Origin of the sequence: Acinetobacter sp. YH01011, from assembly GCF_013420785.1 — a bacterium.
Taxonomy (GTDB): Bacteria; Pseudomonadota; Gammaproteobacteria; order Pseudomonadales; family Moraxellaceae; genus Acinetobacter; species Acinetobacter towneri.
The window spans coordinates 1-57,317 of sequence record NZ_VOYG01000001.1; the positions used below are offsets into that span (position 1 = coordinate 1).

At 41.3% G+C, this 57,317-nt stretch carries 58 protein-coding genes and 3 tRNA genes; 34 read left to right on the forward strand and 27 right to left on the reverse strand.

The window, feature by feature from the left end; all coding sequences use genetic code 11:
• Positions 1-395 precede the first annotated feature (395 nt).
• The 4 genes from oxyR to rubA all read right to left on the reverse strand — a co-directional run bounded on the left by oxyR (position 396) and on the right by rubA (position 3,725).
• Positions 396-1,301 carry a LysR family transcriptional regulator OxyR gene (gene oxyR, locus FTT78_RS00005; RefSeq protein ID WP_096900971.1) on the reverse strand — a complete coding sequence of 302 codons (906 nt, stop codon included), beginning with the start codon at positions 1,299-1,301 and terminating at the stop codon, positions 396-398.
• A 13-nt stretch (positions 1,302-1,314) separates the two neighbouring features.
• Positions 1,315-2,253 (reverse strand): alpha/beta fold hydrolase, encoded by a 939-nt coding sequence (locus FTT78_RS00010; protein WP_131261612.1) that lies wholly within the window; start codon positions 2,251-2,253, stop codon positions 1,315-1,317.
• Positions 2,254-2,309: 56 nt separating this feature from the next.
• Positions 2,310-3,488 carry an FAD-dependent oxidoreductase gene (locus FTT78_RS00015; RefSeq protein WP_096900969.1) on the reverse strand — a complete coding sequence of 393 codons (1,179 nt, stop codon included), beginning with the start codon at positions 3,486-3,488 and terminating at the stop codon, positions 2,310-2,312.
• 72 nt (positions 3,489-3,560) lie between these two features.
• Positions 3,561-3,725, reverse strand: coding sequence for a rubredoxin RubA (rubA, locus tag FTT78_RS00020; RefSeq protein WP_004972007.1), 165 nt, complete (start codon positions 3,723-3,725; stop codon positions 3,561-3,563).
• A gap of 484 nt (positions 3,726-4,209) precedes the next feature.
• Between rubA and FTT78_RS00025 the strand changes: the two genes are divergently transcribed.
• Positions 4,210-4,752: an adenine phosphoribosyltransferase gene (locus FTT78_RS00025; RefSeq protein WP_004972003.1), complete on the forward strand. Its 543-nt coding sequence runs from the start codon at positions 4,210-4,212 to the stop codon at positions 4,750-4,752.
• Positions 4,753-4,862: 110 nt separating this feature from the next.
• Here the strand turns inward: FTT78_RS00025 and FTT78_RS00030 are convergent, their stop codons facing one another.
• Positions 4,863-5,369, reverse strand: a complete 507-nt coding sequence (locus FTT78_RS00030) for a YqiA/YcfP family alpha/beta fold hydrolase (RefSeq protein ID WP_026438299.1) — start codon at positions 5,367-5,369, stop codon at positions 4,863-4,865.
• 316 nt (positions 5,370-5,685) lie between these two features.
• Between FTT78_RS00030 and lysS the strand changes: the two genes are divergently transcribed.
• The gene (lysS, locus tag FTT78_RS00035) at positions 5,686-7,212 is read left to right on the forward strand and encodes a lysine--tRNA ligase (RefSeq protein ID WP_096900968.1); all 1,527 of its coding nucleotides are present in this window, start codon (positions 5,686-5,688) and stop codon (positions 7,210-7,212) included.
• Positions 7,213-7,285: 73 nt separating this feature from the next.
• Here lysS and FTT78_RS00040 read toward each other — a convergent pair whose 3' ends face one another.
• The 3 genes from FTT78_RS00040 to FTT78_RS00050 all read right to left on the reverse strand — a co-directional run bounded on the left by FTT78_RS00040 (position 7,286) and on the right by FTT78_RS00050 (position 8,529).
• Entirely contained in the window at positions 7,286-7,567 is a 282-nt protein-coding gene (locus FTT78_RS00040) for a HigA family addiction module antitoxin (protein ID WP_004971994.1), read from the reverse strand.
• Positions 7,564-7,872 carry a type II toxin-antitoxin system RelE/ParE family toxin gene (locus FTT78_RS00045; protein ID WP_096900967.1) on the reverse strand — a complete coding sequence of 103 codons (309 nt, stop codon included), beginning with the start codon at positions 7,870-7,872 and terminating at the stop codon, positions 7,564-7,566. Before FTT78_RS00045 ends, FTT78_RS00040 begins: the two co-directional genes overlap by 4 nt.
• A gap of 126 nt (positions 7,873-7,998) precedes the next feature.
• Positions 7,999-8,529, reverse strand: coding sequence for a hypothetical protein (locus FTT78_RS00050; protein WP_096900966.1), 531 nt, complete (start codon positions 8,527-8,529; stop codon positions 7,999-8,001).
• Positions 8,530-8,883: 354 nt separating this feature from the next.
• Here FTT78_RS00050 and cysD point away from each other — a divergent pair, with 354 nt between their 5' ends.
• On the forward strand, positions 8,884-9,792 hold the full coding sequence (gene cysD / locus FTT78_RS00055; RefSeq protein ID WP_180043369.1) for a sulfate adenylyltransferase subunit CysD: 909 nt from the start codon (positions 8,884-8,886) through the stop codon (positions 9,790-9,792).
• Between the two features lie 144 nt (positions 9,793-9,936).
• Complete coding sequence (gene cysN / locus FTT78_RS00060) at positions 9,937-11,553, forward strand: sulfate adenylyltransferase subunit CysN (protein ID WP_180043363.1); 1,617 nt, start codon at positions 9,937-9,939, stop codon at positions 11,551-11,553.
• 102 nt (positions 11,554-11,655) lie between these two features.
• Here cysN and FTT78_RS00065 read toward each other — a convergent pair whose 3' ends face one another.
• Complete coding sequence (locus FTT78_RS00065) at positions 11,656-12,123, reverse strand: GNAT family N-acetyltransferase (RefSeq protein ID WP_167845868.1); 468 nt, start codon at positions 12,121-12,123, stop codon at positions 11,656-11,658.
• Between the two features lie 281 nt (positions 12,124-12,404).
• Between FTT78_RS00065 and FTT78_RS00070 the strand changes: the two genes are divergently transcribed.
• The 5 genes from FTT78_RS00070 (at position 12,405) to FTT78_RS00090 (ending at position 15,255) form a co-directional block, all read left to right on the forward strand.
• Complete coding sequence (locus FTT78_RS00070) at positions 12,405-12,881, forward strand: hypothetical protein (protein WP_167845869.1); 477 nt, start codon at positions 12,405-12,407, stop codon at positions 12,879-12,881.
• 157 nt (positions 12,882-13,038) lie between these two features.
• Positions 13,039-13,593: a nicotinamide riboside transporter PnuC gene (gene pnuC, locus FTT78_RS00075; RefSeq protein WP_180043361.1), complete on the forward strand. Its 555-nt coding sequence runs from the start codon at positions 13,039-13,041 to the stop codon at positions 13,591-13,593.
• A gap of 36 nt (positions 13,594-13,629) precedes the next feature.
• Positions 13,630-13,914: a hypothetical protein gene (locus FTT78_RS00080; RefSeq protein WP_096900962.1), complete on the forward strand. Its 285-nt coding sequence runs from the start codon at positions 13,630-13,632 to the stop codon at positions 13,912-13,914.
• A 165-nt stretch (positions 13,915-14,079) separates the two neighbouring features.
• Positions 14,080-14,577, forward strand: coding sequence for a DUF2505 family protein (locus tag FTT78_RS00085; protein WP_004971978.1), 498 nt, complete (start codon positions 14,080-14,082; stop codon positions 14,575-14,577).
• Between the two features lie 258 nt (positions 14,578-14,835).
• A complete protein-coding gene (locus tag FTT78_RS00090; protein WP_180043359.1) occupies positions 14,836-15,255 on the forward strand; it encodes a DsrE family protein in 420 nt (139 codons plus the stop codon).
• A 60-nt stretch (positions 15,256-15,315) separates the two neighbouring features.
• Here FTT78_RS00090 and mobR read toward each other — a convergent pair whose 3' ends face one another.
• On the reverse strand, positions 15,316-16,989 hold the full coding sequence (mobR, locus tag FTT78_RS00095; RefSeq protein WP_180043358.1) for a phenol degradation transcriptional regulator MobR: 1,674 nt from the start codon (positions 16,987-16,989) through the stop codon (positions 15,316-15,318).
• Between the two features lie 417 nt (positions 16,990-17,406).
• Here mobR and FTT78_RS00100 point away from each other — a divergent pair, with 417 nt between their 5' ends.
• The 9 genes from FTT78_RS00100 (at position 17,407) to FTT78_RS00140 (ending at position 25,676) form a co-directional block, all read left to right on the forward strand.
• Positions 17,407-17,700, forward strand: coding sequence for a phenol hydroxylase subunit (locus FTT78_RS00100; RefSeq protein ID WP_004971972.1), 294 nt, complete (start codon positions 17,407-17,409; stop codon positions 17,698-17,700).
• 19 nt (positions 17,701-17,719) lie between these two features.
• On the forward strand, positions 17,720-18,724 hold the full coding sequence (locus FTT78_RS00105) for an aromatic/alkene monooxygenase hydroxylase subunit beta (RefSeq protein ID WP_004971970.1): 1,005 nt from the start codon (positions 17,720-17,722) through the stop codon (positions 18,722-18,724).
• 11 nt (positions 18,725-18,735) lie between these two features.
• Positions 18,736-19,002: an MmoB/DmpM family protein gene (locus FTT78_RS00110; protein ID WP_004971969.1), complete on the forward strand. Its 267-nt coding sequence runs from the start codon at positions 18,736-18,738 to the stop codon at positions 19,000-19,002.
• A gap of 92 nt (positions 19,003-19,094) precedes the next feature.
• A complete protein-coding gene (locus FTT78_RS00115; protein ID WP_004971966.1) occupies positions 19,095-20,621 on the forward strand; it encodes an aromatic/alkene/methane monooxygenase hydroxylase/oxygenase subunit alpha in 1,527 nt (508 codons plus the stop codon).
• A 117-nt stretch (positions 20,622-20,738) separates the two neighbouring features.
• On the forward strand, positions 20,739-21,101 hold the full coding sequence (locus FTT78_RS00120) for a phenol hydroxylase subunit P4 (RefSeq protein WP_104853300.1): 363 nt from the start codon (positions 20,739-20,741) through the stop codon (positions 21,099-21,101).
• 68 nt (positions 21,102-21,169) lie between these two features.
• A complete protein-coding gene (locus FTT78_RS00125; protein WP_004971960.1) occupies positions 21,170-22,231 on the forward strand; it encodes an NADH:ubiquinone reductase (Na(+)-transporting) subunit F in 1,062 nt (353 codons plus the stop codon).
• A gap of 200 nt (positions 22,232-22,431) precedes the next feature.
• A complete protein-coding gene (gene catA, locus FTT78_RS00130; RefSeq protein ID WP_004971957.1) occupies positions 22,432-23,352 on the forward strand; it encodes a catechol 1,2-dioxygenase in 921 nt (306 codons plus the stop codon).
• Positions 23,353-23,507: 155 nt separating this feature from the next.
• A complete protein-coding gene (locus tag FTT78_RS00135) occupies positions 23,508-24,380 on the forward strand; it encodes a transporter (protein ID WP_180043355.1) in 873 nt (290 codons plus the stop codon).
• A gap of 240 nt (positions 24,381-24,620) precedes the next feature.
• Positions 24,621-25,676: an ArsO family NAD(P)H-dependent flavin-containing monooxygenase gene (locus FTT78_RS00140; RefSeq protein WP_373424807.1), complete on the forward strand. Its 1,056-nt coding sequence runs from the start codon at positions 24,621-24,623 to the stop codon at positions 25,674-25,676.
• A 138-nt stretch (positions 25,677-25,814) separates the two neighbouring features.
• On the opposite strand, the gene FTT78_RS00145 is transcribed toward FTT78_RS00140, so the two are convergent.
• Positions 25,815-26,507 (reverse strand): pirin family protein, encoded by a 693-nt coding sequence (locus FTT78_RS00145; protein WP_004971950.1) that lies wholly within the window; start codon positions 26,505-26,507, stop codon positions 25,815-25,817.
• Positions 26,508-26,709: 202 nt separating this feature from the next.
• The gene (locus tag FTT78_RS00150) at positions 26,710-27,954 is read right to left on the reverse strand and encodes a L,D-transpeptidase family protein (protein WP_004971948.1); all 1,245 of its coding nucleotides are present in this window, start codon (positions 27,952-27,954) and stop codon (positions 26,710-26,712) included.
• A 272-nt stretch (positions 27,955-28,226) separates the two neighbouring features.
• Between FTT78_RS00150 and hemE the strand changes: the two genes are divergently transcribed.
• From hemE to FTT78_RS00175, 5 genes are all read left to right on the forward strand, one after another.
• Positions 28,227-29,297 (forward strand): uroporphyrinogen decarboxylase, encoded by a 1,071-nt coding sequence (gene hemE / locus FTT78_RS00155; protein ID WP_104853196.1) that lies wholly within the window; start codon positions 28,227-28,229, stop codon positions 29,295-29,297.
• Positions 29,298-29,369: 72 nt separating this feature from the next.
• Positions 29,370-30,191: a DUF817 family protein gene (locus tag FTT78_RS00160; RefSeq protein WP_154320930.1), complete on the forward strand. Its 822-nt coding sequence runs from the start codon at positions 29,370-29,372 to the stop codon at positions 30,189-30,191.
• 237 nt (positions 30,192-30,428) lie between these two features.
• Positions 30,429-30,899 carry a DUF3015 family protein gene (locus FTT78_RS00165; protein WP_104853198.1) on the forward strand — a complete coding sequence of 157 codons (471 nt, stop codon included), beginning with the start codon at positions 30,429-30,431 and terminating at the stop codon, positions 30,897-30,899.
• Positions 30,900-30,992: 93 nt separating this feature from the next.
• On the forward strand, positions 30,993-32,942 hold the full coding sequence (locus FTT78_RS00170; RefSeq protein WP_180008371.1) for a DUF4105 domain-containing protein: 1,950 nt from the start codon (positions 30,993-30,995) through the stop codon (positions 32,940-32,942).
• 105 nt (positions 32,943-33,047) lie between these two features.
• A complete protein-coding gene (locus tag FTT78_RS00175) occupies positions 33,048-34,403 on the forward strand; it encodes a diguanylate cyclase (RefSeq protein WP_096900955.1) in 1,356 nt (451 codons plus the stop codon).
• Between the two features lie 98 nt (positions 34,404-34,501).
• Here FTT78_RS00175 and folE read toward each other — a convergent pair whose 3' ends face one another.
• The 5 genes from folE to FTT78_RS00200 form a co-directional block, all read right to left on the reverse strand.
• Positions 34,502-35,050: a GTP cyclohydrolase I FolE gene (gene folE, locus FTT78_RS00180; RefSeq protein ID WP_171062567.1), complete on the reverse strand. Its 549-nt coding sequence runs from the start codon at positions 35,048-35,050 to the stop codon at positions 34,502-34,504.
• 93 nt (positions 35,051-35,143) lie between these two features.
• Positions 35,144-35,833: a Smr/MutS family protein gene (locus FTT78_RS00185; RefSeq protein ID WP_104853200.1), complete on the reverse strand. Its 690-nt coding sequence runs from the start codon at positions 35,831-35,833 to the stop codon at positions 35,144-35,146.
• A 16-nt stretch (positions 35,834-35,849) separates the two neighbouring features.
• Complete coding sequence (gene trpC, locus FTT78_RS00190; RefSeq protein ID WP_180043353.1) at positions 35,850-36,656, reverse strand: indole-3-glycerol phosphate synthase TrpC; 807 nt, start codon at positions 36,654-36,656, stop codon at positions 35,850-35,852.
• Positions 36,657-36,677: 21 nt separating this feature from the next.
• On the reverse strand, positions 36,678-37,724 hold the full coding sequence (trpD, locus tag FTT78_RS00195; RefSeq protein WP_104853302.1) for an anthranilate phosphoribosyltransferase: 1,047 nt from the start codon (positions 37,722-37,724) through the stop codon (positions 36,678-36,680).
• Positions 37,725-37,741: 17 nt separating this feature from the next.
• Positions 37,742-38,326, reverse strand: a complete 585-nt coding sequence (locus FTT78_RS00200; protein WP_004971915.1) for an aminodeoxychorismate/anthranilate synthase component II — start codon at positions 38,324-38,326, stop codon at positions 37,742-37,744.
• A gap of 874 nt (positions 38,327-39,200) precedes the next feature.
• Between FTT78_RS00200 and glnA the strand changes: the two genes are divergently transcribed.
• From glnA to FTT78_RS00220, 4 genes are all read left to right on the forward strand, one after another.
• Entirely contained in the window at positions 39,201-40,616 is a 1,416-nt protein-coding gene (gene glnA, locus FTT78_RS00205; protein ID WP_171287402.1) for a type I glutamate--ammonia ligase, read from the forward strand.
• 207 nt (positions 40,617-40,823) lie between these two features.
• Positions 40,824-41,312, forward strand: a complete 489-nt coding sequence (locus FTT78_RS00210; protein ID WP_004971911.1) for a chorismate lyase — start codon at positions 40,824-40,826, stop codon at positions 41,310-41,312.
• Between the two features lie 14 nt (positions 41,313-41,326).
• Complete coding sequence (gene ubiA / locus FTT78_RS00215; protein WP_178318581.1) at positions 41,327-42,205, forward strand: 4-hydroxybenzoate octaprenyltransferase; 879 nt, start codon at positions 41,327-41,329, stop codon at positions 42,203-42,205.
• A gap of 198 nt (positions 42,206-42,403) precedes the next feature.
• Positions 42,404-42,661, forward strand: a complete 258-nt coding sequence (locus tag FTT78_RS00220; protein WP_180043367.1) for a hypothetical protein — start codon at positions 42,404-42,406, stop codon at positions 42,659-42,661.
• Positions 42,662-42,677: 16 nt separating this feature from the next.
• On the opposite strand, the gene FTT78_RS00225 is transcribed toward FTT78_RS00220, so the two are convergent.
• The 7 genes from FTT78_RS00225 to FTT78_RS00255 form a co-directional block, all read right to left on the reverse strand.
• Complete coding sequence (locus tag FTT78_RS00225) at positions 42,678-43,121, reverse strand: DUF2726 domain-containing protein (RefSeq protein ID WP_004971902.1); 444 nt, start codon at positions 43,119-43,121, stop codon at positions 42,678-42,680.
• 78 nt (positions 43,122-43,199) lie between these two features.
• Positions 43,200-43,275: transfer RNA gene (locus FTT78_RS00230), tRNA-Asn, on the reverse strand.
• 117 nt (positions 43,276-43,392) lie between these two features.
• The gene (locus FTT78_RS00235) at positions 43,393-43,695 is read right to left on the reverse strand and encodes a hypothetical protein (protein WP_004971899.1); all 303 of its coding nucleotides are present in this window, start codon (positions 43,693-43,695) and stop codon (positions 43,393-43,395) included.
• A 217-nt stretch (positions 43,696-43,912) separates the two neighbouring features.
• A tRNA-Asn gene (locus FTT78_RS00240) sits at positions 43,913-43,988 on the reverse strand.
• A gap of 6 nt (positions 43,989-43,994) precedes the next feature.
• Positions 43,995-44,070: transfer RNA gene (locus FTT78_RS00245), tRNA-Asn, on the reverse strand.
• A gap of 146 nt (positions 44,071-44,216) precedes the next feature.
• Positions 44,217-44,843: a superoxide dismutase gene (locus FTT78_RS00250; protein ID WP_026438302.1), complete on the reverse strand. Its 627-nt coding sequence runs from the start codon at positions 44,841-44,843 to the stop codon at positions 44,217-44,219.
• 181 nt (positions 44,844-45,024) lie between these two features.
• Positions 45,025-45,783, reverse strand: coding sequence for a Nif3-like dinuclear metal center hexameric protein (locus FTT78_RS00255; RefSeq protein ID WP_004971895.1), 759 nt, complete (start codon positions 45,781-45,783; stop codon positions 45,025-45,027).
• Between the two features lie 167 nt (positions 45,784-45,950).
• On the opposite strand from FTT78_RS00255, the gene FTT78_RS00260 reads away from it, so the two are divergent.
• A complete protein-coding gene (locus tag FTT78_RS00260) occupies positions 45,951-47,129 on the forward strand; it encodes a trypsin-like peptidase domain-containing protein (protein WP_004971893.1) in 1,179 nt (392 codons plus the stop codon).
• 350 nt (positions 47,130-47,479) lie between these two features.
• Here the strand turns inward: FTT78_RS00260 and FTT78_RS00265 are convergent, their stop codons facing one another.
• The 3 genes from FTT78_RS00265 to FTT78_RS00275 all read right to left on the reverse strand — a co-directional run bounded on the left by FTT78_RS00265 (position 47,480) and on the right by FTT78_RS00275 (position 51,753).
• Positions 47,480-48,466 carry a Tim44 domain-containing protein gene (locus FTT78_RS00265; RefSeq protein WP_004971891.1) on the reverse strand — a complete coding sequence of 329 codons (987 nt, stop codon included), beginning with the start codon at positions 48,464-48,466 and terminating at the stop codon, positions 47,480-47,482.
• Positions 48,467-48,581: 115 nt separating this feature from the next.
• Positions 48,582-49,973 (reverse strand): DNA repair protein RadA, encoded by a 1,392-nt coding sequence (gene radA / locus FTT78_RS00270; protein WP_104853204.1) that lies wholly within the window; start codon positions 49,971-49,973, stop codon positions 48,582-48,584.
• Positions 49,974-50,397: 424 nt separating this feature from the next.
• Positions 50,398-51,753 (reverse strand): sodium:alanine symporter family protein, encoded by a 1,356-nt coding sequence (locus FTT78_RS00275; protein ID WP_096900947.1) that lies wholly within the window; start codon positions 51,751-51,753, stop codon positions 50,398-50,400.
• Between the two features lie 359 nt (positions 51,754-52,112).
• Between FTT78_RS00275 and FTT78_RS00280 the strand changes: the two genes are divergently transcribed.
• The 6 genes from FTT78_RS00280 to FTT78_RS00305 all read left to right on the forward strand — a co-directional run bounded on the left by FTT78_RS00280 (position 52,113) and on the right by FTT78_RS00305 (position 56,818).
• Positions 52,113-52,352: a lipoprotein gene (locus FTT78_RS00280; RefSeq protein ID WP_004971884.1), complete on the forward strand. Its 240-nt coding sequence runs from the start codon at positions 52,113-52,115 to the stop codon at positions 52,350-52,352.
• 25 nt (positions 52,353-52,377) lie between these two features.
• Complete coding sequence (gene lysA, locus FTT78_RS00285) at positions 52,378-53,622, forward strand: diaminopimelate decarboxylase (protein WP_004971882.1); 1,245 nt, start codon at positions 52,378-52,380, stop codon at positions 53,620-53,622.
• Between the two features lie 12 nt (positions 53,623-53,634).
• A complete protein-coding gene (dapF, locus tag FTT78_RS00290; protein WP_004971880.1) occupies positions 53,635-54,480 on the forward strand; it encodes a diaminopimelate epimerase in 846 nt (281 codons plus the stop codon).
• 131 nt (positions 54,481-54,611) lie between these two features.
• Positions 54,612-55,250: an alpha/beta fold hydrolase gene (locus FTT78_RS00295; RefSeq protein ID WP_180043351.1), complete on the forward strand. Its 639-nt coding sequence runs from the start codon at positions 54,612-54,614 to the stop codon at positions 55,248-55,250.
• Positions 55,250-56,164: a site-specific tyrosine recombinase/integron integrase gene (xerA, locus tag FTT78_RS00300; protein ID WP_004971874.1), complete on the forward strand. Its 915-nt coding sequence runs from the start codon at positions 55,250-55,252 to the stop codon at positions 56,162-56,164. Before FTT78_RS00295 ends, xerA begins: the two co-directional genes overlap by 1 nt.
• 282 nt (positions 56,165-56,446) lie before the next feature.
• Entirely contained in the window at positions 56,447-56,818 is a 372-nt protein-coding gene (locus FTT78_RS00305) for a hypothetical protein (protein WP_096901040.1), read from the forward strand.
• Positions 56,819-57,317 lie beyond the last annotated feature (499 nt).

Sequence of the window (57,317 nt, forward strand, 5' to 3'; positions counted from 1 at the left end):
TGTTCAAATGGCGATTCAGCGTTTAATTGGTTTTGGGAAAAAAGAAGAGTTTAAGGAAATTTTGGCAATTTTAAGAAAGCAGAATCCTGATAGGATAAGGGTTCTGTGAAATTTGTCGTGTACAGAGATAAAAAGGGTAAATATAAGTAATTGTTGCTGAATATGTTTTTTTGAAATGTGTTGAAAATGTGAGTAATGTAACTCGATACCGTTCTTTCGTTCAGTGGTAAGAGTGAATTGTTGAATTTGTGATGAATCTCACATTTTAAAACTTATTCATATTTATAAGTCACTTAAATCATAGTGAACTGCAAAAACAATACACATTTTTGAACGAAAAATAAAAAAGGAGCCAGATTGGCTCCTTAATGAAATGTTGGATCATGTGTCTAAATTTAGACTGCGTTTTGAGTGATTTTCTGTAAAATCTGCAGCAAAACGTCAAATTCACTTTGTAATGGCGTGCTTTTACGCGTCACTAAAGCCAAAGTACGGCTTGGTGCAGCCTCAATACTTTTGATCTGTAAATCTGGATTCGATTTGATCATGGCATTATGAATTGCAATTTCAGGCAATAGGGTAAAGCCTAAATTTGCAGACACCATTTCAACCAAGGTCGGCAAAGAGCTGGCTTTTAAACGATGATCGTTTTTGCGTTCACCAATCGGGCAAGCACTTAAAGTGTGATCACGTAAGCAATGACCTTCTTCAAGTAGCATTAAACGCGATAAATCTAAATCATCTAAAGAATTGGCCTGCGCCGATTTTTGATCGCCCTTGTGATAAACCAAGAACAAATCTTCTTTAGAAATTTCAGCCACTTTCAAACCACGCGTATCGAATGGCAGGGCTAACACCACCATATCTAAATTGCCGTGTTCCAATTTTTCGACAATTTTTTCACTTTGCGCTTCGTGTAAATGCAATTGAATTTTAGGTAGCTGCTTATGTACTTCATCTAACAGTTGCGCCAAAATAAATGGGGCAATGGTTGGAATTACGCCTAAGTGTAAATCACCTGTGAGAGGCTCACTCATTTCACGGCTTAAACGCATTAAGTCCTGTGCATCTGCTAACAGAACACGGGCGCGTGCTACGACTTGTTCACCCAATGGGGTTAAACGTACATTCTGTCGATCACGTTCTACCAGTACGCCGCCAAGCAGGCGCTCCAGTTCCATGATACCGCCAGACAAAGTCGACTGAGTTACAAAAGAACGGCGAGCCGCTTCTGTAAAATGTAACGTTTCAGACAGTGTAACGAGGTATGACAGCTGTCTTAAAGATGGTAATGCAGCCATAGTGTCCTAATGATTATGATTTAAAGTGGTGAGCAAACAGTTCGCTAAGATGAGGAATAAAGTGTGGAGGAATATCATGCCCCATTCCTTTGATTAATTCAAACTTAGCGCCCGGAATCGCTTTCGCAACAGCCTTACCATGCCCTGGTGGGAGCAAACGATCTTGCGAACCATGTACCACAAGGGTAGGTTGCTGAATTTGTTTGTCCAGTTGTAGCAACGAGCCTGTACATAATATTGCTAAAAACTGTTGAAGTACACCCGCAGGGTAATAACTTCGCTGATATAATTTGCGTGCAGTTTGCATCGTTTCGAGTTGATTCACATAGCCAGGTGAGCCTATCACCTTAAATAGTTTTAAACTATGATCAACAATGCCATTTTCATCTTGTGATTTTGGTCTTTCTAGCAAGCTGAACAGTTGTTTCGGAAATGGTGGTGGTAAAAAAGGCTGGTTATTACTGGTAAATAATAAGCCTAAATTATTCACGCGATCTGCATATTTGGCTGCCAAAATTTGTGCAATCATGCCGCCCATAGAAGCACCAATCACCTCGGTCTTTTCAATGCCTAAGCGCTCTAATAGCAATGCAGCATCATCCGCCATATCAAATAAGTTATAAGGCGCACCGTGGTTTTGCAGACCTAAGCTAAAACGCCCCATCATTTTATAGGTGTTCAGACGTGGACCTTTGTGGCGAATTTTGGATGACAAACCAATATCGCGGTTGTCATAGCGAATGACACGATAGCCCTGATCAATCAGTGATTTACAAAAGAAATCGGGCCAGTACAACATTTGTGCGCCTAAACCCATAATCAGCAAAATAGGTGGATCTTCAGTTTTGCCGCCCACTTCGACATGCAGCTGAATTCCGTTGCCTAAATCGACTTTGGTTTCGTGCATAAATGCCGTATAGGGCGATGTGGTGAACTGAAGTGCACTATTCATGTTGTGATCCTCATGTCAGGCAAGGGCGAAATCAATCGCCCTTTATTGTTTTTATTTTATTCCGATACAGGCAATAAGTCTGGCACTAATTTGGTCAAACTCAAGCGTTGTTTGGCCGCTGTTGCGCCTAATAGGACAAAGCCACGTAAGGTATCGGTTTGGTCATAGGCTCTGGCAATCATGCCATCGTCAAATTCTTCGGTATGCCAGTTGACATCTACCCCTAGTGGCGCAGGTAAAACGGTCAGTGGTGCAGCAGGTGTTTTCACTGCAACAGGCATGGCAGGGTAGTGTACCTGAGTAGTTTCACCATTTAAGGTTTTGGCTAAGGCACGTGCTTGCTGCATGATTGGCATCACATACGGCAATAAAATACCATTCACTTCCGCACAGTCACCTACTGCATAGATATCAGCTTGGCTGGTTTCAAGTTGCGCATTGGTTAAGACCCCACGACTGGTTTCGATGCCTGCTGTTTTAGCCAAAGCAATGTTTGGTTGTAAACCAATGGCAGACAGTACCACATCGGCAATTAAAGACTGACCACTGGTAATGGTCACTAAATAGTCGTCATTTTTAATTTTCGAAACTTTTTCAACGGTTGTACCCAATACAAAATGGATACCCGTTTCTTCTAGGTTTTGTTTAAAAGCACTGGCTACATAATCCGGCAATAAACGACCTAGTGGTTGTGGTGCAAGGTCAATCACCGTGACTTGGTGTCCTGTTTGCTGCAAGTCATTGGCAAATTCACAACCAATTAAACCTGCACCTAAAATCACCACACGTTTGTCTTGACGTTGTTCAAGCTGTTGGCGAAATGCGGTGTAATCACTTAAATTATTTACCACATGAATGTCATCACTGCCATCGCCCGCAATGGCTAAACGTACAGGATTCGCACCCACTGCCAAAACCAATTTAGAATAAGGTTGTTGGCTGCTTACACCCTCTTTTTCTAATTCAAGTACATGCGCTTCTGCATCAATTGCTTTAACCCAAGTGTGGGTTTCAATACGCATATTGAGTTGGCTTGCCATTTTAGCTGCATCGCCCAATGCAATTTGAGCAGGGGCTTTATTGCCCGCCAATGCGTTAGATAAAGTTGGTTTGGCATAATTGGCAGCATCATCTGCACAAATCATGACTAACTCTTGTTCTGCATTTAGCTTACGAAACTCGCGTGCAACAGTATAACCTGCCATGCCTGAACCAATAATAACGATAGGATGCATAAGGTGAACTCCAAATAAGGGCATAGAAATTGGCGTTAAAAAAAGACCATCGGACATGGTCTTTTCGTGGTCTTAAACTTCAATCATTTCAAAATCAGCTTTTGAAACGCCGCAGTCTGGGCAAGTCCAGTCATCAGGAATATCTTCCCATAATGTACCTGCCACAATACCATCTTGAGGCCAGCCTTCTGCTTCGTCATAAATCCATCCACAAACGATGCATTGATACTTTTTCATTCAATTCTCCATAAACCGATCTTTAAATTTCCAGATCAGCAAAAAACTTATCTACGACTAGTTGTATGATATATCTATTTGATTAAATTTTTACGCAGTTATACGGCTAAAGTAAAGTAAATAAGCGATTTTAATCTGTGCTTTTATAGAATGAATAGCTGCATGGGACATAACCGCGCAGAAAAGACCTCTTTTGATATAGATACGGCATTGTAATGAGAGAATGGCTGCAGGAAAAATCACGTTTTTATGCGTTTAAATGCCATTTAAGACCTTGGTCGTACAGTAAAAGTCTTATATTTTTGCTATTTTATTATGGAATAAATATATATTAATATTTTTAAGTATATTAAAGTTTATAAAAATCAAAACCTTGTAGTGTTTTGATGCGTGATTGATGGCAGTCTTGCCGATTCGATCACTAGCCTTATGTGAAAATAAACGGTAAAATTCAACCATTCTTTAGTCACATTTCTGATCTTCCATGAGCAATTTGTCTACTTTTTTGTGGTCGCATATTCGTACAGTTCCTCATTTTCCAAAACCAGGCGTAGATTTTTATGATTTAACGCCTTTGTTTATGAATAATTTGGATTCATTAACAGATGCTTTAATTGCCAGCATTCCTGCAGAAAAATTAGCTGAAGTTGAAAGCTTTATTGCAGTAGAAGCACGTGGTTTTGTATTGGCGAGCCTTTTGGCACAGCGTACAGGCAAAGGTTTGGTACTTGTGCGTAAAGCAGGTAAATTGCCACCACCAGTTGTGGGTGTGGGTTATAGCTTAGAATACGGTTTAGACCGTTTAGAAATGGCTGCCGATGTGCAAGCGCAAAAAGTCATTATTGTAGATGATGTATTGGCGACAGGTGGCACTTTAAAAGCAGTGAAACAATTGGCTGAAAAATGTAATCATCAAGTTTTAGGTGCAAGCATTTTCCTAGACTTACCAGATTTACACAAAAATTTAGGTTTAGATATTTGGTCCGTATTGGACAATAAATCTAAACCAGAACAAGCAGTGGCTTAATCCTTTTAAGTTATTGTAACTGCTGTAAAAAAGCCTGATCTCCATAGTTGTGATCAGGCTTTTTTAATGGGTGATGTTTAATTGATTATTTTTAATGGATAGCTTTGACTTTATTTGGCAAGATAAGCTTGTTCGATTTGCTGAATACAAGAATTAATATTTTCTGGATGCAATAAGCGATGATGCCCAGACTCAAAAGTAGAGGTCTGCATATAGTTTTCTAAAAATGCTTGCGCGGCATGCATATCCAAAATTTCATCGCCCAATTCTAAATAAGCCAATTGTGGAATATCGTGCTGCAAGTCATCATCTGAAATTGCAGGATAGTCATTGCGAAACGTGGGAGCTAAACTTGGATTTGCCACCACACACGGAATATGGTGCGACAAAGACATTTTGAGTGCCCAATAGCCGCCTAGACTATGTCCCACCAAAATTTCAGGCTTAATTTTTTGAATGATATTGTGATAAAAATCGGCAACAGTTTGATAATTTAAGTTGCGATAATCGACATTGATACAAAATTTTTGTTTTGCATCTATGGCATGGAATTTAGTCGACTCCCGCGAGGAATCTAATCCATGTAAAAACAAGACTTTTAAAGCACATGTATTCATTGCCAGATTCACAAAGTTAAACATCTTGAGTCAAACTGAGCCTAAAGATAAAGTGGATAGAAAATAAAATATTTAGACTGATACATCAGTAGGTTTAAAAACAGCAAAATACGGTCTTTTTCATCTATTTTCTGAACAATATTGTAGTGCGCTTAGCCTGAGAAAGAAGTTAGCTTTTGGTCTAAGTCTACAAAAAATCACAAAAGCAAGTGGCAATTTAAAAAATAAATTGCTCGAGTCAGAGAAGGCATACGAAATCGTGTCTAAATCTGCTATTCTATTGAACTTCTTTTTTTAGTAATTATTCGAGGCAGAGATGACGCAACATAACGCTCAATCGACTTCTGAACCCACTATTTCCGAAAACGATTTAATTGCGCAGCGTCATGCCAAGTTAAAGCAAATTCAAGAACAAGCGCAGGCGAAGGGAACTAGCCCTTGGCCAAATACGTTTAAGCGTGAAAACTACGCAGAAGATTTGCAGGCACAATTCGCAGAAGTTTCTAAAGAAGAAATTGAAGCAGGCGAAAAAGTGTATGTGTCTGTAGCAGGTCGTGTGATGTTGAACCGCGGTTCATTCATCGTAATTCAAGACATGACAGGTCGTATTCAGTTGTATGTGGCGCGTAAAGAACTTAGTGCTGAAACATTAGAGACGATCAAGAGCCTAGATTTGGGCGATATTATCGCAGTGAAAGGCTATATTGGTCGTTCAGGCAAAGGCGATTTATATGTTCATATTCAACATTTTGAATTGTTGACCAAATCTTTACGTCCATTACCAGACAAATATCATGGTTTAAGCGATACCGAAGCGAAATATCGTAAGCGTTATTTAGACTTAATCGTAAATGAAGACACCCGTAAAACCTTTGAAATTCGTGCCAAAGTGGTTTCGGGTATTCGTGCATTTTTAACTGAACAGCGTTTTATGGAAGTTGAAACGCCAATGATGCATGTGATTCCTGGCGGTGCATCGGCACGTCCATTTGAAACGCATCATAATGCTTTAGATATGCCGTTATTCTTGCGTATTGCGCCTGAATTATATTTAAAGCGTTTAGTGGTTGGCGGTTTTGAACGTGTGTTTGAAATTAACCGTAACTTCCGTAATGAAGGGGTGTCTACACGTCATAACCCTGAATTTACCATGATCGAATTCTACCAAGCTTATGCCGACTATAAAGATTTGATGGCATTGACTGAGCAAATGCTAGAAAAACTGGCTTTGGATATTTTGGGTACTACCGATGTGCCGTATGGCGATGAAGTGTATAGCTTCAAAGGCCCATTCAAGAAAATTTCTATGTTTGATGCCATTCTTGAGCATAATCCACAATTCACGCCAGAAAATGTTAATGACCGTGATTTCTTGGCTAAATTTGTGCAGGAAGAATTGAAAGAACAGGTGAAGCCTGGTTTTGGTTTGGGCAAACTACAAACCATCGTGTTTGAAGAAACCGTAGAAACTCAATTACGTCAGCCGACTTTCATTACAGAATATCCTGCAGAAACGTCGCCTTTGGCACGTCGTAATGACGATAACCCACACATTACTGACCGTTTTGAGTTCTTTATTGGTGGTCGTGAATTGGCGAATGGTTTCTCAGAATTAAATGACCCGATTGACCAAGCTGAGCGTTTCCAAGCACAGGTTGCAGAAAAAGACGCAGGCGATGATGAAGCGATGCATTACGATGCAGACTTTGTTGAAGCTTTGGAATACGGCTTACCACCAACTGCAGGTGAGGGCATCGGGATTGACCGTTTGGTAATGTTGTTTGCCAACGCTGCGAGTATCCGTGATGTGATTTTATTCCCACACATGCGTCATAAAAACTAAGTTTTAGCGCATCGTTGACGACATAAAAAACAACCTGCAGAAATGCAGGTTGTTTTTTTGTTGTAACTTAAAGTTAAACACTTGCCACCAATTTTTTGATCATAGGTCGCTGGCGTTGACTGGCAAGCCATAAATCATGCTGCATTTGTAAATTCAACCAAAACTCTGGTGAGGTTTCTAAGGCTTCACTCAAACGAATCGCCATATCTGCAGAAATTCCAGTATGACCATTCAAAATGCGAGATAGGTTTGCACGTGTCACTCCAAGTGCTTGAGCCACTTCAGTCACAGAAGTTTCACCAATATATTCGCGCAACATTTCGCCCGGATGAGGTGCATTAAACATCATATTCATCTTTGTACTCCTGCGCTAGAAGCTATGTGATAATCCAAATAATCTACAATGTAGACATCACCATCTTCAAATTTAAAAATTACACGCCAATTACCATTTACTGTTAGTGACCATTGATCTTGTAGATTTCCACTCAATTTATGTAAACGCCAATTGGGTGGAGTTCGCAAATCATTCACCGTAGATGCAGCATGTAGTGCTGCAAGTATTAAACGTAATTTTGTAGAATGCGCTGCTTGAATACCTGCTGTTGAACCAGTTTGGAAAAAAGCCTGAAGACCTTTATGTTTAAAACTCTTAATCAAGCCTTAGTATCCAAGTGTATTGTGTATATGTACAGTATACGATAATTTCGAGTTTAATCAATCAACCAGTTTTGGCGGGGTTTAAGTGCATCTTGCGTAATCCGCAGAAACTTAAAGTGATGATGCTTATAACAACGCCGTTTGAATCCGTACTTTCATCTCTAAAGCTTGCTGTAAAATATGCGCTTTCATCCAAGTTACTTGTGTACCCATGGGGTTGGTTTTAATAGCAGTGTTTAAGAAATCCAGTTTTTCTTGCGAAAATAATTGCGTTTCAATCGCTTGATGCAGTTCTGCCGTGGTTGCATTTAAAGGCACATCTACCAAATAAAAACCTTTAGGATAATTATAAAATGCATACATTAAGTTAAAGGCTTTTTGTTCGGCCTTTAAATTGCCCGCACCAATTTCATAGCTGCGGTCTTGATTGCTATGCGTCACGCCTATTAAAAAGGAGAGTTGTTGATCACGGCAACGCAAACCAAATTGCAGCCCAATCTGATCTGCACTGAGTTCATGTTGCACAAAAACATTCAGCATTGAAGCATCATCGTTTAAAGGCTCTTGTAGGACGAGTAGCTCAGGGCTGTGCTGATACAAAAAACCAGCCAGCTGCGCCTGTTCAAGTTTGGATTTGATCTGTTCAATCTGTGGCATGGGAGCATCTTAAAAATAAAAAAATATGTTTTTACTTTAAGCATTTTTTGTTCATGCTTGAAGCACTGAATTAGATGAATAATCTATGAAGTTATTCAAAAATGAGCAGCTTGTAAGCGCGATTTGTATGTATCAAACGTAGCGAGAATGACGTTAAATTTCAATATATGATGGAATAAACTATTGATTAAATAAAACTTATACTGCTTATTGGTTTTCTTTTATATGAGCTTTTTGCATATAAATATAATAAAACAAGCAATAGTCTGCATAACTAAGTCACTATAATGAAAATCAAATTCTATCTGTGTTATTCGTACACAAGTTTAAGTACATCTGGTGTGATCAATGTCAATAAATCAGGAAAGACTTACTCATCTTAAACAGCTTGAAGCTGAGAGTATTCATATTATCCGTGAAGTTGCAGCCGAGTTTGAAAATCCAGTCATGTTGTATTCGATTGGTAAAGATTCAGCGGTAATGTTGCATTTGGCTTTAAAAGCATTCTATCCAGCGAAACTGCCATTTCCACTGTTACATGTGGATACAGGCTGGAAATTCAAAGACATGATCACTTTCCGTGACAACATGGCAAAACAGCACGGTTTTGACTTGATTGTTCATCAAAATAAAGAAGGGGTAGATGCCAACATTAACCCATTCGATCATGGCAGTTCTAAATATACCGACATCATGAAAACCCAAGGCTTAAAACAAGCTTTAGATAAATACGGTTTTGATGCGGCATTTGGTGGCGCGCGTCGTGATGAGGAAAAATCACGTGCCAAAGAACGTGTTTATTCTTTCCGTGATGCAAAACATCGTTGGGACCCGAAAAATCAGCGTCCTGAATTGTGGAATTTGTATAATGGCAAGGTCAATAAAAGCGAAAGTATTCGTGTGTTCCCATTGTCTAACTGGACTGAATTGGATATTTGGCAATACATTTACCTCGAAAGTATTCCATTAGTACCGTTGTATTTGGCTGCAGAACGTCCTGTCGTTGAGCGTAGCGGCACTTTAATTATGGTCGATGACGAACGCATGCCGTTGCTAGAAGGTGAAGTTCCACAAATGAAATCGGTACGCTTCCGTACTTTAGGTTGTTATCCACTTACGGGTGCAGTCGAATCAGAAGCGAATACCTTGCCTGAAATTATTCAGGAAATGCTATTGGCAACCAGTTCAGAGCGTCAGGGTCGTATGATTGACCACGATGAAGCTGGCTCGATGGAAAAGAAAAAGCAAGAAGGTTACTTCTAATCTCTCCTGAAAAATCTCCCCAAACCCCTCTTTATAAAGAGGGACTTATAAAAAGCGGAGCAAAGCCTCCCTTTATAAAAGGGAGATTTAGAGGGATTAAAGATTAAAAAACCGATTTCTAAAAAATATGTGGAGCTTTGAGCAATGTCTCATCAATCGAATTTAATTAGCCAAGATATTTTGGCGTATTTAAAACAGCACGAAAACAAAGATCTACTGCGCTTTTTAACTTGCGGTAACGTAGACGATGGTAAATCGACATTAATTGGTCGTTTGTTGTATGACTCAAAATTGATTTATGAAGATCAATTACAAGCCGTGACTCGTGACTCGAAAAAAGTCGGCACTACGGGCGATGCACCTGATTTAGCTTTATTGGTCGATGGTTTGCAAGCCGAGCGTGAGCAGGGCATTACCATTGATGTGGCTTATCGTTATTTTTCTACTGAAAAGCGTAAGTTCATCATTGCCGATACACCTGGGCATGAGCAATATACACGTAACATGGCAACAGGTGCATCGACTTGTGACTTGGCGATTATTTTGATTGATGCGCGTTATGGCGTACAAACTCAGACCCGTCGTCATACTTTTATTTCTAGTTTATTGGGCATTAACAATATTGTGGTTGCTATCAATAAAATGGATTTGGTGGATTATTCAGAAGCACGATTTAACGAAATTCAGACGGAATATGCGAACTTTGTGAATCAACTGGGTGATCGTAAACCATCGAATATTATTTTCACGCCAATTTCTGCCTTAAATGGCGATAACGTGGTGAACAAGTCTGAGCATACCCCTTGGTACACAGGCGATACTTTAATGGGAACATTGGAGTCGGTAGAAATTAACCGTAACTCGGCTCAAAATGATTTCCGTTTCCCTGTGCAGTATGTCAACCGTCCAAACCTTGACTTCCGTGGTTTCTGCGGCACGATTGCTTTGGGCGATATTCATGTGGGTGACCGCATTGTGGCATTGCCATCGGGCAAAAGCTCGACAGTAAAAGAGATTGTGACTTTTGATGGCAATCTTGAACATGCAATTGCAGGTCAAGCAGTTACCCTAACACTGAACGATGAAATTGATATTTCACGTGGTAATGTGTTGGTGCGTGAAGATCAAGTGCGTCCTGAAATTTCACGTGCTGTAAATGCCACTGTGGTGTGGATGGCTGATCAGCCACTATCTATTGGCAAGCTGTATAACTTAAAAGTGGGTACACAAACTGTGCCTGCAAAAGTCACAGCCATTCATTACCGTACCAATGTGAATACTTTGGAACAGGTGCAGGTTGAACAGCTTGAACTGAATGCAATTGCCAATGTCACCATCGAATTTGATGCGCCTGTGGTATTTGACCGTTATCAAGACAGTCGTTATACGGGTTCGTTTATTTTCATTGATCGTTTAAATAACGTGACCATTGGCGCAGGTATGGTTGAAGCTTGCGTAGAATGGACTGCACACAGTACACCTGTAACAGCCGAAGACCGTGCTGCACGTTTGGGTCAAAAACCTGCAGCGGTATGTGTACCAAGCCAAGCACTTGAACAGGCACAAGCACTTGAAAGCTTGCTGATTCATCAGGGTATTGTTGCCATTGCCAAAGCAGGTTTAGATGCTGCGCAGGTTGCATTACTCCGCGAAACGGGCATTGTGGTCATTAGTGATGTAAACAGTGGTGCAGATGCAGAGTTGACTGCGACAGCTACAGAAGAACTGGCAGAAAAAATTATTGCCCTAGTTCGCTTATAAAATTAGATTCGTTTATAAAATCGAATCCACATCCAATAAAAAACCGCTTTCACCTGAAAGCGGTTTTCTTATGTGCGTTCACTATATTGGAAAGTTTGTTTTTTAAGTGCGATCTAAGGGTTCGCTATTGAGATGTTTGAGCATGGGCGTGAAGTGTCCATAGTTAATTTTTTGAGGTTGTATTTCAAAGCCATTTTTTTCATAAAAACTTAAAGCAGTCTGCGTGCTAAATACACTTATATGCGATACATTTTTGCGCTGTAAATCGCTCATTGCTTCAAATAATAAGGCTTGACCAATACCGCGTTGTTGTACTTCGGGGGCAATGGCATGTTGTAAAATTTGCCCGCGATCACTCATCATAATAAAGCCAACCACCACATGCTGTAAGACATAGACCCAACAATTGTTGTAATGCAGCAGCATTAAAATATTTTCATAGCTTTTATTTTCTAGCCATGCCTGAATTTTGGCTTCATTGCGTTGATGATCTTGAATACAAGAGCGAATACTGGCGTGTAATACCGCAACCAAATTGGCGACATCTTGAATTTGTGCAGCTCTAATCATCTAGGCTTAGGGTGATAGATAAAAACAAGGCTCTATTGGAAGCGAAAAGTGTTTAAAGAAATAGCAGAAAATTGTTGTGTTTTACTGCGTTATGCTGCAGCACAAGTCCTATTTTTAAGGCAATCGGTATCATTGTGTAATTGAGCATTGCACTTTTTAGCGATGCATGGATGGAATCATCTGTTAAAGCATAAGCGTTGAAGCGTGCAGCAGCGAATAGACGCTAAGCCCTGAAATGGTTATACTTTATTGAAACGCCTGAAATAAGAGCGAAGACCAAGATGGCAAAACTATTGTTATGGATTTTGTTGTTGATTGCCGTATATGCAGTCTGGAAAGTCTGGTTCAAAATAAAAATTAATCGTACTTTTCAGCAAAGCTGTCAAGATATTGCCAATATTGTCCAAGACCCGATTACCCACAAAGCACCGCGCCCTGTAGAAGAGGTGGTGGAAGAAGTTGCCGAATACGAACAGCAATTATTTGATGATATCGCAGAAATATTTTTAAGCTTAAAAGTATCTAGTCGTGACCCTGAAGATGCCGAAACTATTCAACAAGAAGTGCTGAATAAAATGCCTGCCAAAGCACATACGCAAATTCGTCAGTTAGACTTGGGGGAGTGGTCAATTTACTGGAGTTTTTACGAGCAATCCCTTGAATATTTTGTCGGCAAATACGGAGTTTTTATTACCCATGTAGACCGCTTTGGGCAAGAGCATAAATACAATAATTCAGAGCAGTTTCAAACAGATTGATTTTCATGCCTGATTTTCTGTTTATGATTTTACAGAGGTTTCTTGAAAATTAATTGCAGCATCTTCTTGTCAGTTAAGTGTTTGGTTAAATGTTGAGTTTTGCGCTATTTTCCCGAAAAGAGGTATCATGCCTTTTTCTTTTACATAGGCAGCATCAATGTCAGTTTTAGAAATCATTGCTGTGTTGATTAGTGTTTTAGGCGTGACCTTAACCATTAAGCGACATATAGCTTGCTGGGTGGTGAATTTTATTGCCTGTTTGCTGTATGCCTATTTGTTCTTTGAATATCAATTGTATGGCGAAACGGTATTACAAACCCTATTTATGGGCATGGCTGTTTATGGTTTTTTCCAGTGGAAAACTGCACAGCAGCAAAAACAACATATCATCATTCAAAGCTTGCCACTCTCTAAAATGTGGCTGCAAATTGCACTGAGTAGCATACTGGGTTTACTGTTTGGGCTAAGTTTAAAGTGGTGGACGCAGGCTTCACTGCCTTTATTGGATGCACAACTGGCAGTTATGAGTCTATTGGCAACCTATTGGACCAGTCGTAAATACTTGGCTACATGGGTGTTATGGATTGTGGTCGATCTGGTGTATATCGGCATGTTTATTTACAAAGAGTTGCTGTTAACGGCTGTGTTATATGCAGGTTTTGTGGTTCTTGCTTATTTGGGCTGGCGTGAATGGCATAAAATCCGACAATAACATGCGGCACATTCTGCGGTGTGATGGCGTGTAGCGATGAGCAATTTAATTGATTTTAAACAGGCGCAGCTTAAACAATTTGATTTATTGGCATTGGATATTTTAGCGTATCCTGAGCGTTATTTACAGTTTGATTCGATTGCAGATTTTTACCAAGCCCAGTGGTTAGATGATTTCCCCAAAGGGACGACATGGTGTTCCACAGGACTAGATGATGGCGCAGAACATTTTTATGCCAAAATTGAATTTTATGGGCATTATTTAACTATTTATAGCCATGAAACCTATGCCGCTGAATTTGGCATCATTCACACAGAATAGACAAAATAGAGTCAATGACAGCAGGCGGAAAAAACATTTTAATAGCCTGAAAATAAAGTTGTATTTAGGATATAAAACAGCTTATACCCGTTGAGCATCAGCCAAATTATATTGCACGATGATGCTAGACCTACTCCATCAATAAACAAAATAAAAGGAACTCAAATGGCTCATCAATTTACTGTAAACGCCACCATTCATGGTGTTTCAATTGACGAATTTAAGCGTTTAGTGGCAGATGTTGCTTTGCATGAAGCAGTCTGCAAGCGTATTCCTGGTGAAAATTTGGAAATTTTAGAATCTAAAAAGAACGGTGATATTTACACTTTACGCCGTGCTTATAATTTAGATGTGAATATTCCAGATATGGCTAAAAAATTATTAAAAGATGCATTTCGTTTAAAACGCAATGATGTGACCCATTTAACGGCGCTTACTTCTACCGTGGAGCTTGGTGCAAACTTGCCTTTAGAAGCTAAAGGCGAGCGTAGTGTGACAGGCAACCATGAAAAAATTGATATTCAATTAAACTGGACAATTAAGGTTAAAGTGCCATTGATTGGCGGCATGTTGGAAAAACATGCAGAAGGGGAAATCCGTCGTTTCAGTGAGTTGGAAATTGGGATTGTGGAAGATGAGCTTAAGAAAAATTTAGCGGCTTAACCCTTCATTTCTACTAGAAAAGATTGCTCTTAAATACATGCTTGGCGCTGCCGTTTTCGGTGGCGCTTTGTTTTTTGGACGTATTGAATTGTGATTGTTGATGCTGGGGTCATTTTACAGTGATCAATTTTTGATTTTTGAAAAAGTTTAGTGCTTGGCTTTATTGCATACAGACTATCGTCTTAATTTATTATTTAAATATAGTATATTTATTATGCTAATATTTTGACCAGATTTAAATTGAGTGTGAGTTCTGCCATGAAATTGATTCAGTTGTTATGTTTATCGGTTTTGCTGACCTTTGCCAGTCTATCTCCAGCAATGGCAGAGAGCAAAAAAGATCCACTTTTTGTCTTGCTTACCAGCAGTGATGCGCACCGCACCAAAATGGCAATTGGCATGAGCAATAACCAATTTGGCAAAGGTCATCCACTGACGATTTATTTGGTCGATCAAGGCGTAATGTTGGCATCTAACCGCTTTGAACATAAATATGCAGAGCATCAGAACATGCTGAAAAGTATTATCACCAAAGGTGGTGATGTGTATATCTGCAAAATGTGTATGGAGCAGTACGGTGTTGTTGAAGGTGACCTAATGAAAGGTCTGAAATATGCCAATCCAGATGCTATGGGTGAAGCAATTTTCCGTCCAGGCACTCAGACACTGAGCTGGTAATTCGGCTGCTTGAAATGCAAAAGCCTTGTTGAAAAACAGGGCTTTTTTATTGCGGAATTTCTAGCGCATGGCGTATTTTTTTAAACGATAATCCAGTGCAGCGCGGGAAATTCCCAATAAGCGTGCCGCTTCAGATACATTGTGTTTGGCTTTTTGCATCGCGGTGATAATCAGTTGTTGCTCATGCTGTTCTAAATCAAAACCTTCGGTTAAAAGCGTGTCTAAATCTACGCTGTCTTGCTCATCTACAGTATGGTCGCTGTGCATTTGCGGAAACAGGGCATTCAGTTTAATCAGTTGTTGATCTTCCGTCAGTAGTACCGCACGTTCGAGCAGGTTTTCCAGTTCACGAATATTGCCAGGCCACGCATAGCTTTGCATAAAGTTAGTGGCTTTTTCACTGACGCCTTGAATTTGTTTGTCATACATTTTTTCAAAGTGTTTTAAGAAATGTGCAACCAATAATGGTAAATCTTCACGGCGTTCACGCAGCGGTGGAATCTGCACAGGAAAAATGTTTAAACGGTAATATAAATCGGCACGGAAACGACCTGCTTTAACGGCTTGTTCTAAATCTTCATTGGTTGCAGCAATTACACGAACATCAATATGACGGGTTTGTGAATCCCCAACACGTTCCACTTCACCTTCTTGTAGCACACGCAGTAAAGCCGCTTGAGCGCGTGGTGAAAGCTCAATCACTTCATCTAAAAAAATAGTGCCGCCATGGGCGCGTTCAAATTTACCTAAGCGTGATTGATGTGCACCTGTAAATGCACCTTTTTCAACACCAAACAGTTCAGATTCAATCAGTTCAGGCGGAATTGCCGCACAGTTGACCGCAACAAAAGCATGTTCTTTACGCTGACTCAGTTCATGCACACCACGGGCAAAGGCTTCTTTCCCGACCCCTGTTTCACCTTGCAGCAAAATGGAAACTTTGGCACCTGCGGCTTTTTTGAGTAAGTCACACACCCGCTGATAAGCCGCCGATTGTCCGACTGAGCTGAACATGCTGTAGTCATTTTTACTGGTGGCATAAATCGACTTTTTCAGTTCATACAATTCGGCTTGCAGTGCAATGAGTTCCTGTTCCATCGGTTCAGGCGACATGAACTGAATCAGCTCATCGGCATTTTCCCATTCACTGAGTTGTTTACCAATAATACGGCAATGCTCACGCCCGCAGGCTTTACATTCCACTTCCTGATAAATAATGGTCATGCCTGTGGCAAAACTGCTGTAACCGCAAGCATAGCCCAGCAGCATCCAGCAGGAAGGTTCGTGACTCAGTCCAAATTGCTCAACATGCACATCGGCTTCAAAAGAGTTATGCCAGTTTAAGTCTGCATAAAACTGTTTTTTCTTTTGATTTAAAATCAATTGATTGGCAGAAACTTGCACCATGCCACGAATACCGTGCATTTGCGGCCCTGCCATAAAAGCCTGTTCTTCATTTAAACCTGGGCGCATTTTAGTAGTGACTTCTGCATCTTTCAGACCTGCCTGATAGCCCAAACGAATAAAAAAGCGTTTGGTGCGTTCCATTCCAATCATATTGGCAAGGTCTTTACGCAAATAGCCCATGATGCTGGTATGCATCAGCAACATGCGATATTCATCAAACCAGATTTGTCCACGCTCAGTGTCAAAATGTAGTTTGGAAAGCAGGTCGTGAATTTCCTGAGGATGACCTGCATATTTGCCGCTGCTGTCGTATTTTACTCGTACCATGCGCCGTGTTTAATCCATTAAATTCGAGGCTGTTTAGCCATCTTATGCAAATTCGTGAAAATTCAATAATACCTAAACAGCATCATGCCAAACCTTAAAGGTATTTAGTTGTATCTATATGTTTTTGTTGTTTTTATTCCGTCTTTATCATAAGCGAATTGCATAAAGCCCAAGGGTAAATTTTTGTATCTGTACGGGCTGTATTTCATCAAATCATGAAATCTTAAATTTTTTAAACATCAAAATTCATCAAATCATGAAATCCAAATTCTTATAAAAACACTCAGATTTTTTAAGTTGCTGTTTTTCAATGTTTTTATAAAGTTGGCACGCTTGTTGTAATAGTAAAAGTAAGCAACAGATGCATGAAGCAACTGAAGCAAGTTCTGAATGAATCAGATCTTGTAGGAGAACAATATGAAGGATGCAACAGGCGCATTGCCCTTAACCAAATATATTCGGGTAACGGGCGATATTAATGCCGCATTTGTCGAGTTCGACTTTGCCATTCACGATCCCACTTTATATGTGGAGTTGGTGTTACCGCAGCAAGCATTCCGCGAGTTCTGCGCAACCAATCAAGTGGTGGAAATGAGCGAACAACAGCAAGCCGTGAATGATGCTGAAGAAGACAAATGGCGTTACGGCATTGAACACGACACTTTAGTCGGTGCACAGCGATACAACATTGATCATGAAGATCAACACTGAATGCTTAAGGAGATAAGCGATGACTTTAGAAATTAAAACAGCGGGTATTGAGCCAATTCGTCAAAACTATGCCTATATTGAGCGCCGTTTTGGCAACAAGCCAGCCACCCGTTATCAGGAAGTCAGTTTTGATATTCAGGCGGAAACCAACTTTCACTATCGTCCGCTGTGGAAACCTGAAAAAACCTTAAATGATAAAACCCATACTGCAATTGAAATGCAGGATTGGTACGCATTTAAAGACCCGCGTCAGTTTTATTACGGAACTTATGTGCAGCATCGTGCGCGTTTGCAGGACATTGCCGAAAGTAACTTTAGCTTTTTTGAAAAGCGTCAGTTGGCAGAGCATATTTCTGAAGATGTCAAAGCCAAAGTGATTGCCTTGTTTTTGCCGTTTCGTCATATCGAACAGACTGCCAATTTACACATGATGTCGGGTAGTGCTTATGGTTATGGCACGGTGCTGACCCAAGCCTGTATTTATGCTGCGATGGATCGTTTAGGGATGGCGCAGTACATCTCACGGGTTGGTTTGGCACTCGATGGCAACACGGGCGAATCTTTAATTCCAGCCAAACAAGCATGGATGCAGGATGAAGCATGGCAAGGACTGCGCAAGCTGTGTGAAACCAGTTTGATCGAGCAGGACTATTTCAAACTGTTTTTATTACAAAACTTGGTGATTGACAGCTTTATGAGCGAATTGGTTTACACCCAATTTGATCAATGGTTGGCACAGCATCAAGCACGTGACTTGGCGATGCTGATGGAATTTATGCAGGAAGCCATGGCAGATTTACGCAAATGGTCAGACAGCGTATTTAAAACCGCAGCTGCAGAATCTGCACATAACAAACAATTGTTGAGCCAGTGGTTAGCCGAATATTTACCTGAAGTGAAAGCGGCATTTGCAGCGTGGGCAGCTGAGGCGTTGTCTGCAGATGCAGTCGACATTGCAGAACAAAAACTGCTGGAACGCAGTAAAAAAATTGGCATCGAACTCGAACAAATTTTGCAGGCTTAAGGAGAAGCAGCATGTCTAAGGTTTATCTCGCATTACAGGACAATGACACGTCGCGCTACATCATTGAAGCGATTGAAGAAGACAACCCAGATGCCACGATTCAATATCTGCCAGCCATGATTCGGGTAGAAAGCGAAACAGGTCTGATTGTTAAAGCAGAAACGGTATCTGAAAAACTTGGACAAGATTGGGATATTCAGTCTTTACAACTCAACATGATTACGTTGGGCGGCAACGTCGAAGAAGATGATGACAGTTTCCGTTTGCACTGGAACTAGGAATAAGGATGTGCACTGAGCCAATTTGAGTACAGTGCCGCCAGAACATATTGCTGCATAGATTGCCGCTAAAAAATTTAAGGATGATGAGCATGAATTCACAAGTTAAAACCCCAGCAAAAAAACTGAATGCCAAAGACCGTTATCGCGCACTTACTCGTGACTTGGATTGGGACTTTTCTTATGCAGACCGCAAAGAAGCCTTTCCATACGAAGAATTTGAAGGCATTAAAATTACAGACTGGTCTAAATGGGAAGATCCATTCCGTTTAACCATGGATGCTTACTGGAAGTATCAGGCAGAAAAAGAGAAAAAACTTTACGCCATTTTTGATGCTTTTGCACAAAACAACGGTCAAATGAACGTGACCAATGAGCGTTATTTGAATGCCATCAAACTGTTTTTAACTGCGGTAACTCCGCTTGAATATCAGGCATTCCAAGGTTATGCACATGTAGGGCGTCAGTTCAGTGGTGTAGGCGCACGTATCGCATCACAAATGCAGTCGATTGATGAATTACGTCACGTGCAGACGCAAATTCATGCCATGAGCCATTACAACAAATTCTTTGATGGTTTTCAGGATTGGTCGCACATGCATGACCGCGTTTGGTACTTGTCTGTACCAAAATCTTTCTTTGAAGATGCGCGTTCAGCAGGGCCGTTTGAGTTCTTGTTAGCCATTAGCTTTGCCTTTGAATATGTATTGACCAACTTGTTGTTCGTACCGTTCATGTCAGGTGCAGCACACAATGGCGATATGGCAACGGTCACCTTTGGTTTTAGTGCACAGTCCGATGAAGCACGTCACATGACTTTAGGTCTAGAAATCGTGAAATTCTTGTTAGAACAACACGAAGATAACGTGCCAATCGTACAGGAATGGATTGATAAGTGGTTCTGGCGTGGGACTCGTCTGTTATCTATAGTTGGCATGATGATGGACTACATGCTGCCAAACAAAGTCATGTCGTGGAAAGAAGCGTGGGAAACCTACTTTGAAGAAGCGGGCGGTGCGTTATTTAAAGACTTGAGCCGTTACGGTATTCGTATGCCGAAATATTCAGAAGTAATTACCAAAGAAAAAGAACACGTGTCGCATCAAGCGTGGTGGATTTTCTATAACTTCGGTCATGCAGCAGGTTTCCATACTTGGATTCCAACCGATCAGGAAATGGATTGGTTATCTGAAAAATATCCAGACACCTTTGACAAATACTACCGTCCAAAGTGGGAGTTAGCACGCAAGATGGAAGCAGAAGGCAAGCGTTTCTACAGCGCAGGCTTACCGCAATTGTGCCAAATTTGCCAAGTGCCAATGACTTTCACCGAAATGGATGGCGATCCGACCATGTTTACGTATCGTGAGTCTGTTTATAAAGGCGAGCGTTACCACACCTGTTCAGATGGTTGTCACGATATTTTTGAACGTGAACCTGAAAAATATGTGCAGGCATGGTTGCCAGTGAACCAAATTCTACAAGGCAACTGTGGTGGCTTAGATTTGGAAAACATGCTGCGCGAATATTATCGCTTCAATGTCGGTGCAGATAACTTGGATATTGAAGGTTCACCAGACCAGCAACGCTGGAAAAAATGGAAAGGTGATGCGGCTTAACGCTCATTCACTATCTAAAGTAAATATCTAAAATTTAAGTTATTTCAAGATTCAAATTTAAAAGGATTTCGGTTTGAGTCATTTGCGGCTCAAACCACCCCAATACGGAGAATGACCATGTCAGTACGCGCTATTCGCCCAGATTACGACTTTGAACCACGCGACCTACAAAAACACTATGGCGACAACATTTTGGTGTATGTGGGTTGGGATCATCACACTTTATATTGTTCTGCACACGCCATGTTGGTTTCGCCGCAGCAAACCTTTCAGGAATTTTTGGATCAGCAAATGCAGGCGGGTTTCCATCAACATCCTGACTTTGAAAACATTAAATGGGATGAAGTGCAATTTACTTTAAACAAACAGGTAATTCAGCCACGCCCTGAACAGACCTTGGCAGAAATTGGCTTCGATCAAAAATCACTACTGCGTTTTGTGACCCCAGGACTGAATGGGTACAAGGGCGCACACGTTTAAAACAGTAAGATCACAACAAAATAAAGACAGCAAAGCACAGTCAGTAAGTACAAGACAGGAGGTCGCAGATGAGCTATCAAGTCACAATTGAGCCAATTGGCACAACCATTGAGGTTGAAGAAGATCAAACCATTTTAGATGCCGCGTTACGTCAAGGCGTGTGGTTGCCATTTGCTTGTGGGCATGGCACTTGCGGCACTTGTAAAGTCCAAGTCACCGATGGTTATTATGATGTCGGCGAAGCGTCACCTTTCGCGCTGATGGATTTGGAACGTGAAGAACACAAAGTGTTGGCGTGCTGCTGTAAGCCTGAATCAGACATGACCATTGAAGCCGATGTTGATGAAGACCCAGATTTCTTGGGATATTTGGTTCAGGATTATCAGGCCAAAGTCCTTGAGGTAAAGGACTTATCTCCAACCATTAAAGGTGTGCGCTTGCAGTTAGACCGCCCGATGGAGTTTCAGGCAGGGCAATACATTAACGTGCAATTCCCGGGTATTGAAGGCACTCGTGCCTTCTCAATTGCCAATGCACCAAGCGAACTAGGCATTATTGAATTGCATATTCGTCATGTTGTGGGCGGCAGTGCTACGACCTATGTGCATGAGCAGCTTGCGGCAGGCGACGCACTGGAAATTTCAGGGCCATACGGACAATTCTTTGTACGTAAATCGGATGATCAGGATGCGATTTTTATTGCAGGTGGTTCAGGTTTATCTAGCCCGCAATCTATGATTTTAGACTTACTAGAGTCGGGTGATACCCGCACCATTTACCTATTCCAAGGTGCGCGTGATGTTGCGGAATTATATAACCGAGAACTGTTTGAGCAGTTAGTCAAAGACTATCCAAACTTCCGCTACATTCCTGCATTAAATGCACCTAAAGCAGAAGACCATTGGACAGGATTTACAGGCTATGTGCATGAAGCGGTTGCCGATTATTTTGAGCAGCGTTGCGGTGGACACAAAGCCTATTTATGCGGCCCACCAGTCATGATTGATGCAGCAATTTCGACCTTAATGCAAAGCCGTTTGTTTGAACGTGATATTCACACTGAACGCTTCTTGAGTGCTGCCGATGGTGCAAGTGGTCAGTCACGTTCAGCATTGTTTAAACATATTTAACACATATTTAAAAGTGGATAGGTGCTGCAATATTGTACTGAGCCTATCGAATTGCAATAGATAAAAAGTTTCCAAGGAAGTCGGTCAGTGTTGAGGCATTTAGCTCAGCACTGACACCATCATCAACACAGTAAGGCAGTGTCAAAAGCCAAAATAGCAATGCGACAACCAGCAAAGCCAAAATAGCCAAGGAGAGTTACATGGACCGTCAACAAATTGATACTTTAGTGAAGGAAATGAACGTAGACACCGCTACACGCCCTGTCGATCAGCGTGTGCAGCAAATAGTGGTGCGTTTAGTGGCAGATTTATTTCAAGCCATTGAAGATTTAGACATTCAGCCTTCAGAAGTGTGGAAAGGTCTGGAATATATTACCGATGCAGGCAAAGCCAATGAACTTGGTTTACTTGCAGCAGGTTTGGGTTTAGAACATTATCTAGATTTACGTGCCGATGAAGCCGATGCCAAAGCAGGCGTAACAGGCGGTACACCACGTACCATTGAAGGGCCACTTTATGTGGCAGGTGCACCTGAATCAGTCGGTTTTGCGCGTATGGATGATGGTTCAGAATCAGACCATTTAGATACGTTAATTATTGAAGGTACAGTCACTGACACCAATGGCAATATCATTGAAAATGCCAAAGTCGAAGTTTGGCATGCCAACGGTTTAGGTAACTATTCATTCTTTGATAAATCTCAGTCTGACTTTAACTTACGCCGTACTATTTTCAGTGATGCCAATGGTAAATATGTGGCGCAAACGACCATGCCAGTCGGTTATGGCTGCCCACCAGACGGCACGACTCAAGCTTTATTAAACAAACTAGGTCGTCATGGCAACCGTCCATCTCACGTGCATTACTTCATTTCTGCACCAGGTTACCGCAAACTCACTACGCAATTTAACATTGAAGGTGATCAATACCTGTGGGATGACTTCGCATTTGCGACCCGTGAAGGTCTGGTTGCAACAGCGGTAGATGTGACCGATGCTGCAGAAATTCAGCGCCGTGGTTTAGACAAACCATTTAAGCACATCACCTTTAACTTTGAATTAGTCAAAGACACTGCAAATGCACCATCGACTGAAGTTGAACGTCGTCGTGCAAGTGCTTAATCCCACACCTTAAAACACAAAGTTTTAACACGTTCGCCAATACAGCATCAGCAAGTTCTTTGTTGATGCTGCCCTTAAAAGTCGGCTGTTCGCGCATGAATGATTCAGGCGCAGCAGGCAGACTTCATCAAAATTTCTATTGAATAGGATGTTCTATGAATAACAAAATTTGGGCACTCATGCTTTTGGGTGTCATGGCGACACACGTCAATGCAACAGAAAACGGTTTAGATACATTTGGATTAGGCGCAGAAGGCATTGCAGCAGGGGCTTTACCACCAGCTGGGGTATACTTACTCAACTACTATCAGAACTATCATGCCAGTGAGTTTAAAGACGGCCCAGACAATTTCCATGCCGATGTCAATGCTTTTATTCCACGTTTGGTATGGATGCCCCCCCAACACATTGCAGGCGGTCAGTTGGGTTTATATGCTGCACAGCCTTTGGTCGATTTGCGTTTAAATGTGATGGGCATGTCAGACTCTAACAGTGGTTTGGGCGATTTGATTATTGGCAGCATGTTGGGTTGGCATAAAGGCAATCATCACAGTGTAGCTGCTTTAGAAGGTGTGCTCGCAACAGGCGATTATGAAGATGCCAATCCACAACGTCCTGTAGTTGCCAACTTAGGTAAGAACTACAACACCATTCGTCCTATCTTTGCGTATTCTTATTTGCAGCCGCAAGGTTGGGAGTTTTCCACCAAAATGTCTTATAGCTTCAACAGTGAAAATGACGACACAAATTATCAGTCGGGGGATTATTTCGCTGGAGATTATGCAATCGGTTATCAATTGAATGATCAAGTCAAATTGGCACTCGAAGGTTATGTATTTAAACAAACCACAGATGATGAAGTGAATGGTGTCAGTATTGGCAATAAAGGACAGGCTCTATCTTTTGGTCCCGCGATTCAATACAAACGTGATAATTGGTCTATGGAAGCAAAGTTTTTGAAAGAAACCGAAGTGGAACATCGTCCTGAAGGACACTCTTCGACTTTGAAATTGGTTTGGGCTTTTTAAAGCCCGAACCTGATTCTGCAGTGTTGCACATCAAGCTATCTTACAAAACAAAGTCAAGTTGAAAGACTTGGCTTTTTTGCAGCATCATTTTTCAAGATGGCTTGCTTCTAATTACGTGCTTCCATAAGTTGAGTTTGGTGGACTGAATTTTTAATCTCTCACGTGTTGCACTTATGCGCTAAGATTAGGCATAGCAACAGGGTGCGTATTGCGAGCAGGAGAGCCATTTTGAATCAAATAATGGATGCCGATGTAATTATTATTGGTGGCGGACAAGCAGCATTGGCCACGGCTTACTTTTTAAAACGGCAAAAAATCAATTTTCTGATCTTGGATAATCAAACGCAGTCGGGCGGTGCGTGGCAACATGCGTGGGATTCTTTACAGCTGTTCTCTCCAAATACATGGAGTTCTTTGTCCGGCTGGTTAATGCCAAAAACCGAACAGGAATATCCGAAACGATTAGAAGTGATTGACTATTTAACAGCGTATGAAACACGCTATCAATTTCCTGTGCTGCGTCCTGTGCAGGTCGAAAAAGTCCTGAAGGAAGGCAATGATTTAATTGTGTGTTCGGCACAGCAAAGCTGGCGAGCCAAAGCCGCTGTGAGTGCTACTGGAACGTGGAGTCAGCCTTTTATTCCTGCTTATACAGGACGCGAACGCTTTTTAGGCACACAAATTCATTCGGCTCATTACCGCAATGCCAATGCTTTTCAGGGCAAAAGAGTCATGATTGTCGGCGGGGGTAACTCAGGCGCACAAATTTTGGCAGAAGTGTCTAAAGTGGCCGAAACTTTTTGGGTTACACAGCAACCGCCAAGTTTTTTAGCCGATGATGTAGATGGACGGGTTTTATTTTTACGTGCCACGGAGCGCTTAAAAGCCCAGCAGGAAGGTCGCAGTATTGAACAACCGATCGGTGGTTTGGGCGATATTGTGATGATTCCAAGTGTCAAAGAAGCACGGCAACGTGATGTATTACATGGTCTGCCGCCATTTGACTATTTAACCGAACATAGTGCAGTTTGGGCAGATGGGCGCGAACAGGAAATTGATGCCATTATTTGGTGCACAGGTTTTAAGGCAGCATTGTCGCATTTACAAAGTTTGAATGTGGTTAATGCACAAGGCACAGTCGATGTGTTAGAAAATCGAGCGTTACAACAGCAAAATTTATGGTTGGTTGGTTATGGCGATTGGACAGGCGCAGCCTCGGCAACTTTAATTGGTGTTTCCCGAACCGCACGGAATGTGGCAGAGCAAATTGCTGCGTATTTGCAGACAACAGCGTAAAGTCATTAACGTGACAAAAACTGTGTTTAAAAAATGAATCATGCAATTTCAGCCATAAAAAAGCCCTCTGTAGAAGAGGGCAAGAGGGTAACTCAAAAAATTAAAGATGCTCAATCATAATAAGGTGACAGTCAGGACTTACTGTTTTGGTAAATCAAACCAAATGAACTGGCTGTCTTCTTTTGCTTCAATCACAGCATTATCAGCAAATAACAAAGCATCGCCCGCTTTAACTGTTTGCTCGCCAATGGTGATTTCACCACGAATTACATGCACATAGTTTACCGCTTGTGTTGCTGTAACTTCTAAACGATGTCCAGTTTCTAAAACAGCTGCTTTTACTTCTGCCTGTTGACGAATGTGCATTGGGGCATTGTCATTCGGGCCGACAATTAAATGCCACTGGTTGGGTGCTGTATTTGGGTCACGTTGAATTTGCTGATACGTCGGCTCTGCATCGCGTACATTCGGCTGAATCCAAATTTGCAGCATGTGTACTTCTTCATCACCATTGTTAATTTCGCTGTGCTGAACGCCTGTACCTGCGCTCATTAACTGCCATTCACCTGCAGTAATATGGCGTTCATTGCCCATGCTGTCGCGGTGGGAAATCGTACCACTTAATACACAAGTCAAAATTTCCATGTTGTCGTGTGGGTGAGTACCAAAACCATTATGTGCGGCAATACGGTCATCGTTAATGACACGTAAGGCACTAACACCCATATATTTCGGGTTATACCAATTACCAAAAGAGAAACTATGTTTGGTGTCTAACCACCCCATTTTCACATGACCACGATCTTCACTACGGTGTAAATAAGCATTCATGATAATGCTCCTATCATTTTTTTAACTTGAACTCATCTTAATCTTTTCACCGCAGCCGACCTAGAGGCGAACTGCAACATGCCGTTCTAAAATTGCAACATGTGTAGATTTTTTGCAGAACCTAGACATTTTAGAGTTTTATCGCGGCATTAAAAAACCCACGTAAAAACGTGGGTCTTTTGCGGTTTAAAGCGATCACTGATTATTCAAGGAATTTTACAGTCACGCCAGAACGTACTTTACGACCTAAATCGTTTGCATCCCAGTTGGTTAAACGGATACAACCATGCGACGCCGTTTTTGAAATGGTCGATGGGTTTGGTGTGCCGTGAATACCGAATGATTTTTTACTTAAACCAATCCAGATATTCCCCACAGGGCCGTTAGGGCCTGGTGGTAAAGACAGCGGTTTTAAGTTTTTGCCCTGAATAAAGTTACTTGGTGAATAGCTGTACCATGGGTTTGGTGCAACACCTGTCACTTTATAAGTACCTGTTGGCGATGGAGTATCTGCACTGCCAATGGTTGCTGGGAATGAGCCGACCATTTGGTTTTGTTTGTTGAACAAATACAGTTGTTTTGCACCTTTGTGCGCCACAATCAGGTGAATGTCTTCAGGTAAGTCATTGCGAACGTTGGTCACCAATAACTTTTCACCCACTTTATTAAATGTTGCATTCGGATTTAATTTCTTTAAGAAATTTTCATCCATGTGGAATTTTTCACCTAACATTTCACTTACGCGGGTGTAGTACAAGCCTTTCATTTTGGCTTGTTCTGCATAGTCATGCGGAATAGATTTCGCATAAGGACCTTTTAAGTCCGCTTCAGTAACCGTGTATTCTACAAATGCAGGACGTGAACCTTGACGTGCAACCAACGCATCCCAAGTTTCTTTGGTTAAAATACCCGTTGGGCTAATGCCATTCATTTGCTGGAATGATGCAATTGCTTTTAGGGTGTTCTTACCACTAGTGCCATCAATTGCACCTGGAGAAGCATGTGAATTGTTCAGCATCACGTGTGCACGTGCATACACAGGGAACTGACCTTTACCAATATTTTCATACCAAGTGGCATTATTTAAACCATCTAAAGTCCATGAAGCTTTTGGTGCTGCTGTGTTGGATGTAGCAGTTTGGCTTGCAGAGCTTTTTGTTGGTGCAGTGCCTACATCGGCAGTGGTATCTTCAGTTTTGTGTAGATCATCTAAGGTTTTTGAAGCCTTATTTAAATCATTTTGTTCTTGTTGCGTAATAGCAGTGTCTGTTGCATTTAGATTATTTTGTGCAGCCGATGCTTCTGTCGCTAAAGGATCAATCGGATCTTCAATAGCGGTATTGCTAATCACTTGTGGATTTAACGGTTGTTCAGCAGTAGATGCAGCAAAAGTAGTCCCTGCAAAAATGCAACTTAAACTCATTGCGAGTATTGTGCGAACCAACATGTAATTCAACCTTGAGAATTATTCATTTACATAGATAAAAACTAGCCAAGTATTGCAGAAAAACTAAGGAGATGCAGTAGTTGTTTTGTGTAAATATGCAAGATAACCCCAATTTTACAGTGACTTTTGTTTGTGTGATGTATTTCACATAAACGTAAGCTGAATTTGAACACTGAGAATAAGCTAAAAAAGACGAGCAAGAAATGAAGTTATTAAAACTTCAACCTTTTTGATATGATGGCTGCAAGATTGAAAATGAGTTGGGAAAGTAAATGACGACCTTAAAAAATGATCGTTTTCTTCGTGCCTTATTACGTGAGCCAGTAGATTGCACGCCCGTATGGATGATGCGTCAGGCAGGACGTTATTTACCAGAATATCGTGCTACACGTGCGCAGGCAGGAGATTTTCTTTCTCTATGCAAAAATACTGAATTTGCCTGTGAAGTGACTTTACAGCCTTTGCGTCGTTATGAATTAGATGCCGCTATTTTATTTTCAGATATTTTAACTGTACCCGATGCATTAGGCTTAGGTCTGTATTTTGAAGTAGGCGAAGGGCCAAAGTTTCATAAAACGGTGCGTACCGAGCAAGACGTTGCCAATTTACCTAAATTTAATGCCAAGTCAGACTTAGACTATGTCATGAATGCAGTATCGACCATTCGTTCTGCTTTGGGCGGACAAGTGCCTTTAATTGGTTTTTCAGGTAGTCCATGGACTTTGGCAACGTATATGGTTGAAGGTGGTTCAAGCAAAGATTTCCGTTTCACCAAAAACATGATGTACGCACAGCCTGAAGTTTTACATGCACTATTAGACTGTCTGGCCGATGCAGTGACCGAATACTTAAATGCACAAATTGATGCAGGTGCACAGGCAGTACAAATTTTTGACAGTTGGGGCGGTGCATTGGCCCATCGTGAATATCTTGAATTTTCACTCCACTATATGCAGAAAATTGTGTCAGGTCTGCAACGTGAAAAAGATGGACGTAAAATCCCTGTTATTTTATTTACCAAAGGTGGCGGTCAATGGCTGGAGCCAATGATTGCAACAGGTGCAGATGCTTTTGGTCTGGACTGGACAACACCGTTAAATGTCGCACGTCAAACGGTGAGTGGTCGTGCCGCATTGCAAGGTAACTTAGACCCAGCCACTTTGTACGGTTCACCTGAAGCAATTGCCAAAGCAACACGTGCGATGCTAGATGATGCCTATGCCAATGGTGAAAAAACAGGTTATGTAGCCAACTTAGGGCATGGTATTACCCAGTGGGTAGACCCTGAACGTCCTAAAGTATTTATCGACACGGTTCATGAATACAGTGCCAAATATCTATAATCGCACAATGATATAGATGGATCATTTGTAGATGTATCGGTGTAATCTCAGCTTCAGTCAGGTTGTCACATCATGTGGATAACATGGCTAAAGTCAGGAGTTGAGTTTTCGACTAAGGCAGCTTCGGCTGCCTTATTTGGAATTTTATTGCTGATTGCATTTGCCCTGACTGCTTCAATGGGCAGTCAGGAATATTTCGGATTTTTCCGTTACGACTATTTATTATTCTATGCCTTAATTATTCAAGTTTGTCTTTTATATTTAAAACTGGAATCTTGGGCAGAAGCCAAAGTCATCGCTTTGTTTCATATTTTAGCGATGATCATGGAAATTTTTTTAACTCATCCACAAATTGCATCGTGGCAATATCCTCAACCTGCTGTCTTTAAAATTATGACCGTACCGCTTTTTGCAGGCTTTATGTATTCTGCAGTTGGCAGTTTCTTTGCGCGTTCTTTGCGTTTGTATCGGGTATCTTTACGGAATTTGCCGACTTTTAGCAATATGATGGCCTTGGCAGTGTTGTCGTACATCAACTTCATGAGCAAGTTTTTTATCCCCGATATTCGTTATGGCTTGTTTGCGTGGAGCGTTGTGATTTTCTGGAAAACCAAAATTCGTTTTCAATTACAACGGTCTCAATTACAACTGCCAATGTTGCCTGTATTGATGCTTTTGGCTTTTATTATTTGGGTCGCAGAAAACATTAGCACCTTTTATCAAATATGGTTGTATCCAAGTCAGGTCGATGCGTGGCACATGGTCGGCTGGGGCAAACTCGGTTCTTGGTATTTATTGCTGTTACTGAGTCTGGTTCTGGTCATGAAAATTTTGGGTTATCGCGATGCAGAAGGGCAGTGGACACTGAAAACTGAGGATCAACAGCAGCTGTAAATCTAAATGCTATCTTCAACACTAAAATCTATTTTCAAATTTAAGACCAATCTTTAAGCTAAAAACCAATCGACGCTACAAAAATGCACAAAAATAATGCCTGATTTTGTGATAAATGTTTTGCCTTCTGAGTGACATCTCGCTATCTTAAAATAGTGTAATAAAAATTACACATAGCAATAAAGAATAACGATTCGAAGCATAATTTTTCGAATAATAAATCTCTGGAGTAAGGCGATGATTAAAAAATTAGCATTGGCTGCTGTCTTGGCAGTGGGTTCTACAGCAGCATTTGCAGACCGTGATGCAGGTTGTGGTATCGGTTCTCAAGTTTGGGCAGGTCAGTCTGGCAAAGTTGCAAAAATTTTAGCAGCAACTACAAACGGTATTTTTGCAAACCAATTGTTTGGTATCACATTTGGTACTTTAGGTTGTAGCGGTACAGGTACAGTAACTGCACAAGTTGTGACATTTACCAATGAAAATGCTGAAACATTGGCACGCGATATGGCAGTTGGTGAAGGCGAAAGCTTGAACGTATTGGCTGAATTATTAAGCATTAAAGCAGAAGATAAAGCACATTTCTTTGCGGTTTCTAAGCAAAACTTTGCATCTATTTATTCTGCAGAAAACCAGACTTCTTTAGAAGTATTGGCATCTTTACAGAGCGTGATGGCGAATGATGACGTTTTAAAAGCATACGTTTAAGTTTGAATAAAGCCCTGCATTATTCGCAGGGCTTTTTTATAGCACAAGAATACGTTTAAGCCTGAATATGTATATAAAATTTATAAAATGTCCATGAAATCCATTATTTTAAGTAGTTTAGTTTTTTTATCTCCTACGGTTTTTGCGTTATCTCCTGAAATATCTCCAATACAGATTCAGCCACTTACAGCCACTTCTACAGTACAAAATACAAATAAATTAGCAATATCTTCCGCACATTATGTGCAAAAAGCCAAAGACCTACACTTGGCAGAACAGGTGACTTGGCAGCGTTTAATGTATGCGCAGCAAGGCAAAAGTGAAGTGCAATATGCAGGCTATTTTGTGTCGGAACAAGGCGGAAGCAATTTAAACCAAGAGTTACTTCGCAATGTGCAGGCATTATTTGAAACAGCGCCTGCCAATCAATCGGTGCAGTGTAAATTTCCTGCACGTAGCCGCTGGTTAATTGAACAATTACAAATTCCTCAACAAGATTTGGCACAGGTGCAATGTCCTGAATTGGACGAATGGATTGGACAAATTAAACCTTATAAAGCAGTGCTGATTTATGCCACAGACTTTATGGGCAATCCAAGTTCTATGTTTGGGCATACTTTATTGCGCTTAGACCCAAAAGATCAAAAACAACTGAATTTAATTTCCTACGCTGTCAATTATGCAGCAACGGTAACGGGCAGCGAAGGTTGGTCTTATGCATGGAAAGGACTTACAGGGCAATATCCGGGTGAATATTCACTGATGCCGTATTACCGCAAAGTAAAAGAATATGGCGATTTAGAAAGCCGAGATTTGTGGGAATATGAACTGGCACTGAATGAGCAGGAAACCACATTTTTAGTGCAGCACATTTGGGAAATGAAGCATGTGCAATTTCCGTATTATTTTATCAGTGATAATTGTGCCTATCGCTTATTGGGTTTAATGGATTTGGTGCGCCCTGAGCTGAATTTACAGCAGCAGTTTAGAGTCGCATCTATTCCAATTGAAACACTAAAAGCTGTAGAGCAGGAAAATTTAGTGGCAGATGTTGTCTATCGTCCTGCTTTGGAAACTCAGTTATTGGCGCAAGCTAGACAACATGGCACAGCGTTGGCAAAAACTGCCCATCAAGTGGCCGAAGCAGAACCTGAAAATGTGGCGGCAGTTTTGCAAAATTACAGCCAAATCGATCAAGCTAAAATTCTGGAAATGGCTTATGACGATTTGTATCTGAAACTGATTGGACGCAAAATTGAAGCCAAAATTGCACAACCGCGACTGAGACAAATTTTAAGTTTAAGAAGTCAGATCAATTTAGAAAAACAACGTCAGGATGTCGCACGCCCTCAGGTCGATCCTGTGCAGGGGCATCATGCACGAAGCTTTGCTGTGCGTACTGGCGAGGTGCAAGGCGAGCATTTTGTAGAGTTGAGTCATCGACAGGCTTACCATGACTTACTTGATCCGCAAGGTGGTTTTCGTACAGGGACGCAACTCAACTTTTTAGAAGCTTCTGTGCAATATCGTGAAGACCGCTTAAAACTGAATCAGTTAGATTTACTCTCGGTGAACTCTTATAACCCAATGACCGCATTTAAAACACCACTTAGTTGGGGCTTTAATTTGGGTTGGCAGCAAGAAGCCCTGAATTCGCACGGGGCTTTTAGCGAAACGGAACAGCATGGTGTTTTAAGTTTAAAAACACAGTTTGGTTATAGCGTGGCTAATCAAGCGCGTGAACATTTGTGTTATGTGCAAATTCAAAATCATGTGCAAGCGGGTAAGGCTTTAGACAAAGGCTGGCGTGTTGGAATTGGCCCAACACTGGGTTGTCAAAATATTTGGTCAGCACGCATGAATAGTTTGGTTCAGCTTGAATTACCGTATTGGGAAGATCGTCACCAATGGCAATTTAAGCTGAACAGCCAGTTGCAATATGTACTCAACCCGCAGCATGTGTTGCGATTGGGTTGGGAATATCAACAACAGGACAAACAGGACTGGAACAAGACCAGTTTAGGCTATGTGCATTTTTTTTAAAGAGCTGTTGAATTTATACTGAATTGTAAAAAACCAGCTAAACAAGTTGAGTTGCTGGTGAAACCCGTTAAAATTTAGCAGTTTCTTTTGGCTGGGTTGTTGTGGATGTATCAAGAGTGTACGCATGAGCTTGCAGAGCAATGGAAGTCAATTTGCGAGCAATTTAAGCCAGAAGATTTGCAAGCGACATTCCAGTTTATTCAAGCACATGCAGAAGATTTTGTGATCGAGTTCTATCAGCAAATGTTGCTTGAAGAACATGCGACAGAATTTTTGTCTGCAGAGATGGTGAAGAATCGCTTAAAAAACTCTTTATATCAGTGGCTAATTTCCAGTTTTGAAGTTCCGTTTCAACACAATTATAACGAGATTGTAGAAAAGCAATTTAAAGTGGGCGATGTGCATGCACGTGTACAAATTCCATCTTGGCTGATTATTCGTGGTGTGCGCGTTATTATAAAAAAGGCTTTTGAGTTTTTTGCAACAGAAGCCAATAGCAACTTAAATCAGTTTAATTATTTAAGCCAAATTTTGTGCTTTGCCACAGAAATTATGTGCCGATCTTATGAAATGAAGGTCGAAGTACATAATGATATGAAACATACCTATCGCTTATTTTCTGCCATGCAAGATGTCGCCGTGCATAAAGACCGACAACGCGGGACTTTGCTGGATTGGGAAAATGAGCTGATGTTTCAGGTGGTGTCCGATCACACCAAAATGACGCAACCGATTTTATCTAAAACAGAATTTGGCTTATGGTTTATTCATAAAGCGGCTTATGCCTTTTCAAGTTCGGAACAAGTACAAACTATTACCGAATTTATTTATCAGGTGGATGAATTAATTCAGAAAATTGGTCAATGTGAAAGTCAGGCACAGGCAATTGAAATGATTCAATCCATTCGTGCCAAGAATCGTGAAATTTTGCATTTAGTCGATCAAATTTTTCAGGTGTCTGAATATATCAGTTCAGGCAATGATGCCTTAACTCAACTGCTCAACCGCCGTTATTTAAATACCATCGTGTCCCGTGAAATTAATTTTTCACGAAAAAATAATTCGCCTTTAACATTGTTGGCGATAGATGCCGATCATTTTAAATCAATTAATGACCGTTATGGACATGCAGCAGGAGATGATGCATTACAGTTTTTAGCTGATGTGATTTTGCAATATGCAAAAGGCAGTGACTATGCCTTCCGAATTGGCGGCGAAGAATTTTTACTGTTACAGATTGATACCACCATTGATCGTGCCTTGGTAGTCGCTGAAAATATTCGTAAACGTGTCGAAAAAGCCACATTAAAAACATCAACAGGTGAAGAATTTAACTTTACCATTAGTATAGGTGTGCATGAATATGATGGGCATCCAGACTATCAACGTTTTTTTGAAGAAGTGGATAAAGCCTTGTATATGGCAAAAAATAATGGACGCAACAATGTGTCTGTAGGTTGAATCTGAAGATGTATCAAGCTAATTTTTTAATCTAAAACCCAAAAATCCCGAACATAAATTTCGGGATTTTTTATTTGATTGAGGAACTTAGCCACAATTTAAAAACTCTCAGGCACCGCACTTAAAAATTCACGACGGGCTTCTTTATCTGTTTTAAAGTCACCTACAAAAGATACGGTACGTGTGGTCGATTCCTGTTTGCCTACACCGCGCATCATCATGCACATATGGGCTGAATCAATCACCACAGCAACACCGCGTGCTTTGGTCACTTCAGCCACAGCTTCCGCAATTTGCTGAGTCAGATTTTCCTGAATTTGCAAACGACGTGCAAACATTTCGGTAATACGGGCAAATTTAGACAAGCCTAAAACATTACCTTCAGGTAAATAGGCGATATGCACGCGACCATAAAATGGCAATAAATGATGTTCACACAGTGAGTAGAACTCAATATTTTTCACCAAGACCATTTCACGGTTGTCGGATGGAAATACGGCATTATTGGTCACTTCGGCTAAGGTTTGGCTATAGCCCGAAGTTAAATACGAAAAAGCTTTAGCAGCACGCATCGGCGTATCTTTTAGACCTGGACGATTAAGATCTTCACCAACGGCGGTTAGGATGTTTGCGTAGGATTGCTGCATAGACATAAGACGTGTTCACTTACACTGATATTGAACAAGGTCGGCATTGTAACAGAAAACTATTGCAATGCCTTGTTTAAAAGATGAAACCGATTACTGTTTAAACTTTGGGTTCTTTTCGCTGCGTTTAAGCAACACTAAAACTGCACCAGTGCCACCTTGTTTTTCAGGCGCACTCACAAAAGCCAAAACATCACGATGCTGACGCAGCCAGCCATTTACATAAGTTTTTAAAATGGCTTCAGGGCCTTTGCCATGCACAATTTTAATCACGTTCTGGTTTTCATCTTTAGCCATTTGAATGATTTGCAAAACGGCTACCCGCGCTTCTTCTACCGTACAACCGTGCAAATCAACAGCTTCAAACCAGCGTAAGTTGCCTGCTTTTAAATCTTCAAAGACTTTATGTTGCAAAGTTGCAATGCGATAGCTCAGCGAAGCTTGGCTGCCCACAGGGTTAAGCATGGCTTGCGTATCGGACAGCAAGGTATCATCGGTTTCCATAGGGCCTATGGCTGCTGCACGTTTGGCCAGCGTTTGGGCATCTGGTTTTTTCTTGGCAGTGTGTTCGATTTTTGCAATATTGCCTGCGTCCATTTTTTGAACGCCTTGCATTTGCTGACGAAACAATGCGAGATCATCTTCCTGTTGTTGCTCAGGCGTCTGAACTTTGGGTTCAGACGGCTTGGCAATGCTTGAAGTATGAGGCTGAGTGATTTGCTTTTTAAAAGATTTTAGTAAATTGTACTGTTCTTTAGAAAGCGAAGAATCATGTTTACTCATGGTATTTCAAATTGGATTATAGATTTTCAGGCTGACCAAACAGTGCCGTAAAGGCATGGTCAGGACGTGCTTGTTTCATAAAACTTTCACCGACCAAGAAACTGTGAATCTCATGGTCTTGCATCATGCGGACATCTTCTGGTGTGGCGATACCACTTTCAGTGACCAATAAATGCGCAGGCGGCAACAAGTTTTTTAAACGCAATGAGGTGTTTAAATCGACTTCAAAGGTTTTTAAATTTCGGTTATTGACCCCTAAAATACAACGCTCTGAAAGATTCAAAGCACGTTCCAATTCATTTTCATCATGCACTTCAACCAACACATCTAAGTGATGTTCAAAAGCCGTTTCCGACATTTCTTCCAACTGTTGGTCAGATAAGCAAGATACAATCAATAACACACAGTCTGCATGTAAGGCACGTGCTTCCACCACACCATACGGATCAATCAAGAAATCTTTACGCAGAGCAGGCAAGTTACAGTGTGAACGGGCAATCTGAATATTTTCATCTGCACCCTGAAAGAAATCGACATCAGTCAGCACAGATAAACAGGCTGCGCCTGCGGCTTCATATTGCTGTGCAATTTCGGCAGGGTCAAAGTTTTCACGAATAATGCCTTTAGATGGTGATGCTTTTTTAATTTCCGCAATCACCGCTGGGCGTTTGTTATGCAAGGCTTGTGCAAAGCCACGTGCAGGTGTTGCTGCACGTGCCAATTGTTCTAGGTCTGCATAACTGCGTTGTTTTAAACGCTCGGCAAACTCTTCTTTTTTACGTTCTACAATTTTACCTAAAATGGTATTGCTAATATCCACCATGATGCACCTTCCTGATTTGCTTTATGCTTCGTACTGTTTGAGCGTTTTGGTAAATTCAGACAACACGCCCATTTTTTCCAAAGCTTGTCCACCATAAATAATGTCATGTGCCAAAGCGACACCTTGTTTGTAGCTTGTAGTTAGACCCGAAACATAGATACCCGCACCCGCATTGAGTGCAATCATATTGGCCGCTTTTTCGCCTTTGTCTGATTTGTTTTTGCCTAAAGCATCTTTAATCAAACTCAAGCTTTCAGCAGAGTTTTCTACAATCAGTCCTGTTAAAGTTTGAGATTCAATTCCCACGCTTTCAGGGGTAAGTTCCCATTCGGTAATTTCACCATCTTTGAGTTCTGCAACATAAGTGCTCGAAGCAAGGCTAATTTCATCTAAACCATCTTTAGAATGCACCACCATGACATGCTCAGCACCGAGCTGTTTCATCACTTCTGCAATCGGGCGGCATAATTCATTGCTAAACACCCCAATGACAAAACGCTTTACACCCGCAGGGTTAGTCAATGGCCCAAGCAAGTTGAAAATACTGCGAATACCCAACTCTTTACGCGGGGTAACCGCATATTTCATGGCTTTGTGATGATTCGGTGCAAACAAGAAACCTACGCCCATTTCACGAATACAGCGTTCAGTTTGTTGCATGTTTAAGTCAAGATTAATGCCTGCTTGCTCAAGTAAGTCAGATGAGCCTGATTTGGTTGAAACCCCACGGTTACCGTGTTTGGCAATGGTTGCACCTGCAGCTGCAATGACAAAGGAAGAGGCGGTAGATACGTTAAATAGGTTTTGACCATCGCCACCTGTACCAACAATATCTACGAGAAAAGGAATATCGCTGACATCAATTTTGATGGCAAATTCACGCATTACACGTGCAGCAGCAGTAATTTCATCAATGCTTTCGCCTTTTAAGCGTAAGCCCATCATCAATGCACCAATTTGAGCGTCTGTTGCTTCGCCCGACATAATCGCGCGCATCACATCTTCCATTTGAGGCTGAGTCAGGTGAATTTGTTTTGTAATATGGTTGAGTGCTTGTTGAATATTCATGTGATTTGACTCGCTCATTATGCGTAAATTTCCAAAAAGTTTTTAAAGATTTGATGACCGTGTTGGCTCAGGATCGATTCGGGGTGAAATTGCACGCCTTCAACAGGCAAAGTTTTGTGCTTCACGCCCATAATTTCTTCCATCGAACCATCTGCTTCTTTGGTCCAGCATGTCACTTCCAGACAATCTGGCAAGGTTGCTTGATCAATCACCAAAGAGTGGTAACGGGTTGCAGAAAATGGTGAAGGCAGATTGCTAAAAATACCTGTGTTGCTGTGGTACATATCCGATAAACGACCATGCATCACGGTTTTAGCGCGCACAATGTTTCCACCAAAGGCTTGTCCGATACTTTGGTGTCCTAAACACACACCCAGTAACGGAATTTTGCCTGCAAAATGCTGAATTGCAGGAATAGAAATCCCTGCTTCAGATGGAGAACAAGGGCCTGGGCCAATCACCAAATACTTGGGTTGCCATCGCTCAATATCTTCTAATGTCACGGCATCATTACGAACGACTTTTACTTCCTGATTTAACTCGCCAAAATACTGGACGATGTTGTAGGTAAAAGAGTCATAGTTGTCGATCATTAAAAGCATGAGCTAACCTATTGAAAATTGAACACTTTAAGTGCTAAAGAGTCTGAGATAATTTGCTTTATTCCTGCGCCTATAATGAGAAAGGACTTTATTTTTCTTGTCGAAAAGAAGGTGGAATAAGGAAGCGCTTATCATCATAGCAAAAAATAAGCATTTTCTGCGGACTATTTATATGATAATCCCTGTTAAAGCTTATCAGCGCATTCACCAGTTCATAGATTTTCAAAGCTTATTACACATTGTTCAAGTTTGATCTGAAAGAAATGATCACTTGATCAAGCTGGGTCATTCAGCAGTCATATTTTAGCTTCACACTTATAGATAACGTAAAAAATGCGCTAAAAAGTAGCATCATGGCGCATGTTATTAGCGGTTCACGTCAGGTAGTTTGAGTGCAGCGTTTCGATAGAAAATACAAATCTGCAGTATAGATATTTTCAATCAGCTTGCTCGAAAAGAATACAGATTTAGGATTTTTAAACGATCTTATTATTTTTGCTCAATAAAAAATAAAGTGTTGTTTAATATTGTTGAATAATTTGCATTGCTCAATGAAAGTACGGCACAGCAAAATACTTGCATAGATACAGTTTGAGCTATTTTTTGATCTACAATTCAACAGAAATAAAACATAAATGCACTAAAATGGTGCTATGTTTTGCAGTTTTAAATCAAATCAAATGAACAGTGTTTGAATATGGTGCAAATCGTATTTCTGACAGTATAATAGCGACAAAGTAATTTTTTTAAATGATGTATTCTCATACGGAATTCATGGTTTTAGCTTTGCTTTTAAAAGTTGGTACGCTAATTGCTTAATAACTGCCAACTACTAACACGCACTTTCGGGTGCAACAAAAAACATCGGAGCAAAATGAGCATGGCGAACAAGGTCCTTCAACTCATCCAAGAAAGTGGTGCAAAATGGGTCGATTTCCGCTTTACAGATACTAAGGGTAAAGAGCAGCACGTAACTTATCCTGCAGACAGTATCGATGAAGATACTTTTGAAGACGGTAAAATGTTTGATGGTTCTTCTATTGAAGGCTGGAAAGGAATCGAAGCATCAGACATGATCTTACGCCCAGATGCCAACACAGGTTTCATTGACCCGTTCTTTGCAGAACCAACAGTGGTTGTAACGTGTGATGTTATCGAACCATCGACAGGTCAAGGCTATGACCGCGATCCACGCTCTATTGCTCGCCGTGCTGAAGAATATTTAAAATCGACAGGTATTGGTGATACTGCTTTCTTTGGTCCAGAACCAGAATTCTTCGTATTTGACGAAGTAAAATGGGACATCGATATGTCTGGCGCGCGCCACACATTAATCGCTGAAGAAGCTGCATGGTCTACAGGTAAAGACTACGAAGCTGGTAACTCAGGTCACCGTCCACGTGTGAAAGGCGGTTATTTCCCAGTACCACCAGTAGATTCTTCTCAAGATATGCGTGCAGATATGTGTGCAAAAATTGAAGAAATCATGGGGCCTGGTCGTGTAGAAGTACATCACCATGAAGTTGCATCTTGCCAGTTAGAAATTGGTGTGAGCTTCAATACTATGGTGCGTAAGGCTGACGAAGTGCAACAGTTCAAATATGCAGTTTGGAACGTTGCGCATCAATATGCAAAAACTGCAACCTTTATGCCTAAACCAATGGTAGGCGATAACGGTTCAGGTATGCACGTACACATGTCTATCTCTAAAGATGGCAAAAACTTATTCGCAGGCGATGAATACGCAGGTTTGTCAGAAATGGCGTTGTACTTCATTGGCGGTATTATCAAACATGCCCGCTCTTTGAACGCGTTGACTAACCCATCGACCAACTCATATAAGCGTTTAGTACCGCACTTTGAAGCACCAATTATGTTGGCTTACTCAGCGCGTAACCGTTCTGCATCTATTCGTATTCCTTACGTGTCTAGCCCGAAAGGCAAACGTATTGAAGCGCGTTTCCCTGATCCAATGATGAACCCGTACTTAGGTTTTGCGGCATTGTTGATGGCGGGTCTTGACGGTATTCAAAACAAGATTCACCCAGGTGAAGCTGCAGATAAAAACTTGTATGACCTTCCGCCTGAAGAAGAAGCAAAAATCCCAACTGTGGCACACAACCTAGAAATGGCGCTTGATGCTTTGAAAGAAGATCACGACTATTTATTAAAAGGTGGTGTATTCACCAAAGACATGCTTGATGCTTATATCGAATTGAAAACTGAAGATGTACGTCGTTTGAACACGACGACTCACCCAGTTGAATTTGATATGTACTACAGCTTGTAATACATCAAAAATCTTAAATTTGAAAAACCCGCTTCGGCGGGTTTTTTGTTTTAGATGGTGCAATCATGGTTTTGAATTGGCATGGATTTTATCAAAATATAAGAATTCGCTTAATTTTTTTGGATAATTGCAGGGAATTGCGCCATCGGTCACAAAACTTTGCCTAAATTTGGGCTACACTAGGCTATCTTGTTAAGGTGGCGGAACATGCGAACACAGCCTATTTTTCCCAAGCAGGCAAATCTGCCTTCTGAATTAAAAACATGGCTATATGCAGCAGGTTCTTTGACCCAACAACTGACTCAGCTCGCAGGCGGACAATTTAAAGTTGAACCACTGCAGCAATCTTTTCAGCGTTTAAATTTACAAGATGCCCAGTGGATGCAAATGCCACATTGGCACACTTCATGGGTGCGTGAAAGCTATTTATATGGGTGTGATGAACAGCCATGGGTCAAAGCCAAAAGTATTTTTCCGATTCTAAGTTTGCAAAGCAAAGCCCGTTTATTTCAGCATATTGGCAATAAACCCATTGGCTGGTTTTTATTTCAGCGTACCAATCCGTTGTGTCAAAGGCGTGTGGTTTTGCTCGATGAAGGCTGGACACGACAGAGTTGCTATACTTGGCATGGCTGTAAATTTATTGTGCAAGAAACTTTTTTACCGCGTTTTGAGCAATTTATTCAACAACATTAAGATACGAGATTGGTATGGCATTGGCACAGCAGATCACGTGGCGTGAGCGTTTAGAAGCATATTATTATTTGTGTCGTTTCGATAAACCGATTGGCACAGAACTGGTGTTTTGGCCAACCATGTGGGCCTTGTGGATTGCTAATCAGGGCATGCCGTCTATCGGGATATTAATCCCTATGATTCTGGGCACAATTTTTATGCGCGCTGCAGGCTGTGCCATTAATGACTTTGCTGACCGTAAGGTGGATGGTCATGTGGAGCGTACCAAAACACGTCCTTTAGCCACGGGTGTGATTAGTGCCAAAGAAGCCATTTATGTATTCTTGGGTTTGGTTGCACTTAGCGCAGCCATGTTGTTGTTCTTACCGATTGAAACTTTTTATTGGTCATTTGGGGCATTATTTTTAGCGTTTATTTATCCATTTATGAAACGCTACACTCATTTACCGCAAGTGTTCTTGGGAGCGGCATTTTCATGGTCTATCCCTATGGCTTATACCGCTGTAGGTGCAACGCCTGATCTTACTTGTTGGTTATTGTATTTTGGCAATTTGGCGTGGACTGTGGCTTATGACACTCAATATGCAATTACAGACCGTGAATATGATTTGAAAATTGGGGTGAAATCTACCGCAATTTTATTTGGTCGCTATGACATTCAAATTATTTCATTGTTGCAAGCGGGCAGTGTGCTTTTGATTGGTACGGCATTGTGGTTAGAAAATTTATTGATTCCGTTTGGTTTAGCGGCGTTATTGGTGGTGGTTGCAGACTTTATATATCAATGGAGTAAAACTAAAGATAAAGACCCGCAACGCTGTTTTTGGGCATTTCGTCATAACCGTTGGGTAGGGCTGATTATTTTTGTGGGAATTGTATTGGCTTTAATGTAAATATTTCTGTGCGATAAAAAACTGAGCAAAGCATCTGATGGTAGTTTGGTCAGGTGCTTTTTTATTCGATCGCTGATCAATTTTTGCTGTTAAAAATTAAACTGAGCATTAGAACGTGCGTACTTATGCACAAAGCACAATCAGCATTATTCTGATATATTGAGCTTCATTTTGATGCGTTTGAAATAGGAATATATGATGTCACAGTCTGAGCAGCAAAGTCCTGAAAAAAAGCCAAGTCTAAAAAAGATGATTATCTTGGCAAGCTTAGGTTTGTTGATTCCTATCTTTTTGGTCAGCATGGCATTTTTAGCAGTCAATAGTGATGCCAAAAATCAGGAAAAATATAAACAACAGCAGGCAGAAATTATTGCGCGTATTGAAGCGCGTGAAGCTGCAGAACAACAAGCGAAGCAGGCCAGTCAGATACAAGCCGCTTCAGAAGCTACACCTTAATATCGAGTTGATGATTTCAGCTCAAATCTGATTGCAATTGTCTGATACTCGGAATTTCGGTGTATCGGACAACGCGATAACCTGCCTCGTGAAACATTGCATCCCGTTCTGCATCTTCCTGTTCTTTGCCAATATGTGAGGGGTCATCTAACTCTATAATTGCAATGACCTGCATTTCTGCATTTAAGATCACAAAATCAGTCACTTTACGATTAAACAGCGCACGAATTTTATAGTGGTTGTTGGTGATTAATGCGCTAAACGCCACTTGCGCCAAGATGTGATGCTCAGGAAAAGCTTGTTTTAAACGCATAAACATTCTGCGTTCAAAAGCAGTCATCATCGGTTTAGGATAAAAGTTTTTCTTGGGGAAAAATAATTGCTTAAAAATTAAGATAAACAGGGCAAGGCTAGCCAAGCTGCCAATAAGCAAGAAAGTCGATTGACTGGATTCAAACATAGATGATGCGGTGTCGTTAGACCCTAAACGGCAGGAATAAAAAACCCACGTCATAATGCGTGGGTTTTTTAAGAATTTTGGCTCTCCCACCTGGGCTCGAACCAGGGACCTGCGGATTAACAGTCCGTCGCTCTACCGACTGAGCTATGGGAGAATCTGACACGCATTCTATGTGGGTATCTGTTTTTGGTCAAGCTGGAATTGAAAAAAAACCGTAATTATAGATTAACTGCTTTAAAAATAATCATCTAGCTTTGTTTCAATGCAGTTTTTAGAGTGCTTGAATGGCTTTTATATAATCTTCGCGTGTCTGTGGTGGGTTGGTTTTACGACATAAGTTAATTAATTGCAGCATCTCTTGCTGAGTCATTTCTGTTTTCACTTGGCTTTGAATTTGTTTTAAGGTGGCTTGTTGTTGTGCGTTCAGATCACGACTGCATTGATACAGACGTTCATACATGAGTGTCGCAGCAGTTTTATTGCTTTCAGATTTTTGCGTACATTGAAAAATTGCAAAAATCACCACAATCAGAATTGTCCAAAAAATCAGGGATTTTAACCAAGGCGCTTGCATGGGCTTTCAAGTTTTATTGTTGTTGATGAACCTAAGTTAGCGAAAAAATAGAGTCATCACAAGAGGGGATAGCCCGATCTTCACTGTATGATTTTAATTTTGATTTAAGGGGAGAGTGAGGCCTGTTCCATTCGTTTAGAACATCATATCCACTATAAAAACAATAAAAATTGCAAAAAAAAATCCCACGTCATACTGCGTGGGATTTTTAGAATCTTGGCTCTCCCACCTGGGCTCGAACCAGGGACCTGCGGATTAACAGTCCGTCGCTCTACCGACTGAGCTATGGGAGAATAGATTGGCTCTCCAACCTGGGCTCGAACCAGGGACCTGCGGATTAACAGTCCGTCGCTCTACCGACTGAGCTATTGGAGAATCTGTGGGGCATTTTAGGGATGAAAGTTTAAGTCGTCAACACGTTCATCATCAGAAATGTATTGTTTGCTTTATAAATATTCATTTCATCTGCAAAAATAAAAAAACTGCCCATAAAGAGCAGTTTTTCTACAGAAAAATAGAAATTATTTTTCTACACCAGCATCTTGACCTGCGTATTTCGCATTTGCGTAATCCCAGTTTACAAGGCTTTCTAAGAAAGTTTTGATGTAAACAGGACGTGCATTACGGAAGTCGATGTAGTAAGCGTGTTCCCAAACGTCAATCGTCAATACTGCAACTTTGCCGTGCGCCATTGGTGTGTCAGCATTTGAAGTTTTCATAATAGAAAGTTTGCCATTCACTTCGTCAGCTACTAACCAAGCCCAACCTGAACCGAATTGAGTTGTTGCAGCAGCAGCAAATTCTTCAGCAAATTTTTCGTAAGAACCGAAAGCTTCATCAATTTTAGCAGCCAAAGCACCAGTAGCTTTACCACCACCGTTTTTCGCCATACAGTTCCAGTAGAACGTGTGGTTCCAAACTTGCGCTGCGTTGTTGAATACACCAGCTTTAGCTGCATCGCCTGCAGTTGCTTTGATGATTTCGTCTAAAGTTTTACCTTCAAGCTCCGTACCCGCGATCAAGTTGTTCAGGTTCACAACATAAGTGTTGTGGTGTTTGTCGTGGTGGAATTCTAAAGTTTCTTTGCTGATGTGTGGAGCAAGATCTTCGTAACCGTATGGTAAAGCCGGTAAAGTAATGGTTGTCATGTTTTCAATTCCTTGCATTTTGCTGGGTTTTAACATTAAGTGGCTCTATTGTAATAGATTTCGAGATCAAATTGCGCATTAGGTATAAATAACCATACAGAATAAGACTCGAATGTATACATCTAAAGACTATGTTAAACACAGATGTCATTTGAGTGAAATCGTTGGGTGAAACGGTGTATTAAATTGGGTTATTTAATTCAAAATAACTATACTCAATATTAAACTGTTCTGAAATAGCTTTTGCGAGTCGTTGTACACCATAGCGCTCAGTCGCGTGATGTCCGCAGGCATAATAATGCACGCCTAGTTCTTTGGCTTCATAATAGGTGCGTTCACTGACTTCGCCCGAAATAAAGGCATCACAACCTTGTTCTGCCGCTTTGCCAATAAAATCTTGTGCTGCACCCGTGCAGAACCCTACTTTTTGAATCTGACTTTTTTCGGCAGGAAGATGAATGGTTTTAAAGCCTAAACGCGCTGTGAGATAGTCACGAAATTCGGTTGCGCTCATGGCTTGCTTTAAAAAACCAATATTACCAATAGGATGACGTTCACTCGGGTCTAGGGCTTGCAAATTTTCTAATGCCAAACATTCAGCAATGGCAGCATTATTGCCTAGACTTGGGTGTGAATCGAGCGGTAAGTGATAACCCACCAAAGAAATATCATGCTGGATTAAACTTTTGATGCGTTTACCGCGCATGCCTGTAATTGGGTAAGGTTCGCCTTTCCAAAAATAGCCATGATGTACCAACAGTAAGTCTGCATTTTGGGCAATAGCAGCATCAATAGCCTCTTGAGAGGCAGTCACTGCACATAAAATTTTTTGAACTTCAGACTTACCTTCAATTTGTAAACCGTTGGGCGCGTAATCTTTAAATTCATGTGTATTTAAAGTTTGATCACACCATTGAATAATTTCTTTTAGCTGCGCCATAACTTTCTCAAATTGCTCATATTTAGCCAATATCAAAACATATTTTGTATTGTAACTAAAGCAAGACAAAACTCTTGGGCTTTTTTATGTTTCTATTTGTGTTTCGTTTTACAATAGCTCATTCAATGACTTAATCATCAAAAAAAATTTACTTAGAGGTACAAAACGTGCGCCGGACCTTTACCTGGTTACCTTGGGTGTTACTCATTCTGGTTATTATTGGCTTTGTGACTTGGCAACAACTGCAAAAACCGAAAGCGCCTGTGGCTGCCGATGGGGTCAAAATGCCTGCCGAGAAAGTTGAACCATTAATTGATACAACACGGACAGGTGGGGTGGTGTCGTATAGCGCTGCGGTTAAAGTGGCAGCGCCTGCGGTGGTAAATATTTTTACCACACAAAAAGTGAAACAAATGGATCATCCATTGTTAAATGACCCTGCATTTCGTGAATTTTTTGGCAATCAGTTACCCGATCAATTTAAGCAAGGCCCAAATGAAAACAGTTTGGGGTCTGGGGTCATTGTTCGTCCAGATGGTTATATTTTAACGAATAATCATGTGATCGCGCAGGCTGAACAAATTGTCGTGGCTTTGCACGATGGACGCCGTGCGGTTGCAAAAGTTGTTGGAACTGACCCAGACACAGACTTAGCGGTCATTAAAATTGATCTAGAAAAACTGCCTGTATTGCCATTTAAACTGAGTGGCAATGAAGTGGGCGATGTCGTACTTGCGATTGGTAACCCATTTGGTGTGGGACAAACCGTGACTCAAGGGATTATTTCTGCGACAGGACGTTCTGACTTGGGTATTAATACCTATGAAGATTTCATTCAAACCGATGCAGCAATTAATCCAGGTAACTCAGGTGGTGCATTGATTGATGTGGCAGGGAATTTGATTGGGGTAAATACGGCAATTTTCTCGCAATCAGGTGGTTCATTGGGCATCGGCTTTGCAATTCCTGCACAAGTCTGTCAGCAGGTTTTAAACTCGATTTTAAAAGATGGACGTGTGGTTCGTGGTTGGTTAGGTATTAGTTTGTTGCCTGTGCAACAAGACAACATTTTAGAACCTGCACAAGGCGGTGTAGTGGTTGCTGATGTACTGCGCGGTGGCCCTGCAGCAGAAGCAGGTTTAAAACGTGGTGACAAAATTTTAAAAGTGAATGATGAAGCGATTACTTCAACCTCGCATTTAATTAATTATGTTGCTGCACAAGCACCGCATACGACGGTGACTGTTTCAGTTGAACGTGGTGAAGAAGCCTTAGATTTGGAAGTCGCAGTCGGTGAGCGCAAAGTTCAAAATACCGATAAGCAATTTATTCCATTGCCTGAATAATAGATTTAACAGTAACAATTTAGCCTTGCCCGTTTGCAGGGCTTTTTTGTTGGCTAAGTAAATGGAGATCGACTGGAAATAACCAAAGTGATACGGATAACGTGATTTGATTTATCTCTGGGTAGATACAAAGAGAAGGTGGGCTAAATAAACTGTATTGATGAATGATGATACTTTTTGATAGATCTAATCAATCGAGGGGTTGGTTTTGTGTGGCAAGTGTGGATGTATTCGGTGTTGATGTCTTAGAAGATTTAAACGTGCTGTTTAAACATGATGGGTCTCAACTTAGATAAAGAAAGGCATAAAAAACAGCAACCGAAGTCGCTGTTTTTCTAGATCCATTGAAATTATTGCTCTTGCTGAATACCTGCCACTAACCAGTCTTGATTAGAGCCTGCAGGTTTTACAAAGTGCCAAATTTCTGTAAATGGTTGCGGTAAACTGTTCAGGTCTTCGCTGACTGTACCTGTAAAGCGTACACTTATGACATATTGACCATTTTCAGTTGCAGAATCGACCACCATGGCATTCAAGTTAGAAAACTCTGCTACATCTTGGTCTTGGTTTGCCATAATGTCCTGATACATCGACTGATATAAATCAGGAGTTAAATAACGCTGAATTTCTGCGATATTACTGGCTGTGTTCATAGACTGAATATGGTTAAAACGCTGACGCGCTACACGTAAAAAGGTTGCAGGCTCTGAACCATCAGGCAATTGATTGCCACTGTTGGTATAAGCTGCACCAAATGGCGCGTTATTATTGGCAGCTTGACCAAAAGGCGCTTGGGTAGAAGCGGCAGACCCCCCAACAGATTGACCAAAAATATTGGTATTGTCGTTACGTGGCGCTGCAGCAGGTGGTGTTTGCGCAAACGGTGCCTGATTGGCACCGCTATTTGGCGCATACGGATTAGGCGTTAGTTTTTTTTTTGCGCCCATCTTACGGAAAATGAAGAAGGCAACAGCAGCAGCGAGTAAAATCCAAATCCAGCTTGGAATACCGCCTTTTTCCTCTTGCGCTTCGGCAGCACTTGCAGCTTGATCATCGGCCAAGGCATTGGCAGCAACCGCACCAATTGCCGCACCTGCAACACCTGCAGCAACCATACCACCTACGCCTGGACCAGATTTTTGCTGTGCTGGTGCAGTTGTTGGTTGTTGTGCTGGCGTTGTTTGACGAGGTTGTTGGTAAGACTGAGTTGGAGCAGCCGAACGACTCATGCCATGGCTTTTACCGCCACCTGCACGTTTTGCTTCTGCTGCTAACGGAGCTACCAATAAAGTCGCTGTGAGCATTGCTGCGATCAAACCACGCTGTCGAACTTCCATCAAATTTTCCTATATTAAAATAAAGTTAAGCTGTGTATTTATGCAGGCATTTGCTGCGAATTTCAATATAAATATGATATTTTTTCTTGAAACTGAAAAAATATCATCCAAGGATTTAACCTAAGTTTTCACTTAAATTCATGGCTTCAGTTAAGGCTTCATGCAAACGCGCCACCGCAATAATTTGCACACCTGCAATGGCTTTTTGTGGGGCATTGCCACGCGGCACAATAATATATTTAAATCCGTGTTTAATAGCTTCTTTTAAGCGTTCCTGACCATTTGGTACTGGGCGGATTTCACCCGATAAACCGACCTCACCAAATACTGCCAATTGTTGTGGCAGGGCTTTGCCACGCAAGCTAGAAGCACAGGCAAGTAGTACAGCAAGGTCTGAACCTGTTTCGGTAATTTTTAAGCCGCCGACCACATTCACATACACATCTTGCCCTGAAGTTTGTACGCCGCCATGCCGATGCATCACCGCCAACAGCATATTCAGACGGTTTTGTTCCAGACCTAAAGCCACACGTCTAGGCTGACCATGTGCATCATCCACCAAAGCTTGTACTTCAACTAAAAGTGGTCGCGTTCCTTCGCGGCTAATCATGACAATAGAACCTGGAATTGCCTCATCATAACGGCTCAAAAATATCGCAGATGGATTGGCAACCTCGCGTAAGCCTTTATCGGTCATGCCAAAAACGCCCAGTTCATTCACTGCACCGAAACGGTTTTTGACTGCTCGAATCATACGGTAGCGTGAGTCTGACTGTCCTTCAAAATACAAGACGCAATCGACCATGTGTTCAAGGACGCGCGGCCCCGCTAAAGCCCCTTCTTTGGTCACATGACCGACAATAAACAGCGCAGTGCCACTATTTTTAGCAAAACGAGTCAGCAAGGCAGCTGATTCACGAATTTGTGAAACACCACCTGGAGCAGACTGCAACGTTTCGGTATATAAAGTTTGAATCGAGTCCAGAATGGCTACCGCAGGGCGTTCATGCGCCAAAACTTCACAAATCCGTTCGACACAGGTTTCTGCCATGACTTTCAGTTGATCGGTGGGTAAGTCTAAGCGTTGAGCGCGTAACGCCACTTGCGAAAGAGATTCCTCACCTGTGATATATAAAGCGGTGTTATTGGCAGCCGCCATGTGAGTCGCAGTTTGTAGCAAAATGGTCGATTTCCCGATACCAGGATCTCCACCAATCAGTACCACAGAGCCCGTAACCAAACCGCCACCCAAAACACGGTCAAATTCCCCAATGCCTGTTGTTAAACGGGTTTCGTGCGATACAGACACTTTATTAAGCGTGGTAATGGCGGCCGCTTGTCCTGCATAGCCACCGCCCATTTTAGGTTGGGCACGATGCGTCACCGCAGGGGCAATACTGACCTCATGAAGTGAGTTCCATTCCCCACATTCTGAACATTGACCTGCCCATTTAGGATGATCTGCACCACATTGTTCACAGCGATAGACACTTTTTACTTTTGCCATAACCCAGTCATTGCATCAATTAAAAACTGACTACAGCATACAGAGGAATGTTCGCGAAATGAATGTTATCTGGATTTTTCATGGAAAATCATACAACCACGTGGGTGATTGTATGATTTATGATTTGAACGGAATAATTCAATGAATTGGGTTTATTTAGGGTTTGTTGACATTTCATAAATGGCTTGCGCTGTAGGCTAAAACTGAGCAGATTAGGCATGAAACGCAGGGAATAGCGAGACTAGTGCCAAGTTTCATAACGCAATCTGAGAAAGTTTTAGCCACAGCCTTTCAGGGCAAGCATATTTTTTGCTGCTATTGCGTTATGCGCCAGTCATTTAGAATGACTAAATCTCCTGTCCCATGCCTTATATCAGCTAAAAAATATGCGTTGCCGCAAACATAGACGAATTGTCAACAGACCCTAATACAACTCGCCAGACTTGCGCTTCGCAATAAAGTCTTTGGATTCTTTGGCAATCACACCAGACAGTAACAACAAGGCAATTAAGTTTGGTACAGCCATTAAACCATTAAAGGTATCGGCAAATAACCAGACTAAATCTAGGGTGGCGATGGTGCCAATGAACACTGAAGCAATATAAATTAAGCGGTAAATCAACACGTATTTTTCGCCGAATAAATAAGTACAGCATTTTTCACCATAATAGCTCCAACCGAGAATGGTGGAATAGGCGAAGAAGATGATCCCGAAAGTGACGACCCAACCACCAAAGCCTGGCAATAACTGGTCAAAAACCTGTGTGGTGAGTACAGCACCTGTTGCACCACCAAAGCTATTACCTGCCATAATGAAGCCCATTACCAAAACAATCCCCGTGATGCTACAGACAATAATGGTATCAATGAAGGTACCTGTCATAGACACTAAACCTTGACGCGCAGGGTGGTCAGTTTTTGCAGCCGCAGCAGCAATTGGGGCAGAACCCATCCCTGCTTCGTTGGAGAATACGCCACGTGCAACCCCGTAACGAATTACTGCACCAATTGCACCGCCCGCAACTGCTTCACCAGTAAAGGCATCACGGAAAATTAGCTCAAATGCAGGCACGACAAGGTGTAAATTATTCAGGATAATAATTAAACCGCCTGTAACATACAGAATGGCCATAATCGGAACAATCACCGAAGATGCTTTGGAAATCGAGCTAATTCCGCCCAAAATCACCAATGCAGAAAATACGGTAATTACCACGCCAGTAATCCAAGTTTCTACACCTAAGCTATTTTCAACTGCTAAAGCTACGGTGTTGGATTGTACTGAACTACCAATTCCAAACGAGGCGACTGTGCCAAAAAAGGCAAAGATAATCGCGAGCCATTTCCATTTTAGTCCGCGTTCAATGTAGTACATTGGGCCGCCTGACATTTGCCCTTTTTCGTTTTTAATACGGTATTTAACCGCCAAAACACCTTCACCATATTTGGTCGCCATACCAAACAGGGCAGTCATCCACATCCAAAACACTGCACCCGGGCCACCGAGGACGCAAGCCGTTGCAACACCTGCAATATTTCCCGTACCAATGGTGGCAGAGAGTGCAGTCATCAGTGATGCGAAATGTGAAATATCGCCCGGTTCTTTTTGCGCTTTGTCGTGTTTGCAAAAGACTTGTTTAAAAGCCAGTGGCAGCATGCGGAATTGCCAGAACAATAAGCGGAAGGTGAGGAAGACGCCCGTTCCCACAATGAGAACCAGCATGTATGGACCCCAGACCCAACCGCTTAGGGTTTCCATCATCGATTGTAAATTTTGCATAAATTTCTTCTTATAAACGCAGTGTATAAATGCTTAGTTTGTGACTGTAGTTGAACAGTTGTAAAAATTAAGCAAGTGATATGCCAGTCTTTAAAACTTCCTGTTAAAAGAACTTGGTTTTAAGCACGTTATATTTTTTGCATAGTTTTTAGATTTTGACAATTGATGCCTTGAAATAAAATTGACTTTATCTGTGTCAGAAGTCGCAATTTTTCAGACCTGATAAGGTCAATCTATGCCAGCAGAATAGTAAGTAAGCTAGAATTTTTACTAAGCTCAATATAATCTCTCTGCATTAGCACTTTGGTCGCGGCAGTGATCGCGTTATACTTCATCGAAAATATTTTATAGGTGGTCAGATGCGTACCGTCATTTGCTGCATGAGTGTTTTGCTTACAACAGTGGTTTTGGTCGGTTGTGGTCAGTCAGGTACATTACAGTTACCCAATGACCCAAATTACGACAAACGCGCAAAATATTTGTTATATCCAGATGCTGCGCCTAAACGTGCAACGCAATCGGCAACATCGTCAGACACAGCCGTACCTGTGCAACAGCAGTTTGCTGCACCTGCTGCATCTACATCGACTACACCTTAACGCTTTCTAGATAAAGGATACATTCATGAGTTTTACCCGCATTCAAGGGGTTTTGCACGCCGAGCAATGTTCGCTACAACAACTCGCACAGCAATTTGGCACACCACTCTATGTTTATTCAAAAGCGACTTTTGAAAAGCATTATTTAGATATGGATCGTGCTTTCCACTTTATCGATCATCAAATTTGTTTTGCGGTAAAGTCAAACTCGAATCTTGCGGTATTGAATGTATTGGCTAAGTTGGGTGCAGGTTTTGATATTGTGACAGGCGGTGAATTGGCGCGTGTTCTCAAAGCAGGTGGTGATGCATCGAAAATTGTTTTTTCAGGTTTAGGTAAAACTGAAGCCGATATTCAAAAAGCGTTGGAAGTTGGGATTGCCTGCTTTAACGTAGAATCGCATGCAGAATTAGACCGTATTCAAAAAGTTGCGGCAAGCATGAATGTCAAAGCACCAATTTCATTACGGGTTAACCCAGATGTCGATGCCAAAACCCATCCTTATATTTCTACAGGCTTAAAAGAAAACAAGTTCGGGATTCCGTCTGATTCGGTATATAGCACTTATGAATATGCGGCTTCTTTAGCAAACTTAGATATCGTTGGAATTGACTGTCACATCGGTTCACAATTGACCGAAACACAACCGTTTGTCGATGCTTTAGATCGCGTGATTGTGATGATTGATACCTTAAAAGAAATGGGTATTCAGCTAAAACACATTGATATTGGCGGTGGTTTAGGGGTGACTTATAAAGATGAAACTCCACCAACGGTTGAAGAATATGCCAATGCTTTACGTCCCGCTTTAGAAAAGTTAGGTCTTAAAGTGTATATGGAACCGGGTCGTAGTATCTCTGCCAATGCGGGCGTGCTGCTAACAAAAGTTGATTTACTCAAACCGACCAATCATCGTAACTTTGCGATTATTGACGCTGCCATGAATGACTTAATCCGTCCTGCGTTATATGAAGCATGGATGGACATTCAGCCCGTAACCCCACGTACTGATGTTGAAACGCTAGAGTGGGATGTGGTTGGTGCAATTTGTGAAACAGGTGATTTCTTGGGTAAAGAACGTCAGCTTGCGATCAAAGAAAATGATGTTTTAGCTGTAATGGGTGCGGGCGCATACGGTTTTGTGATGAGTTCTAACTACAACAGCCGTGGTCGTGCAGCTGAAGTCATGGTCGATGCAGATCAAGCACATTTAATTCGTGAACGTGAAAGCATTGAATCGCTGTGGGAAAGAGAGCGTTTATTGCCATAAGGGGAATTCGAGATGTTATTAGAATTTACCAAAATGCATGGTCTGGGCAATGACTTCATGGTGGTTGATCTCATCAGCCAGCGTGCGTATTTGGATGCGCTGACTATTCAACGCCTTGCAGACCGCCACTTCGGGATTGGCTTTGACCAACTCCTGATTGTGGAACCGCCCGATTTACCAAATGTCGATTTTAAATATCGCATTTTCAATGCCGATGGTTCTGAAGTGGAGCAGTGCGGCAATGGTGTGCGTTGTTTTGCACGTTTTGTGCATGAACGTCAGCTTACGACCAAAACCAAAATCAAGGTGCAAACCAAGGCAGGCATTGTAGAGCCTGAATTGGGGCAAAACGGTTGGGTGCGGGTGAATATGGGCTATCCAAAATTCTTGCCGCATGAGATTCCATTCATTGCCGATGAGCCTGATAACTTATATGACATTGCGCTGAAAGATGGTGCTGCATTGACCATTGATGTGGTGAACATAGGCAATCCTCATGCTGTGACCATTGTGCCTGATGTATTGACTGCCGATGTTGCAGGTATTGGCCCACAAGTGGAATCACACGAGCGTTTTCCACAGCGCGTCAATGCAGGTTTTATGCAAATCATTGACGAAAAACATGCGCGTTTGCGTGTGTTTGAACGTGGCGTAGGTGAAACCTTGGCTTGTGGTACAGGTGCATGTGCTGCAGCCGTTTCGGGTATGCGCCGTGGCTTATTGTCTAATTCAGTTGAAATTGAACTGGCAGGTGGTAAGTTGCAAATCGAATGGCGTGAAGGCGATGTGGTGTGGATGACAGGGCCAACTGCTAATGTCTATCACGGTCGTTTGGATTTAAATTATTTTCAGGGCTGATGTTTCGTTCTAACATGAACAGCTCTTATCTTACTTAAAAGCACTTTTCAAAACGAATGGTGCTTTTTTGTATCTTGCAGCACGGATTAGGTATGCTGTACTGAATGTCACTCTAAAAACTTCTACTCATTATGCCGCAACTGATTTTTTTACCTGGCGCTTCAGGCAATACCGCATTTTTTCATCCGCTAATCGAAAAAATTGAAAAATTGCCGTGGCAGAATGCTGTAAAAATTGTGGCTTATCCTGAATTTAATCATCAACCTGCACATTCACAGGTACATGATTTTGCAAGTTTGCAGGCTTATGTGTTGGCGAATATCCCAGATGATTGCATTATCATTGCACAGTCGATGGGTGGTATTTTTGCAGTTGCTTCCGCGTTGCAATATCCAGAAAAAGTCAAAGGATTAGTATTGGTTGCAACATCTGGTGGCATGGATTTAAGCAGTTTTCAGGTGCAAGATTGGCGACAAGACTATCAAGCAAGTGATTTAAATTATCCTGACTGGTTTGTAGAGGCAAAGGCCGATTACACGGTAGACTTTGCTAAAATCAACATGCCTATTTTGTTGTTATGGGGTGATCAAGACCCGATAAGTCCACTGGCGGTAGGTGAGTTTTTACAACAACAATTTCCACAAGCCGTATTAAAAATTGTGCATGATGGTGATCATTTGTTTTTAGAAACACATGCAGATCAGGCGGCTGAACACATTGCTGCTTATTTATCTCAGTTTGCCGCAGTTCAGCAATCGGAGCGTGACTAATGTACGATCCGCAGCAACTATTAAAGATGTGGCTCAAAGAACGAGAAATACAACAGCAGTCACCGCATACGTTAAAAGCCTACGCACGCGATTTAAACGATTTTTTTAGCTTTTGTGAGCAACAACAACTTGCCTTATATGATGTAGAGGCTGCAGATTTGCGCCATTATTTAGCGCAAAAAGTAGAACAGCAACAGTTAAATAGCAGCAGTTTACAGCGCATGTTGTCAGCGATTCGTCAGTTTATGAAATGGGCCGAGCAAGGGCAGTATTTACAATTTAATCCAATTGATAATTTTCAGCTAAAACGTCAGCCACGACCTTTGCCGGGTTTGATTGATATTGAAACGATTCATCAAATTTTGGATCAGCCTGAACCTGAAACTGAAGTACAACAACAAATGTGGCGACGCGATAAAGCGATTTTAGAATTGCTCTATTCGAGTGGTTTGCGCCTAGCAGAGGTACAAAGTTTACGTATCCGCGATTTAGATTTTAACCGTCAATTGCTGCGCATTACGGGTAAAGGCAATAAAACCCGTATAGTGCCTTTTGGTCGCAAAGCCAAAGATGCGGTGATGCAATGGCTGCAGATTTACCCTTTATGGCAGGGCGATTTTGTACCCGATGCAGCATTGTTTATTACTCAAAAAGGTGAACCTTTAAAAGCACGCCAAATTGAAAATCGGGTGAAGTTTCAGGCGCAGCGTGCGGGCGTTAATGTCGATTTGCATCCGCACTTATTGCGACATTGTTTTGCAAGTCACATGCTGTCGAATAGTGGGGATATACGTGCAGTCCAAGAAATGCTTGGGCATAGCAATTTAAGCACCACGCAAATTTATACCCATGTCGATTTTGATCAGTTAGCGCGAGTTTATGATCAGGCACATCCACGTGCGAGTAAAAAGTAAAGCTTTACCTAAAGTCGGCATTATTTTTGCAAGTTAAAATATAGCTATTTCATACTGCAAATATTTTTCTCACAGTCAGTTGTAAAGCCTTTGTGCTGTACTTAATACTTTAAGTAAAAGCGCTTTCACCAAGATGTCATTGCAACTATTGTAGAATAATAAAAAAGTGCGTTATGCAGTATAAAGAAGCAGAAAGAGTGGGTCACACGAATAATAGACATGGATGACATTATTTTTTGTTCCACTGCATAACACTTTGGATATCAAATGATAGGCAAAACCATGATTTCGAATCTTCAAGAAAAATATGAACAATTAAGCCCAAGCCAAAAAGAAATTTTTGCAGGTTATGGCTTGCGTCAAGTGAAACATTTTGTCGAAATAAGCTTGCCGATGATCGAGCAAGAACTACCTGCCGATTGTTTGGTGCAGGGTATTAATGCTGAAGGTAAAATGCAGGCGATTCATCCGCAAACGCAACAAAGCTATTTATGGATTTCAGATCAGCAGTGGCAAGCACGCCCAAATGCAAGCAGTAAAATAGATGTAAAAGAAGATTTTATTGCAGTTTGGGAAATTTTTAATTTACAGGCCTATGAATTGATAGATTTAAGTCATATCCACCGTGACTTTTTAGAAACTCAGCAAGTTTAAGCTGAGTTTTTTTATGTCCTTTATCTGGGAGGTGGCGTGGTGAAAGCGCATAAATATCCATCAAAATAAAACAGATTGTTTATTTCATACCCAATAAACTGCTGAATACAGTTTTGTGAACCAGCAGTCACATTTTAAAAGAGCATTTATATCTGAAAAAATACTGCAAAAAATAAAGTTTTCTATCTTTAATGACAGTCAGATTATGGGGTTTTATGTAAGGAACTTTGCTTAAATTGTAGGCGGAACTCAATTTGAATTGCATTTCAATCAATCTTGTTGATGAGGGAAATAAATAAAAAACATAATATAAATCAAAGCTTAAAATTGCTTATATAATCGTCGCTTGGTTTGTTAATTTTTAGAAATAAAAAAGTATGAACGCATCGTTCAGTTAATTTTCGGCATTTTTAGCCTTGTTTAGACAATTCTGACTTGACCGAAATGCCGATCACATAGCAAGATAGGACACCTAAAAAATTTAAAGCGAAGAGTTATT

What these genes read in the sequence shown, in the direction of transcription:
- FTT78_RS00165 (WP_104853198.1), top strand. Translation starts at nt 30,429, where the DNA reads ATGATTAAAAAATTAGCATTGGCTGCTGTCTTGGCAGTGGGTTCTACA.
- FTT78_RS00255 (WP_004971895.1), bottom strand. Translation starts at nt 45,783, where the DNA reads ATGGCGCAGCTAAAAGAAATTATTCAATGGTGTGATCAAACTTTAAAT.
- FTT78_RS00010 (WP_131261612.1), bottom strand. Translation starts at nt 2,253, where the DNA reads ATGAATAGTGCACTTCAGTTCACCACATCGCCCTATACGGCATTTATG.
- FTT78_RS00120 (WP_104853300.1), top strand. Translation starts at nt 20,739, where the DNA reads ATGTCAGTACGCGCTATTCGCCCAGATTACGACTTTGAACCACGCGAC.
- lysA (WP_004971882.1), top strand. Translation starts at nt 52,378, where the DNA reads ATGAGTTTTACCCGCATTCAAGGGGTTTTGCACGCCGAGCAATGTTCG.
- FTT78_RS00295 (WP_180043351.1), top strand. Translation starts at nt 54,612, where the DNA reads ATGCCGCAACTGATTTTTTTACCTGGCGCTTCAGGCAATACCGCATTT.
- FTT78_RS00040 (WP_004971994.1), bottom strand. Translation starts at nt 7,567, where the DNA reads ATGAATATGATGTTTAATGCACCTCATCCGGGCGAAATGTTGCGCGAA.
- FTT78_RS00100 (WP_004971972.1), top strand. Translation starts at nt 17,407, where the DNA reads ATGAAGGATGCAACAGGCGCATTGCCCTTAACCAAATATATTCGGGTA.
- mobR (WP_180043358.1), bottom strand. Translation starts at nt 16,989, where the DNA reads ATGGTACGAGTAAAATACGACAGCAGCGGCAAATATGCAGGTCATCCT.
- FTT78_RS00125 (WP_004971960.1), top strand. Translation starts at nt 21,170, where the DNA reads ATGAGCTATCAAGTCACAATTGAGCCAATTGGCACAACCATTGAGGTT.
- FTT78_RS00110 (WP_004971969.1), top strand. Translation starts at nt 18,736, where the DNA reads ATGTCTAAGGTTTATCTCGCATTACAGGACAATGACACGTCGCGCTAC.
- FTT78_RS00170 (WP_180008371.1), top strand. Translation starts at nt 30,993, where the DNA reads ATGAAATCCATTATTTTAAGTAGTTTAGTTTTTTTATCTCCTACGGTT.
- lysS (WP_096900968.1), top strand. Translation starts at nt 5,686, where the DNA reads ATGACGCAACATAACGCTCAATCGACTTCTGAACCCACTATTTCCGAA.
- FTT78_RS00280 (WP_004971884.1), top strand. Translation starts at nt 52,113, where the DNA reads ATGCGTACCGTCATTTGCTGCATGAGTGTTTTGCTTACAACAGTGGTT.
- FTT78_RS00250 (WP_026438302.1), bottom strand. Translation starts at nt 44,843, where the DNA reads ATGACAACCATTACTTTACCGGCTTTACCATACGGTTACGAAGATCTT.
- FTT78_RS00085 (WP_004971978.1), top strand. Translation starts at nt 14,080, where the DNA reads ATGGCTCATCAATTTACTGTAAACGCCACCATTCATGGTGTTTCAATT.
- pnuC (WP_180043361.1), top strand. Translation starts at nt 13,039, where the DNA reads ATGTCAGTTTTAGAAATCATTGCTGTGTTGATTAGTGTTTTAGGCGTG.
- FTT78_RS00200 (WP_004971915.1), bottom strand. Translation starts at nt 38,326, where the DNA reads ATGCTTTTAATGATCGACAACTATGACTCTTTTACCTACAACATCGTC.
- catA (WP_004971957.1), top strand. Translation starts at nt 22,432, where the DNA reads ATGGACCGTCAACAAATTGATACTTTAGTGAAGGAAATGAACGTAGAC.
- xerA (WP_004971874.1), top strand. Translation starts at nt 55,250, where the DNA reads ATGTACGATCCGCAGCAACTATTAAAGATGTGGCTCAAAGAACGAGAA.
- FTT78_RS00050 (WP_096900966.1), bottom strand. Translation starts at nt 8,529, where the DNA reads ATGCCACAGATTGAACAGATCAAATCCAAACTTGAACAGGCGCAGCTG.
- ubiA (WP_178318581.1), top strand. Translation starts at nt 41,327, where the DNA reads ATGGCATTGGCACAGCAGATCACGTGGCGTGAGCGTTTAGAAGCATAT.
- rubA (WP_004972007.1), bottom strand. Translation starts at nt 3,725, where the DNA reads ATGAAAAAGTATCAATGCATCGTTTGTGGATGGATTTATGACGAAGCA.
- oxyR (WP_096900971.1), bottom strand. Translation starts at nt 1,301, where the DNA reads ATGGCTGCATTACCATCTTTAAGACAGCTGTCATACCTCGTTACACTG.
- trpD (WP_104853302.1), bottom strand. Translation starts at nt 37,724, where the DNA reads ATGAATATTCAACAAGCACTCAACCATATTACAAAACAAATTCACCTG.
- FTT78_RS00160 (WP_154320930.1), top strand. Translation starts at nt 29,370, where the DNA reads ATGTGGATAACATGGCTAAAGTCAGGAGTTGAGTTTTCGACTAAGGCA.
- folE (WP_171062567.1), bottom strand. Translation starts at nt 35,050, where the DNA reads ATGCAGCAATCCTACGCAAACATCCTAACCGCCGTTGGTGAAGATCTT.
- FTT78_RS00225 (WP_004971902.1), bottom strand. Translation starts at nt 43,121, where the DNA reads ATGTTTGAATCCAGTCAATCGACTTTCTTGCTTATTGGCAGCTTGGCT.
- FTT78_RS00145 (WP_004971950.1), bottom strand. Translation starts at nt 26,507, where the DNA reads ATGAATGCTTATTTACACCGTAGTGAAGATCGTGGTCATGTGAAAATG.
- trpC (WP_180043353.1), bottom strand. Translation starts at nt 36,656, where the DNA reads ATGGTGGATATTAGCAATACCATTTTAGGTAAAATTGTAGAACGTAAA.
- FTT78_RS00065 (WP_167845868.1), bottom strand. Translation starts at nt 12,123, where the DNA reads ATGATTAGAGCTGCACAAATTCAAGATGTCGCCAATTTGGTTGCGGTA.
- radA (WP_104853204.1), bottom strand. Translation starts at nt 49,973, where the DNA reads ATGGCAAAAGTAAAAAGTGTCTATCGCTGTGAACAATGTGGTGCAGAT.
- FTT78_RS00070 (WP_167845869.1), top strand. Translation starts at nt 12,405, where the DNA reads ATGGCAAAACTATTGTTATGGATTTTGTTGTTGATTGCCGTATATGCA.
- FTT78_RS00030 (WP_026438299.1), bottom strand. Translation starts at nt 5,369, where the DNA reads ATGAATACATGTGCTTTAAAAGTCTTGTTTTTACATGGATTAGATTCC.
- FTT78_RS00175 (WP_096900955.1), top strand. Translation starts at nt 33,048, where the DNA reads ATGTATCAAGAGTGTACGCATGAGCTTGCAGAGCAATGGAAGTCAATT.
- FTT78_RS00185 (WP_104853200.1), bottom strand. Translation starts at nt 35,833, where the DNA reads ATGAGTAAACATGATTCTTCGCTTTCTAAAGAACAGTACAATTTACTA.
- hemE (WP_104853196.1), top strand. Translation starts at nt 28,227, where the DNA reads ATGACGACCTTAAAAAATGATCGTTTTCTTCGTGCCTTATTACGTGAG.
- glnA (WP_171287402.1), top strand. Translation starts at nt 39,201, where the DNA reads ATGAGCATGGCGAACAAGGTCCTTCAACTCATCCAAGAAAGTGGTGCA.
- FTT78_RS00305 (WP_096901040.1), top strand. Translation starts at nt 56,447, where the DNA reads ATGATTTCGAATCTTCAAGAAAAATATGAACAATTAAGCCCAAGCCAA.
- FTT78_RS00235 (WP_004971899.1), bottom strand. Translation starts at nt 43,695, where the DNA reads ATGCAAGCGCCTTGGTTAAAATCCCTGATTTTTTGGACAATTCTGATT.
- FTT78_RS00115 (WP_004971966.1), top strand. Translation starts at nt 19,095, where the DNA reads ATGAATTCACAAGTTAAAACCCCAGCAAAAAAACTGAATGCCAAAGAC.
- FTT78_RS00080 (WP_096900962.1), top strand. Translation starts at nt 13,630, where the DNA reads ATGAGCAATTTAATTGATTTTAAACAGGCGCAGCTTAAACAATTTGAT.
- FTT78_RS00210 (WP_004971911.1), top strand. Translation starts at nt 40,824, where the DNA reads ATGCGAACACAGCCTATTTTTCCCAAGCAGGCAAATCTGCCTTCTGAA.
- FTT78_RS00135 (WP_180043355.1), top strand. Translation starts at nt 23,508, where the DNA reads ATGAATAACAAAATTTGGGCACTCATGCTTTTGGGTGTCATGGCGACA.
- FTT78_RS00150 (WP_004971948.1), bottom strand. Translation starts at nt 27,954, where the DNA reads ATGTTGGTTCGCACAATACTCGCAATGAGTTTAAGTTGCATTTTTGCA.
- FTT78_RS00025 (WP_004972003.1), top strand. Translation starts at nt 4,210, where the DNA reads ATGAGCAATTTGTCTACTTTTTTGTGGTCGCATATTCGTACAGTTCCT.
- FTT78_RS00090 (WP_180043359.1), top strand. Translation starts at nt 14,836, where the DNA reads ATGAAATTGATTCAGTTGTTATGTTTATCGGTTTTGCTGACCTTTGCC.
- FTT78_RS00015 (WP_096900969.1), bottom strand. Translation starts at nt 3,488, where the DNA reads ATGCATCCTATCGTTATTATTGGTTCAGGCATGGCAGGTTATACTGTT.
- dapF (WP_004971880.1), top strand. Translation starts at nt 53,635, where the DNA reads ATGTTATTAGAATTTACCAAAATGCATGGTCTGGGCAATGACTTCATG.
- FTT78_RS00105 (WP_004971970.1), top strand. Translation starts at nt 17,720, where the DNA reads ATGACTTTAGAAATTAAAACAGCGGGTATTGAGCCAATTCGTCAAAAC.
- FTT78_RS00275 (WP_096900947.1), bottom strand. Translation starts at nt 51,753, where the DNA reads ATGCAAAATTTACAATCGATGATGGAAACCCTAAGCGGTTGGGTCTGG.
- cysN (WP_180043363.1), top strand. Translation starts at nt 9,937, where the DNA reads ATGTCTCATCAATCGAATTTAATTAGCCAAGATATTTTGGCGTATTTA.
- FTT78_RS00265 (WP_004971891.1), bottom strand. Translation starts at nt 48,466, where the DNA reads ATGGAAGTTCGACAGCGTGGTTTGATCGCAGCAATGCTCACAGCGACT.
- FTT78_RS00220 (WP_180043367.1), top strand. Translation starts at nt 42,404, where the DNA reads ATGTCACAGTCTGAGCAGCAAAGTCCTGAAAAAAAGCCAAGTCTAAAA.
- FTT78_RS00140 (WP_373424807.1), top strand. Translation starts at nt 24,621, where the DNA reads ATGGATGCCGATGTAATTATTATTGGTGGCGGACAAGCAGCATTGGCC.